Here is a 57,671-nt window from a genome sequence, read left to right on the forward strand (position 1 = left end):
TTCTTTCCACGCTGATTTGGTGTAAAAAAGCCGGTAAAATTAAGTGAGTGCTGGGTCGAGATTTTCTTTTCGATACTCATAAAAAAAGATTCGGCGTCGTAGGTAGTTCCATCAAAATAAGCTTCTTTAGCATAGCGTTTTCCAGCAGCAACGACAAAAGCCCAGCCTGAACTACTCATACCAGATGCATAAGACGCCATGCTTCGCGCACTGTAATTTGTATTGCTTGCCGAAAAAGACAAACGTGTTCCTTTGCGATACATTGAGGCCCGTGTAAAAATTGCTTGAGTACCTAAAATACCTCCAAAAGAATAAGGAGAAGGCGCCGTTCCTATCGTGAATTCTTGATTGCGCAACACATCGTTCAATCCTCCCCAATTACTCCACTGCGGTCTGCCGTCGTAAATTTTGTTCATCACTAACCCGTTAATGAGCATGTTGGCGTTTTCGTTATCCAATCCCCGTACGCGAAAGCGGGCTTGACCCCAATTAAATGCTGCGGCTTGTAAAAATGCGTCCCGAGAAGATTGCAGTAAACTCGAGGTATTTTCGGAAGTAGAATTGTCGTCGCTCAGGTCACTTTCTAGTAAGCTGATCCAACTGTTTTGAGCTTCAGCAACTAGATTTTCTTCCAGCGATAAAACGCCTAAATTTATGTTTTTGGTTGTAGCTAACGCAAGTGGTATTAATAAATCTTTGAAGCCTTGACTGCGCAGTAGCAATAGTTGATTGCCATTAAAAGGAACTTCTATTTCAAATTTACCATCGGCAGTTGTAAGTTGTGTAAGAGTTGAATTCTGAAGAGTGACCACCACATAAGAAAGGGGCTTTTGTGTCGCATGGTGAATCACTTTCCCAGAAATGAGGTAGTGATTTTGAGACCAAATAGCCGTACATATTAAAAGAGTAAATAATAAAAGTAGTTTTTTAATCATATCGCCTAAAACTGTTTGAGTTGAAAAAAAATAAATGTGTCCTCTTTCTGTACATGAAAAAAGACAATTGTAGTTCAAAAAAAATCAGTTTTGGAAAAATTTTAGATCAGACCTACTTTTTGAGAAGCAGGATTTATGTAACAGAGGCAAATATAATTAAAAAACAATATAAAAGTATTTTTCTTACAAATTAAATTATTGGATTGCTTTTACTCGGGTCACCATAAAAGCAATTAGAAAACCAAAAATACCGATGAAAGCAAACGAAAATTGCAAACCAAAGGCTTCAGCAATGTGACCAATAACGGGCGGACCCATTAAGAAACCCAGAAAACTTACGCTAGAAACAATAGTCAACGCATCGCCAGGTGCGACAGTCGGACTTTTGCCTGCCACACTGTATAAAGTAGGCACGATTGTAGAAACTCCCAAGCCGACTAACATAAAAGCTAAGACACACGGGATAATATACGGAAAAATTACGGCGGTTAAAAGTCCAGTAGAAACCATTATTCCACTAATTTGAAGCACTTGTTTTCGGCCAAATCTTGTCGTCATTTTATCGCCTAAAAAACGCCCGCCTGCCATCATTATCATAAACGAGGTGTAGCCCAAAATAACTAGAGAATCAGGTGCTTTTACAATTTCTTTAAAATAAACGCCGCTCCAATCGAACATAACGCCTTCGCTGGCCATAGAGCAAAAGCCTATTACGCCCAGCCAAATTAAGGAAGCATCTGGTTTGGAAAAGAACTTTCCTTTTTTGGTCAGCTTTCGATCCTTTGCTTTTATTAAGTAGCTGTAATTAAACCCAACTAATACTAAAACGAAACTAGCTATTAGTGCAAAATGTGTAAATGGATTGAGTTGTAAAACAGCAATTCCTAAACCAATAAGAGCGCCAATGAAACCCGCAAAACTCCAGGTTCCATGAAAAACGCCCATGATGTTTTTCTTTAATAACTTCTCGGCATAAATACCTTGGGTGTTAACAGCAATATTTGAAACATTGGCAAAAACACCAAACAAGAATAGGGCGGCTGCGAGCTGAAAAGCAGAGCTGGCTAAACCTATATTAACCAAGCAAATTAAGTAAATTAACACCGAATAGAGTAGGACTTTATGACTGCCATATTTTGTTACAAGTTTGCCTGAGAAAGGCATAATAGCCAATTGGCCAAGTGGAATTGCAAAAAGAATACTACCTAATTGACCTTCGCTTAAGTCCAAATAACTTTTAATGTCTGGAATTCGACTTGCCCAAGAAGCAAAACACAAACCTTTGCTGAAATAAAACATAGAAATTGCCCAACGAATTCGATTTAGATAGGATGTTTTCGAATTTGCATAACTCTTTTTTATTTTTCCTTTGGGAGTAAATCTTCCAACAAAATTCAAATAAAACATGGATTTCTCTTTTAGAATAAGAGCACAAAATTAATCAAATTATAACTTTTGACTGAATTTAATTCCGCTAAAACATAATTTTCTCGGACTCAATTTTACAAGAAGACGATTTTTTTGACTGCATTACTTTCGATAGCTGCTCCAATAATCTTCATAACATCAGCTCCATCTTGAGCTGTGACTGGTTCATCAGTATTTTTTAAAATAGAGTGGTAAAGGGAGTCAAATAAATCATAGTAATTGCCTTGAAGCGTTGGTGTTTTCGCTCTAATGATTTTTCCATCTTTTTCAGTATGCAGTAAACCTTGTAAAGATTCGGGTTCTGTTCCCCAATCGGTTCTGTTTGGTTTTTTACCTAATTTTAAATCATCTTCTTGCACGTCGCCACGTGGTTTTAAAAAGGATCCTTTTTTACCATGAACAGTAAAAGCAGGATGTGCTTCTCTCACAAAAAAGCCAGCTTTTAATCGCATTCTAAAATTCTCGTAATATAAGGTTAAATCAATCCAATCGTCTACCAACGAATTTTCTCGGGTAATTCGAATGTCGCCAGAAACGGCTTTGGGCAATCCAAACAAACACAAGGCTTGGTCAATTAAATGCGGTCCTAAATCTTTTAGAATTCCGGAGCCGTTGTTGGCAGTCTCTTTGTGTGTCTTTGGACTCAACAGCGGATTGTATCGATCAAAATGAAATTCGGCTTCAACCAATTCTCCTAAAAGGCCTTCATTAATTATTTTCTGAACGGTTTTAAAATCACTATCCCAACGGCGATTCTGAAAAACGCATAATTTCAATCCTTTTGCTTTCGCTAACTCAGCTAATTCTCGCGCTTCTTCAACGGTTGTTGTAAATGCTTTTTCGACCAAAGCATGTTTCCCTGCGTTGAGTACTTTTTTGGCATACTCAAAATGCGTTGCCACAGGAGTATTGACAATTACCAATTCGATTGAATCGTCGTTCAAAATAGATTCTAGGGACTCAAAGCTTTTTACATTAGGATAATCATTGTGAATTAATTTTTTAGAGCGTTCCCAAGAACCGACCAAGTCGAAACCAGAATGCAGTTGAAGGAAAGGAGCGTGAAACACTTTTCCGGACATTCCGTATGATAATAAGGCAGTTTTTATTTGTTGCATGAATGCTGTTGTTAAGAATACTGATTATTGTGAATTTATAAATTTATTATTTCAAGCAGATTTACAGATTGTCCAAATTTTTAAAACGCTTTGTGATTTGTTTAGATTTCTGCTTTGTTTCAATAAAGAAAATATCAAACTTTACAATTGAGCGGCATCTTTTTATTCCGACGAAGGAGAAATCTCCACAAGAAAATTTATCATAAAAATCAGCTAAAATTATTATATTTTCGCTCTTTCGTATTGCTTTGGCCAAGTCAAATCAACATTTAATTCTTTTGCAAAGTCCAATGCTAAATACGGACTTCTCAATGATTCTCTAGCAAATAAAACTAAATCGGCCTGATTGGTATTTAAAATCGCTTCAGCTTGAGCCGCTTCGATAATTAATCCAACCGCTCCAGTTAAAATCTCAGCTTCATTTTTGATGCGTTCTGCAAAGGGAACTTGATAATTTGGACCCAACGGAATTTGTTGGTGCGAAACCAAACCTCCCGAAGAAACATCAATTAAATCAACTCCTTTTTCTTTTAAAATTTTAGATAATTGTATTGACTCATCGATATTCCAGCCGCCATCTGCCCAATCGCTTGCGGAAATGCGCACAAATAAAGGTAAGTTTTTTGGCCATTCCGATTGAACTGCTTCTACAATTTCTAATGTAAATCGGATTCTATTTTCGAAACTTCCACCATATTCGTCGGTTCTACGATTGGATAGTGGTGATAAAAATTGATGCAATAAATAACCGTGAGCTGCATGAATTTCTAAAACTAGATATCCCGCTTCTACTGATCGTTTAGTTGCTTTTTTAAAATCTGAAATTGTTTTCTGAATTAAGTTTTTATCTAAAGCAGTAGTTTTTTCGTCATCATGATAGCCAATGTCGCTTGGTGAAACAGTTTCCCATCCACCTTGAGCGGGTTCTAATTTTTTACTGCCCTTCCAAGACGAAGAAACGCTGGCTTTCCGCCCCGCATGTGCAATTTGTATTCCCGGTATCGAATTTTGAGAAATAATAAACTCGTTGATTTCTTTTAGTTTTTGAATGTGTTCGTCTTTCCAAATTCCTAAGTCGTCTGGAGAAATTCTGGCTTCGGGCGAAACTGCCGTAGCTTCTTGAACAATCAGTCCGGCGCCACCGGTAGCACGGCTACCCAAGTGAACCAAATGCCAGTTGTTTGCAAAACCATCTGCCGATGAATATTGACACATAGGAGAAATGGCAATTCTATTTTTAAAAGTGATACTTTTTATAGTTAATGGAGAGAATAATTGTATGGGCATAGTTGTACTATTTAACAGTTTTAGGCTACTTATTAAATTCAGTAGCTAAAAGCAAAGTTACAGCATCTGCTCAAAAGGAGAAATTTAAATGTTTATTAATTAAAAACATTTAAAACGTATAAAATACGATATTAGATTTTACTGTAAAATCTGTTTATTCCACAAATCATGATATTGTCCTTTTTGCTCTAATAGCTTTTTATGATTTCCTGATTCTATAATTACACCCTCTTTCATGACTATAATTGTATCTGCATTCGCAATAGTACTTAATCTGTGCGCAATTACAATAACTGTTTTTCCTTGTGCGTTAAAATTGTCGATAACCTCTTTTACAATTCTTTCTGAGTTTGTATCTAATGAAGAAGTAGCTTCGTCCATCAATAAAATTTCGGGATTCTTGTATAATGCTCTTGCAATAGCAATTCTCTGTTTTTGACCACCAGAGAGCATGGTTCCGTTTTCTCCTATTTGAGATTGAAAACCATTTGATAGTTTCTCAACAAACTCCGAAATCCCTAATTGTTTCGCTAAATCTATAACGCGTTGTATATTGGGAAACGAATCCCCCAAAGCGATATTCTCAATAATATCTCCCGACAACAGATTAAGTTGTTGCGGAATAACACCTACACAATTTCTTAAAACTATGATAATGAATAAATTGAGTGTCATAATTCCCAATATATATATATCCTTCTTTTATAGGATACAAATTTTGTAGTAAAGAAATCAATGTCGTTTTTCCACTACCACTTTCTCCAACTATTGCAGTAGTTTCATTTTGCTTAAATACGGCATTAAAGTTTTTAAAGACTTCTGCCCTTGAACCATAACGAAAAGATACGTTCTCGAATTTTATATCTCCAAGATTCTCTTTAAGTAACACGATTTTATTTTCTGTCTCTTCTCGTTCCAAATCCATTATTTCAAAAAGTCTATCAGCTGTAATTAATGCATTTTGAGCCGTTTTGTTCATCCCGATTAAAGATGCAACTGGCGATGTAAAATAACCAATTAAAGCATAAAAAGAAAACAATTCTCCAGGAGTAATAGGCCTATCAATCACGTAACCAGATCCGATCCACATTAAAACAACCGTAAATATAGAGGCTAAAAATTGCGTAGATGTACCCGCAAAAATTCCATTTAATCCTGATTTATAAGTGGTAAACAAAAGCTTTACAAATTTGTTTTCTGTTTTTAGATTTGAAAAATCCTCAATACCAAATTCTTTAACAGTTCGTATATGGGTAACACTCTCTACAAGCTGTGTTTGTAGCTCGGCGGCATTTTCCATGATATTTCGCTCTACTTTCTTGTTGAATTTCTTTAGAATAAAATAAATCACCACATATAAAGGAATAACCAGTACTATTACCAAAGCTAGTTTCCAATAATAGGTAAACATTAAGATAAAGGAGAAAATTACGATAAAAACATTAACAATCATTTCTATAGCGACTTCATTTATAAAGGAACGAATTTTAACCGCATCGTTTATACGAGATGTAATTTCGCCAATCTGCATCGTATCAAAAAAACGTTGAGGTAAATGCAAAAGATGTTTGTAATACCCCAGAATTAATTTAGCATCAATTAACTGCCCCGTCTTCATTACAAATACACTCTTCTTAGAACTTAAATAGGCTTGGAGTAAAATAATCAAAATCATTGATATGCTTAATAAATTCAATAGCTTTTTATTACCATCTACCAGAACATAATCGGTAATTTTCTGTATATAAATTGACATTGCCAATCCTAAGACAGTAAACAATATTGCACCAATTAAGGCTTGAATTAGGATAGTTTTGTGTGGCTGTATAAGGTGCCAAAATCGTTTTACAGGCGAAACTTTTTCATTTCTAATTTTAAAATCATCATTGGGGGCAAAAAGAATTAGCACACCCGACCATATTTTTTGAAAGTCATCAATAGTATAGGTTTCCATTTTACCAAAACCCGGATCCATAACCGTGATTTTAGATTTTTCTACCTTGTAAATTACCACATAATGGTGTAATTGCTCTTTTGTAATAATGTGAGCAATGGCAGGAAGCGGAATCTTATCCAGAGAATCCAGCCCGCCTTTTACTCCCTTTGCAATAAATCCCATCTTTTGGGCTCCCTCAATAATCCCTAATACATTTGTACCTCTTTTATCTGTATTGGCATATTGTCTAATTCTTGCTATGGGCAAGTTAACGTTGAAATGGTTTCCAATAGATGCCAAACAAGCAGCACCACAATCTTGAATATCATGTTGTTTTATTTGTATTGAAGCCATTATGTTGTTATTTGCTTTGGATTTAACCAATCATCTACTTTATCAAACAATAAATCGAACAAACTTCTACGTGCTATGGTATATCTTGTTGTCAATGTCATTCCTTTGGAAACATTTGTTTTGTAACCTGATTTAAGCTGTAACTCTTTTGAGTGAAGTGCACAGCGTACTTTAAAGAAAGCCTGCTCTCCCTGAATGGTTATATTATGATCTATATCGATAACTTTTCCTTCTAATAATCCCCATTAATTGTAGTTGAATGCATCCAATTGAAATTTTACTTTTTGACTTTTTTGTATAAGCCCAATATCCTTGGGGGAAACATTATTCTCGACAATAAGATAATCTGCTGCCGAAAGTGTAGCGATTGGTTGCGAAGCATTTATAAAAGAACCTATCTGAACTCCTGAAAAATTTTTGATTGTTCCCGAAATGGGAGCTAGTACTAAATAATTAACTGATTCGGCTTTAATTTTAGCTACTGCACCATTCAGACTTTTTAATCGTTCTTCTAAATCTCTTTTTTGATTTTCCCAAGTCGACTTTTGTTGTCTTACATAACTTTGTAAAGCATGTTTTGTAAAGCGACATTCATAATCATATTTCTCAGATTCTGCTTTTGCAATAATATCTTTATCGTACAATTTTTTATTTCTGTCGTAATTTAGTTGAGACTGAGTAACTTTACTTTCTAATTCACTCTTACGTGCTTGAAATTTAAAAAAATCCTCCCGAGCAGTCGAAGTAGCTAAATGAGAGACTCTATTAAGCAATAGATTATTGATGTCTTTTAGCAAAGACGAAACGGAACGAGACAAAGTATCCTGAGTTTTTTTGTCTGCATCAAGGCTCAATTTAGAAATTTTTATGAGCGTATCTCCCTTTTTAACAATAGCATTATTCCTTAAAAAAAGCCAAGTAACCCTGCCGCTAACTATGGAGGTAACAGGAACATTATCGGTTTTACTGCGAATAACACCACGGCTCTGACTGCTGATATCTACTTTAATAATGGGTAATAACGTTAAGAAAATAATAAGCGCAAGAACTATTACCATATATATAGAGAGAGGCTTTTGGTTTTGTTTTTTGCGATAAGATTTTCGAGAGTGTTTATTGGGTCTGAACTAAAATTCATTTTTTTTAAATAAAAATTGAAAAAATACTTACAACCACGCTTAAAACAATGATCTGAAATGAAGTTTTTATATCTTTTAAACTCTTTGCCAAATCCTCATCCCACATAAAATGCAAACTCAATAAAAAAGAAAAACAATTGGAATATGGATTAATATTCCTAAAAACCGCACCTTCTTTGAATCGATAGAAATTTCTTTCATTTTATACTAATCTTTTAGTTTATAATTTCTAATAATTCTTGTGCAATTTTAATTTTATTAATAGTTGTCAATTCTGTTTCAATTTTTAGTTTCTTATGTCTGTTTTATTGTAAGTTAGAATTTCATTTATAAGTGTTTTTATTTAATTCTATTAAGTTTACTTAATGGCTGATATAAAATAAAGTCTTACCTAATATTTCTCCTAAAAGATAAAAGCAAAAGATGAAAAATAATGACGTATATAAGATTGTTAGTGCTTTTTTGTACTTTTTACCTAAAAAATTTTTTTCAAGTATACTTTGTTGTTCCATAATTTTTTTTTTAAATGAATTAGCTAATTGTCCTTGTCAAAATAAATCTAGGTGAAAATAATTGAAATTACTTGCTCTAGATTTCAATAACGTTACCTAGCATTAATATACTGATTGCAAGAAAAAAACCTTCTTGCAATCAGTATAAAAGTTTTTTTTAACATGATAAGGAACAATATAGTTCTTATTGTTTTCCTGCACATAAAATAAAAAAACTAATTTTAAATTACTTTAGAAAATAATATCATAAATAGCTTTCTACTTACAAGCATGCCCAGCTTCCGCATCTTTGTACCCAATATAGATTCCGAGAGCTATCGCAAATAACAATAATCCTCCACCATTAGTTTCTTTTTGTTCTTCTAGAGTTAATTCTTTTAAATTTTCCATAATTTTCAAATTAATTAGTTGCATAATATAAGGCTCTTCCTATTTTTTCTCCTGCATAATAACCAGCTCCCACGATAGAAATGCATCCTAAAATTATTGGAAGAATTCCCCCTTCAACTTCTTGTACTTCCTGAGCATTAAGCTCCACTAAATTCAAATCTTCTAAATTCACTAATGATAATTCCATAGTTTATTTTTTTAATTGTTAAATAATAATTTCAACAAAATCTTTTTCTCGAGAACTTTTTTGTTGAAGCAAACATATCATAGTTCTGTCTAGTAAAATTGTACGGAAGTTAAAACCTCCAAAAATTTCTTTTGCTTCGTTGTCTATTATCGTTTTAAGGGAATAATTTAATTCTAAGTCAAATGAAGTTTCGTAAAAAAAACTTTCTCGTTTTTTACAATATTTTATAGGAGCTTCTAGATCTTTAATAACATCAATTATGTTGTACAACTGGCTACGGCTTAGAGACATTTTTCTAGCAAAATTATCGGGTGTGCCTGTTTTTTCGGCGCCAATTAATTGATGCATCTTTTTTATCCGCTCTATTTGTTTGATAAAATTCATAAGACTGTATTATAAAAATTAATAAAAAACGATTCAAGTTTTTTTAGATTCTTGTTCTTCTCCGTAATCATTCGATTCAAGAATTAAAAGGTAATTTAAAACTTGTATTTAAATCTTAAACATTTAAATTTTATCCGTCTTTATCAGCGTTGCTTGCATCCGTTGCATCCGTTGCATCCGTGTATCTTGTAATTCAACATTTTTTCACCAAAGACAACCAATTTATCTAGTACGTATTTTAAAGAAGAAAGAAGAACCTTCACTTTTACAAAATTGGTGTAAAACTAAATAATTTTATCGTAATTTTTTATTTTTAACAAGATAATATTCGCAATTTTAAATCAGTGCAGAGATTCGCAAATTAATTCATGCCTGAAAATTAACCACAAAATCTCTGTAAAAAAGGTCACTGTATTTATTAACAAACATTTAAAGAGCAATGAATAGTTATTGCGCTTGAGATTAAATAGAAAACATTACTTTTGTGCGTCACAAAAAGAACTAAAATTAACAAATGGATATAGTTATTAAGCTTTCTCAATTTTTATTGAGCTTATCATTACTGATTGTTTTACACGAATTAGGGCATTTTATCCCTGCAAAATTATTTAAAACTAGAGTCGAAAAATTCTACTTATTTTTTGATGTTAAATATTCTCTATTAAAGAAAAAAATTGGAGATACGGAGTACGGAATTGGATGGCTGCCGCTTGGTGGTTACGTGAAAATTTCGGGAATGATTGACGAAAGCATGGACAAGGAGCAAATGGCTTTGCCGCCACAACCTTGGGAATTTCGTTCGAAACCAGCTTGGCAACGTTTGATTATTATGTTGGGGGGAGTTACCGTAAACTTTATTTTGGCGTTTATTATTTACATTGGAATGGCGTATGCATATGGCGATACTTTTGTGAAAAACGAAGACATTAAAGATGGTTATTTAATTGAAAACCCAGCGATGGTCAAAGCAGGGTTTAAAACAGGTGACAAAATTATCTCGATCGATGGCAAAAAAGTTCAAAATTTTGACAACGATATGAACATGAATGTTGTAATGGCGAGTACTGTGACTATTGAAAGAAATGGTGTGCAACAGACTTTACAGATGCCTAAAGATTTTGTAGATCAATTGTCTAAACATGAAAAAGGGTTATTGGTAAGTGTGCGTCAGCCGTTTGCTATTGGTGCTGTTGCTGATGATTCTCCAAACAAAGAATTACAAGCAAAAGATCTAGTTTTGAGTTTAAACGGTCAAGCGGTTAAATATTTTGACGAAGCAAAAGTTATTTTGGACCAAAACAAAGGGAAAACAATTCCTGCGAAAGTATTGCGCGACCAAAAAGAAGTAGATGTTAATGTTGTTGTTAGCAAAGACGCTAAACTGGGAGTTAATGTTGGTATCTTAGGTTTGACTTCGCTGCAAAAATTAGGGTATTACAAAATAAGTACTAAAAATTACAGTTTATTAGAATCGATTCCGGTTGGAATTGAGAAAGGTAAAGATCAGTTGTTAGGTTATGGAAAGCAATTGAAGATGATCTTTAATCCAGAAACCAAAGCGTACAAGCAAGTAGGTGGTTTTAAAGCGATCTTCGACATTTTTCCAAGTACATGGAGCTGGGAAGTTTTTTGGAGCATTACAGCTTTGCTATCGATTATGTTGGGAGTTATGAATTTATTGCCAATTCCGGCCCTAGATGGCGGACATGTAATGTTTTTATTATACGAAATTATTAGCGGTAAAAAACCGAGTGATAAGTTCCTAGAAAATGCTCAAATGGTTGGTTTTGTATTGCTTATCACTTTGCTATTGTTTGCAAATGGCAACGATATTTACAAAGCAGTTTTTGGGAAATAAAATATTTTTGTAAAAAGAGCTCAAATACTTTTGAAACATTAAAAATTCTCCTATATTTGCACTCGCTAAAAAGAACAGCAATTTCCTCCTTAGCTCAGTTGGTTAGAGCATCTGACTGTTAATCAGAGGGTCCTTGGTTCGAGCCCAAGAGGGGGAGCAACTTTTTAGCAAAACATAAGACCTTTAGGTCATTCCTTCTTAGCTCAGTTGGTTAGAGCATCTGACTGTTAATCAGAGGGTCCTTGGTTCGAGCCCAAGAGAGGGAGCAAAAAAGACTATCAGCAATGATGGTCTTTTTTTTGTTTACAACAATCCTAGCAAAAACAGTACTTCACCGTATTTTGTATCAATCGGTGATTTGTTGTTTGACAGGTTTTACAAGTTATTTTAGTAAAAAAAGGTAACATATTAGGCAACACCTATTTTTCTAAAAGGCAACACTTTTTTATCGTAACTAATTGTATGTCTGACTTAAACTCAAAGTTATGACAAAAGACAATTTTAAAATCCTAATTGTTCAAGGAAAGAATAGAACAAACAAGAAGAATCAATCTCCATTGTATTGCAGATTAACCCTAAATGGAAATAGAAAACAACTTAGCACAGGTATTCATATTGAAAGCGAATATTGGGACAATAAAAAACAAGTAGTCCTAATATCTCATAAATCTGCAACTCTATACAATTCTCTTCTTGAAAACATAAAATCAAAGGTCAATAGCATCTACATGATTTTAAAATTACAGGGAAATCCGTTTTCTGTAGAGGACATTCACGATAAATACTTAGGCAAAGAGCTAAAGAAAAGTGATTTTGTCCTTTCCTATTACAAACAGTATCTGTGCAAAATTAAAAAACTTGTAGGTCTAGAAATAAAAGACAACACGTATAAAAAATTCGTTTATGTTGGCAACCATTTGGAAGCGTTCTTGAAATGGAAATTTAAAAAAACAGATTATCCATTAGAAGAATTAACTCTACAGTTTCTCCATGATTTTGACTACTATTTAAAGACGGAGAAGCAGCAACAGCAAATTACCATCAATAAAACCATTCAGAGGCTTAGAACTCCTATAAAACAAGCCATTTCAGAGGGGTATCTGGATAGAGATCCGTTTATACTTCACAAGTCTAAAACAGTCCGTAAAACCGTAATTTTTCTTACTACAGAAGAACTCAAAATCCTTGAGGAAGCAGTGTTACAACAAAAAAGATTGTGCATCATTCAAGACTTATTTATTTTCTGTTGTTACACAGGACTAGCCTACAATGAAATGGCAAATCTTGAGAAGCAAAATATACAGATAGGTTTTGATGACATTAACTGGATTCAGATGAAGAGAGAAAAAACACAGCGTCAAATCTCAATTCCAATTCTGCCAAAAGCACAAGAAGTAATTGAGAAATACTCAATGGATAGTAATCGCATATTTCCTCCGAAAAAGTAGCATTTGTCATTTGACAAGTTTTTTCATAAAAAAACGTATCCTATTTGGTATCCCTAAAAAAAATTGCGGTTTCTATTTTTGAAGCCGAATAAGCACAAAAAAAAAGAGCTTCGCAATGACATCATTGTTATTTAAATCTTGGTAATCTTAAAATCAACTCTACGATCTCTATCGTCGCCTATTTCTAACGGAAATTGGTTTCCGAATCCTTGATACGTCATACGACTGCGCGACACTTTTTTCGAAATTAAATACAAGTAAACCGATTTGGCCCGGTTCCACGACAAGCGTCTTTCTTTGGTTTCTCGGTCGATCCCGTCCTCATATCGCTCAGGAGTGCAACATACGTGACCTTGTATTTCAAAATTCAGTGTTTTCTTTTCATTTAATATCTCAGCAACATTGTCTAAAACCTTGGCAGCTTCTCTCGTCAATCGGCTGCTGCCTATTTTAAATTGTACACTCGCCAAGCTTACATAAGTACCAATTTGTAATTCATCTCTAAAAGAATTTCGAACGCCTTGACCGTAATTGTTTTTTTTAACCAGCAGCATGTCAACTCGACGATTCTTAGATCTCGTTTCTTGCAAATCTCCTACACTGTCCTTTTGTACGATTATGCGGCCTTTGCCCTCTAGTACGATTATTTTGCTTTTGTTGAAGCCATGGGCCTCTAAAGCTTCTTGAACCGTTTGGACACGATAAGTAGATAGCCGATAATTGTATTCATCGTTGCCTCTGTCATCACAATAACCATAAATCTGAATGGATTCAATTTTAGAAGTATCGATGTCTTGAATAAAAGTACTAATTATGGTTGTTTGTTTATGTGATAGCGTGTATTTGTCAAAATCAAAATACACGGTTTCGAGAGATTTTTTTTGAGCAGAAAGAGAACTTGCAAACAATATAAAAAGCAGTACTTTTCTAACCATGCTACATTTTTAAAATGGACTTATATTGCGATTGGTTGTTTAAAAGTTCAACCGATTTTTTAATTTCAGAATTATCTTTAATGTAAAATTGATACAATCCTTCTTGGTATTGGTACCGCTTAATAAGTTCTTCCTGAATTAAACTGCTAATTTCTTTTTTATTTTTATCCAACAAAGTGGTTTCGCTTTTTTCGATAGCGGTTACTAATTGTTGGTATTCTGCGGTGATGGCACTATCGATCTGATCTTTCTTAGCCGCTTCCAAGGTTTTTTTTAGTGCTAGTTCCGTCTCTGTATCCAGCGTGATTTTATTAGTTTTTAGAAAGTTTTTAAAATCCGAATAGTCACTATCTGAAAGAGTCGGAATCTTCGTTCCTAAACTTGGATTCTTATAATAGTAGTTAGTTGCGTAATCAAAAATACCATCATTTTTTAAAAGTGCCGTAGCAATTGGACTCATTTTAGATTTGTCTAATTCTACATCTGGTAAAACACCACCGCCGTCAAAAACCGGCCTTCCTTTTCTGGTTTTAAACGCATTGTAATTTTTTGCATCTGTTTTACTTGCAACACCATTTTTATCTTTATGCGTATAATCTAATGACTGAATGCAACGACCAGAAGGCGTATAATATCTAGAAATAGTTACTTTCAGTTGCGTTCCATAGGTCAAATCAACCGAACGTTGCACGAGACCTTTTCCAAAACTACGACTTCCTAAAACTACCGCTCGGTCTAGATCTTGCAAAGCACCCGACACAATTTCAGAAGCCGAAGCACTTCTTCCATTTACGATAATGGCTAATGGAATTTGAGTATCTACCGGCTCTTGAGTCGTTTTATAGGTAGTATTGTTTTTTTCGATTCGCGACTTAGTCGTTACAATTACTTCGTTTTTAGCAACAAACAAATTGCAAATACTAACCGCTTCATTTAATAAACCACCAGGATTGCCACGCATGTCCAAAACAATTTGAGTGGCTCCGTCTTTTTTAAGTTTTTCTAATGCTTCTTTGGTTTCGTTGGATGCTTTTCGATTGAAATGTGATAAAACAATGTATCCTGTTTTAGAATCAATCATTCCAAAAAAGGAAACCGATTTAATATCGACTTCATCCAAAACAAGCGTAGTTGCATTTGTTTTTCCTTGTCGTAAATATTTAACTGGAATTTTAGTGTTTTTAGTTCCTTTGAGCAACTGCGAAGCATCTTCTTTAAAATCGGCTACCAGAACGTCTCCAATTTGAATAATTTCATCTCCTGCTTTTAAACCTGCTTTGTCAGCAGGATAATTTTTGTACGGTTCGCGAATTAATAATCGGTCTTTTTTTCTCGTAATTAATGCGCCAATTCCAGTGTATTCGCCCGTGTTGTTAATTTTAAATTGTACAACGTCTTGCTCGTTAAAATAAACGGTATACGGATCTAAACTTCCCAGCATGCTTTTTATGGCCTTGTCCATCAATTCAGCGGGATTGGTTTCGTCTACATAGTTGGTATTAACGGCTTTAAATAAAGTCGTAAAAATTTCTATTTGCTTGGCAATTTCAAAAAAGTCGTCTTTGAAACTTGTTCCAATCAATAAAAATGCTGAAGCAACTACAGGAATAAGAACTTTTTTTGGTAATGAAAATAACATTGGTTTTATTTTTTCTTTTAAAAATCTAGAAAGGACTGATTTAGAGCTAAAACTACGATAATTTTGAGAATGAAGATGCAATAGACTTCACAAAATTAAAGCAGAAACAATTTATTCGGATGCGGGAGCGATCTGAATTCTAAACTTCTCAAATAACTGGATTGTTTTTTTATTAATTTCTTCAAACGACAATCTGTCTTTGGTTTGGTAAAAAATCATAATCGAGTAGGATGAGGTTAAGCCATCGTGCAACATATTTTTATTCAAACGATAGGTTTCTCGCAGTACTCTCTTAAAATAATTGCGATCAACTGCCTTTTTAAAATGTTTTTTAGAGACAGAAACGCCAATTTTTGAGTCCGCAATTTCAGTGTCCGAATTTTGGCGATATACCAAGCGCAAAGGGTATTTAGAAACCGATTTTCCGTCGGTAAATAAAAGACCGATGGTGGTTTTACTTTTTAAACGTTCGCTTTTTGGGTATTTAAAATTCATTTTTTAACTGAAGAAATAGAGATTCGTAGGCCGCAAAGGTACACTTTAACCCTAAATCTATTAATGATTTTTTAAATTAGTCAAAAATATATTTATTACTTTTGTGCTTAATTCTTAAGCATGCAAAAAATAATTTCGTATCCCTTATCCGTAATTTACTATTTGTGTTTCGGTCTGTGTTTGGTGATTTTTCATCCCATTCAATGGATTTGTTTCAATATTTTCGGGTATCAGGCCCACAAAAAAAGCGTTGATTACCTTAATTTATTTCTGTTAAGATGTACCAATTTAGTTGGAACCAGCTATACATTTACTAATATGGAGAGCATTCCGAAAGGAGTTCCTATTATTTTTGTGTCCAATCATCAAAGTATGTACGATATTATTACAATGCTTTGGTATTTACGTAGTTTTCATTGTAAATTTGTGAGTAAGAAAGAGTTAGGATCTGGAATCCCAAGTGTTTCTTATAATTTACGTCATGGAGGCTCTGTTCTCATTGACAGGAAAGACCCTAAACAGGCCATTCCTACTATAAAAGGATTGTCTGAATATATCGAAAAAAACAATCGTTCGGCAGTGATTTTTCCCGAAGGAACGCGAAGTAAAGACGGAAAACCCAAAGAATTTGCACAGAGTGGATTGAAAATTCTCTGCAAATACGCACCGTCAGCATATGTTGTTCCGATAACAATTAATAATTCTTGGAAAATGGTAAAATTTGGATTTTTCCCTGTAGGTTTGGGAAATCATCTTACCTTTACCATTCATAAAGCCCTTGCTGTCAAAGAGCATGATTTTGAAACCATAGCTATAGAAGCTGAAAAAGCAGTTGTAAGTGCAATCAAACTTTAAAACAAATACCATGTCAATAAAAAACATAAGATTAGAAGTAATGCAGTTTTTAGAGAAAAACGTAGATACTTTTGTAGATCAATTTTTAATACCTGTCGAGAAAATCTGGCAGCCAACCGACTTTTTACCTAATTCTCAAGAAGATACTTTTTTTGAAGAAGTAAGAGAATTGCGTGAAATTGCTAAAGATTTACCATACGATTTTTGGGTTACTCTTGTAGGTGATACTATTACTGAAGAAGCGTTGCCAACTTACGAATCGTGGTTGATGGATGTCGAAGGAATTAATCAGATAGAAAACGGAGGCAATGGATGGTCAAAATGGATCAGACAATGGACCGGAGAAGAAAATCGCCACGGAGATTTGTTGAACAAATATTTGTATTTGTCAGGTCGTGTAAACATGCGTGAAGTTGAAATTACTACCCAGCATTTAATTAATGATGGTTTTGATATCGGAACGGGATCAGACCCGTACAAAAACTTTGTATACACTAGTTTTCAAGAATTAGCTACTTATGTATCGCACAACCGTGTGTCGCAAATTGCCAAAAATTATGGCGATAAAAAATTAGCGAAAATGTGTAAAATGATTGCTGGAGACGAAATGCGTCATCATCATGCTTACAGTGAATTTGTAACTCGTATTTTTCAAGTAGATGCTAGCGAAATGATGTTGGCTTTTCAATACATGATGAAACAAAAAATCGTTATGCCAGCTCACTTTTTAAGAGAATCGGGTCAAAAAATAAGCACGGCTTTCGAGCAATTTTCTGATTCAGCACAGCGAATTGGTGTGTATACTGCTGCAGATTATGTGGATATTATGCAGAAATTAATTGACAAATGGCAAATTGATAAAATAACAGGTTTAACTGATGAAGCCGAAAAAGCACGTGATTACTTGATGAAGTTGCCAGCTAGAATGACGAGAATTTCAGAAAGAATTGTTATTCCGCAAGAAGGACATATTTTTAAATGGGTGGAGCCAGCACGACTGTAAATCTTTGAGTTTATAAGATGCGCTAGTGCAACTCATTGCAGATTAAATTCCACTTAAAATAATATAAAAGCATTCGTTGATTGTCGAAGTTCGAAACACTTTGACAATCAACTTTTTTTTAAAATGAAAACCAATGGATACAACAAGATTAATTACCAAAACGATCGCTTTTGTAAAAGAACAATTAAAAGGAGCTGAAGGCGGACACGATTGGTTTCACATACAAAGAGTGTATAAAAACGCACTAGTAATCGCTTCCAGTGAAGATTGTAATAAAATGATTGTACAATTGGGCGCTTTGTTGCACGATATTGCGGATAGTAAATTTCATGACGGAGACGAAACGATTGGGCCCAAAAAGGCACGTTTGTTTTTAGAATCGGAAGGTGTAAACGAGGAAACAATTACTCACGTCATTCAAATCATTGAAAACATCTCGTTTAAAGGCGGGAATTTCGAAAGAAAATTTAATTCTATCGAATTGGCCGTAGTACAAGATGCGGATCGTTTAGACGCCATTGGAGCCATCGGAATTGCAAGAGCATTCAATTATGGTGGATTTAAAAATAGAGTGCTACACGATCCCGAAATCGCACCAAATACTGCGATGAGTAAAGAAGAATATAAAAAAGCAAGTTCACCAACAATTAATCACTTTTATGAAAAGTTACTGCTGTTAAAAGACCAAATGAATACCGAAAAAGGTAAAGAAATCGCTGCCGAAAGACATCGTTTTATGGAAAGCTTTCTTTCGCAATTTTATGCGGAGTGGGATGGAGCGAAATAAGATCAATTTAAGTGTTTGGATCTACTACATGAAGTAATCACTAAAGGAATGCCTATTTGCGGAGTACTTTCAAACTGAATGGAACACTATTCTCTAAACTATTCCTTTCTCAATCATTTCCAGCATTACGGGAGAAGCGTTTTTAAAAGTAGGTGCTTGGTCAATAATGCTTCCTGCGTTTTTCTTATTTACCTTAAAGGTCAAATCGTTTTGGGTCGTAAATAATAAAGCGGTTAAAAACGGGTTTTTGACATACGAGCTTAAGATGATAAAAGCTTCATCAATCGTATGAAAGCTCTCGATTTCTTCCATTTTATATTTAGATGTAAAAGCTAAATTATAAGTCTTATCGTCTACAATATTCAGTCGAACGTAAATGTTTTTTAAGTCAGTATCGCCAATAGTTTTGGCAAATGTTAGTTTAGCAAAAGTTCCTGCTAGAATACTTTCTTTTACTTTTTCGTAGAATTCAACAAATATCGGTTGGTATAACATAGTGAGTAAGATTTTAAAGGGGTAAAATTACGGTTTGTAAATTAAAAATGTGGAGCATTACTTCAATTTGATCGCATATTTTTCAAAATAAAATAATTTGTTTCTCTTAAAATCACTTTTCGAAATATTTCAGAAATATATAAAATTAAAAAGTCCGTCAGAATTATTTTCTCGACAGACTTTTTATTTGGACAGCTACTAAAATTTCGAAAAGAAATGTAGAGCGCGTGTATAATTTTATTTTAAATGATCAAGCATGTCTTTGGTCATTGCTGCTAAATCGTATTTGTGTTCCCAGTTCCAGTCTGCTCTCGCTTCGCGGTCGTCAATGCTCGCTGGCCAACTATCTGCAATTTTCTGACGGAAATCAGGCTCATATGTAATTGTAAATTCTGGAATGTGTTTTTTAATTTCATTTGCAATTTCGGTCGGCGTAAAACTCATTGCGGCCAAATTGTAGGATGAATGAATTTTAATCTGATCTTTAGGCGCTTTCATAATGTTAATGGTTGCATTGATCGCATCTTCCATATACATCATTGGCATTTTTGTTTCTGAAGAAAGAAAACATTCGTAGGTTTTGTCTTCGATCGCTTTATGAAAAATGTCTACTGCATAATCGGTTGTTCCTCCTCCAGGAGGACTAGACCAGCTAATTAATCCAGGATAGCGAATGCTTCTCACATCGACACCATAAATGTTATGGTAGTATTCGCACCATCTTTCGCCAGCCTGTTTGCTAATTCCGTAAACGGTGGATGGCTCCATAATAGTATATTGCGGGGTGTTTTCTTTTGGAGTTGTCGGACCAAAAACAGCGATACTCGAAGGCCAAAATACTTTTTTTATTTTTCCTGCTTTGGCTAAATTCAAAACATGAAAAAGCGAATTCATATTTAAATCCCATGCAAATGCTGGATTTTTTTCGGCGGTTGCAGACAATAAAGCGGCCATCAAATACACATCAGTAATTTGATGTTCTTCTACTAAATGTTCAATTTGATTGAAATCTAAGGCATTAACAACTTCAAATGGTCCAGAATTTACTACATCAACATTCAGTTTCCGAATATCAGATGCAATTACATTGTCCGTTCCGTAAATTTTACGTAATTTTTGAGTAAGCTCAGTGCCAATTTGGCCGCAGGCGCCTATGATTAATATCTTCGGATTCATTTGAATGAAATTTAAGCAGCAAATATAACGATTACGTAAACATATTGGTTTTTTATGACACATAATTTATTTATCACCTAAAAAAAGTAAGTGTTTTTGTGAATTTTGTATTTTAAAAGTAAATATTTTCTGCAAAAAGACAATTTAGAACAGCTTATTAAAAATGTAAAATTACTTCGTAACTTTGTGGCTTAATGTCGAAACCTATGAATTATAGAGGAGTCTGTCTGCTTGCTTTACTTTTGGTGCTAAATTCTTGTCAAAATCAAGATGAAAAGCGTGCAGCCGAAAATAAAAAAGAAGCCAAGCGCAAAGAAGTTATTTTTGATAATATCAATAAAAGCTGGACTTTTTATAACGAGCCAATCAATGAAGTTGCAGAAGAAAATGCTTCGTCTTGGTCCGAATGGCGTTTGTTTTTGAATGAATTGGGCGGAAAACCTCAAAAGACAATTGGAGCTTTTCAAAAAAAATCAACAGCAATTGCAAAAAAAGCAGATGCGTTGACCGAAAACATTCCAGAGCAATTTAATATTCCCGCCATAAAAAGCCGTATTTCTGTTTTGGTAACCAAAATAAAAATGATGGATTTATTCATCCATTTAGATAAAATTCCAGATGAAAAAGTAACATTCTTAATTGGTGACATCAATAAAGAATTGGTTTCGCTGCAACGACAAATGGATAAAATTGTAATAGTCAATACAATTCCGCAAGAAGAAGGAGAGTCCGAGTTAATGAAAATGCTAAAAGACACTGTTCGTGCCATTCCAAATGATCCACTAATAGACCAAAATAGACCGAGAATTGAGTAAATCTGCCTTATATACGACCTACGATAAAGCCCCGAAAACGGCGCAAATAGCTACTTTGTTAAAAGAGCAGCCGGAACTAAAATTGCATTTGAATGGCTTGCTGGGTTCTGCATTGTCTTTACAAATTCGATCGTTGTTTCTTAAAACGGAACTGCCTTTTCTAATTGTTCTTCAAAATAAAGAAGAAGCAGCTTATTACTTAAATGATCTCGAGCAAATTATAGGCGAAGATAATGTGTTGTTTTATCCCGCATCCTATCGACGTCCGTACCAAATTGAAGAAACAGACAATGCCAATGTATTACTACGAGCTGAAGTTTTAAACCGAATTAATTCGCGTAAAAAACCAGCTGTAATTGTAACCTATCCCGAAGCGCTTTCTGAAAAAGTAGTGACCCGCAAGGAATTGGATAAAAACACACTGAAAGTTTCGGTGGGTGATAAAATTTCGATCGACTTTATTAATGAAGTGTTGTTTGAATACGAATTTAAAAGGGTTGATTTTATAACCGAACCTGGAGAATTTTCAGTACGAGGTGGAATTGTCGATGTTTTTTCTTTTTCGAATGATAATCCGTACCGAATCGAATTTTTCGGAAATGAGGTAGAGTCGATCCGTGCTTTTGATGTAGAAACGCAATTGTCGGTTGAAACAAAAAAGAAGATTGCGATTATTCCGAATGTTGAGAATAAATTACTGCAAGAAAGCAGAGAAAGTTTTTTGAATTACATTTCGGCTCAAACGGTTATTTTTATTCAAAATACGGATGATTTTTTATCGCAACTGGACCGATTGTTTGTTCGTGCCGAAGAAGCTTTTTCGAAATTAAATGGCGAAATCAAGCAAGCAAGTCCAGAGCAATTGTTTATCAATCAATCTGCGTTTATTAAAAAAGCATTGGATTTTTCGGTAGTCGAGTTGGCCGCGAAACCAATTTTCAGAACGACCAAAACGTTCGAATTTCATTTTCAACCACAGCCTTCGTTTAATAAGCAATTTGATTTGTTACTCAATAATTTGAGCGACAATCATTTTAATGGATACAAAAATTATTTGTTGTGTTCCAATGAAAATCAGGCCAAGCGCTTTCATGATATTTTTGCCACTTTGGATGAAGCCAATTCTGAAAACATTAGAAAACAGTACCACACCGTCGTTTTGCCTTTGTATCAAGGATTTATTGACGAAGAAAATCAGATTACGTGTTATACGGACCATCAAATTTTTGAGCGATATCATAAATTCAACATCAAAAACGGCTATTCAAAAAAGCAAAATATTACTTTAAAGGAACTGACTTCGTTGGCTGTTGGCGATTACGTAACGCACATCGATCACGGAATTGGTCGCTTTGGCGGCTTGCAAAAAATACAGGTCGAAGGCAAAACGCAAGAAGCGATAAAGTTGGTATATGCCGATAATGATATCGTTTATGTGAGCATACATTCGCTGCATAAAATATCCAAATACAACGGAAAAGACGGAACGCCACCTAAAATTTATAAACTAGGTTCAAATGCTTGGAAGGTTTTAAAACAAAAAACCAAGGCGAGAGTCAAACATATTGCGTTCAATTTAATACAATTGTACGCCAAACGCAGATTAGACAAAGGATTTCAATTTGCACCAGACAGTTACTTGCAAAATGAGTTAGAAAGTTCCTTTATCTATGAAGATACGCCCGACCAGACCAAATCGACTGCCGAAGTAAAAGCCGATATGGAAAGCGATCGACCAATGGACCGTTTGGTTTGTGGTGACGTTGGTTTTGGTAAAACCGAAGTGGCGATTCGTGCTGCCTTTAAAGCAGTGGATAACAGCAAACAAGTAGCAGTTTTGGTACCAACTACGATTTTGGCGTACCAACATTTTAGAACATTTTCAGAACGGTTGAAAGATATGCCAGTGACTATTGGTTATTTGAATCGTTTTAGAACTGCCAAACAAAAAGCTGAAACGCTGAAAGATTTAGCTGATGGTAAATTGGATATTTTGATAGGAACCCATCAATTAGTGAGTAAGAATGTAGTCTTTAAAGATTTAGGACTGTTGATTGTCGATGAAGAACAAAAGTTCGGAGTCAATGTTAAAGACAAACTGAAAACGATAGCCGCCAATGTGGATACGTTAACGTTAACCGCAACTCCAATTCCTAGAACGTTGCAGTTTTCATTGATGGCTGCCCGCGATTTATCGGTAATTACAACGCCGCCACCCAATCGTTATCCGATAGAGACGAATGTGGTTGGTTTTAGTGAAGAGGTAATTCGGGATGCGATTTCGTATGAAATACAAAGAAACGGTCAAGTGTATTTCATTAATAATCGAATTGAAAATATTAAAGAAGTGGCTGGAATGATTCAGCGTTTGGTTCCCGATGCCAAAGTCGGCATTGGTCACGGACAGATGGACGGTAAGAAACTCGAAGAATTAATGTTGGCTTTTATGAATGGTGAATTTGATGTTCTGGTAGCTACAACTATTATCGAAAGTGGTTTAGATGTACCAAATGCGAATACGATTTTCATTAACAACGCCAATAATTTCGGATTGTCTGACTTGCACCAAATGCGTGGTCGAGTAGGAAGAAGTAATAAAAAGGCATTTTGTTATTTTATTTGTCCGCCGTATTCGGTTATGACCGAAGAAGCACGCAAACGTATTCAGGCATTAGAGCAATTTAGCGAATTGGGAAGCGGATTTAATATTGCCATGAAAGATTTAGAAATTCGTGGTGCGGGTGATTTGTTGGGTGGTGAACAAAGTGGCTTTATTAATGAAATTGGTTTTGATACCTACCAAAAAATCATGAATGAAGCTTTAGACGAATTAAAAGAAAACGAGTTTAAAGATTTGTATCCGGAAGAGAATAATATTGACACCAAAAAATACGTCAAAGACCTGCAATTTGATACTGATTTTGAATTGCTATTTCCAGATGAATATATCAATAGTGTGACTGAGCGTTTGATGCTGTACAATGAATTAGGTGCTATTAAAGACGAAGTAGGACTGAAAGCATACGAACAAAAACTAATAGACCGTTTTGGTCCGCTACCCAAAGAAGCGGTTTCCTTACTGAATAGTATTCGCATCAAATGGATTGCCATCCGAATGGGAATCGAAAAAGTAGTGATGAAGCAAGGCAAATTGATTTGTTATTTCGTATCCGATCAACAATCTGCTTATTATCAGTCGGCCCGATTTAAAGAGGTCCTTGCTTTTATTCAAAAACATGCCAATATTTGTAAAATGAAAGAAAAACAAACGGTAAATGGTTTGCGATTGTTGTTGACTTTTGATCATGTAAAATCGATTAATAAAGCGTTGCAGCAAATGCAGTTGTTTGAAGAATAATACAACAGAGAAAAGCCCAACTTTAGAGTTAAAGTTGGGCTTTTTTTATGATGTGGAATTTAGCTTTTACAAATCAAATTTAATTCCTTGAGCAAAAGGCAAACTCGTGGTGTAATTAATTAGGCGCATATTACAGACTTGCTTTGATGAAAATTCTTTTAAGAATTCCGTTTTTTTCAACACCTTGAACAGATAGTTTGAATTGTTTGTTTGTGTCATGAAAAACTTTGCAATGTATGAGTTTTATGTGTCCTAAATATAGATCTTCTTTAAAAACTTTTACTGCTTTGTTGTCAAAAGAATTGGTTGGTTCTAATTCATACCTTAAAGCATCTCCTGTTGAAATCTTATCTGAAGGAATCTTTGCTTCTGATAAGTTTGTAATCTCAGTTACAAAAGATAATTCTTCCACTGCATTAAAATTTGCTAGAAATTCAAAATTATCTGTTGGTAAAAGGCCTTGAGTAAAGGCTAACATGTAATACTTGTCTTCTTTTTTCTTTTGATCAATATTCCAAAAATTATAAAAATCTTGTAAATCAGGTCTTTCACTACGCATTAATCTTTGTCCGAAAATTTCTATAACATTTTCAGTGTAAATTTTTGCAGTATCAGGAAAACCTTCATAATGAACAAAACCTAATTTTTGAGCAACTTCAACTCCTTTTTGATTGTATTGAAAGCGAATTCCTTCTGATGTACTTTTTTTGATTGTACCAACAGAAATTCGGCTCATTCCTTTACCTGGTCTCCAGATAAGATGGATGTTTCCAATTGCTTTCATAGATATTGAGTTAATTTTTCAATGCGTAAAGTTACCAATTTATACATCAATTGTTTTCTTGTTTCTGATAATTTAAATTTAATTAGATCATTTGGGATGTTTTCATCAATGTTTTTAATTATTTCTTTAATTGATTCGGAATTATAGACTTTTTTGATTCTAATTATGATTTTTTTAGTCTCATTAGGATATTGATCTAGGAGTAATTCAATAAGTTCAAAATGTTTTCTTTTTTTTAAGTGTCCTTGCCAATGAATTTCGGATTCTCCTTTACGGACGTATGCTTCAATCATTTGAGAATCATTTACCATTTTTAAAACCTTTTCATCAGTATGTTCTCTTCCAAGACAACAGCCACTATCGTAAATGGGAGCGAAATTGTGTGTTATTTTTGACTTAAAAGGGATGTCCACGTTATTTAATATCTCATTGAAATCATGATTATCATCTGAAAAATAACGGCGAATAGTTCGTCGAAGCTTTCGATATAAACCTCTTTTTTTAATTCTGGGAAGACCTTGTTCTATATGTTTATCTTCTATAATTAATTTATGAGTTGTTATTATTCCCCAGTTTTCTTGGTGCCTATCTGAATTTCCTATTACACAATCAAAAACGATAATTTCTATTATATTTTCTATATAGTTTTTTAATGAAAAGCTTTCTAAAGCATCGCATATAAATTGAAAGGTGTATTTTTTCTTATCTAAATCAGGATTATATTTAGAATTAAATCCAGTTAAATATGTCTTACCTTCTGTTAATTTGTTCTGTGAACCAAACACCATTGATTTTGAAATACAGCCAATCTCCTGTTTGTGATTACTGTCATAAGCTATGTTATAATCTAACATTGGAAAACCTAAATACTGCCCGATTTTAGAGGAAATGATTTCTGACCAAAATTCTGTTGGATATCTAATCTCTCTTAAAGCGGTTTCTTTTGATCCTTTAAAAAAGTATTCTTCGTTATTGTCAGGGTTTAATGTAATATATTTACTTCTTGTGCCCCCAGTACTATAATGGATATTTTTATGCCATTCGGAAATATTAGTAAATTGAGTTGTTGATTTAATCATGCCATAAATTTAGAAAAAAAACAATGTGTTCCAATCTTCTAGAATTTTTTTTAATCTAAAACTTACAAATCAAATTTAATTCCTTGTGCTAAAGGCAAACTCGTGGTGTAATTAATAGTATTGGTTTGACGTCGCATGTATACTTTCCAGGCATCAGAACCGGATTCTCTACCGCCGCCGGTTTCTTTTTCGCCGCCAAAAGCACCACCAATTTCTGCTCCCGACGTTCCGATATTTACATTGGCAATTCCACAATCTGAACCAACTACTGAAAGGAAATGCTCTGCTTCACGTAAATTGTTGGTCATGATTGCCGAAGATAAACCTTGACCGACTCCATTTTGAATTGCAATCGCATTGTCAATCTCTCCAGTATATTTTAAAAGGTATAAGATAGGAGCAAATGTTTCGTGTTGCACAATAGCAAAAGAGTTGTCAGCTTCTGCAATCGCTGGCTTTACATAACAACCGCTTTCAAAACCTTTACCGGTAAGTAAACCGCCTTCCACGACTAACTTTCCGCCTTCTGCTACTACTTTTGAAAGTGCTATGGCATACATTTCTACGGCATGTTTGTCGATAACGGGTCCAACGTGATTGTTTTCGTCTAAAGGATTTCCGATGCGGAGTTGTTTGTAAGCGGTAACCAAAGCTTCTTTTACTTTGTCATACATGCTTTCGTGAATGATTAAGCGGCGTGTTGAGGTACAACGTTGTCCTGCAGTTCCTACAGCGCCGAAAACAGCACCAATTACAGTCATTTTAATATCGGCATCGGGTGTTACAATTATGGCGTTGTTTCCGCCTAATTCTAATAAAGATCTTCCCAAACGTCCCGCAACAGCTTGCGCTACAATTTTACCCATTCGAGTAGATCCTGTAGCCGAAATTAACGGAATTCGGGTGTCGTTGGTCAGTAATTCTCCAATTTTGTGGTCGCCCGTAAGTAATCCTGAAATTCCTTCGGGCAAATTATTTTCTTTTAAAACTTGGGCAATAATGTTTTGACAGGCGATGCCGCACAACGGTGTTTTTTCAGACGGTTTCCAGACACATACGTCACCACAGATCCAAGCCAATGTTGTGTTCCATGCCCAAACTGCAACGGGGAAGTTAAAAGCTGAAATAATACCAACAATGCCTAGCGAATGGTATTGTTCGTACATGCGGTGTCCAGGACGTTCTGAGTGCATGGTCAGACCGTGCAACTGTCGCGACAATCCAACGGCAAAATCGCAAATGTCGATCATCTCTTGAACTTCGCCATAGCCTTCTTGCAACGATTTTCCCATTTCATACGAAACGAGTTTGCCTAATGCTTGTTTGTTTTGACGTAATTTTTCGCCAAACTGACGTACAATTTCGCCACGCTGTGGTGCGGGCATCAATCGGAACGTTTGAAAAGCGTCGGTCGCTGCCGCTAACACTTTTTGATAATCGGCCTCGGTGCTGGTTTTTACCGAAGCAATAAGCTGCCCATCTACAGGAGAATAACTAGGAAGAATTGCTCCGGAAGAGAAATGGTGGTTTCCTGTTGAAGTTCCTTCGTTTATAGGTTGAATGCCCAATTGATCGAGCGCTTCTTTAATTCCGAATTGTTCTGAGATTGTTGTCATTGTAACTTTTTTTGGTTAAAATGTTATATTTTATGTAAATATACAATTCCAAGTTGAATTGCAAAAGGTGCTTATTTGAGGATTGTTTTGTAAAGTTAGTGCAATTCAAACGAAGACGTTATTTTTGTACTCTCGAATTATTTTAAAAGAAGTTCTTATGAAAAATATACTACGTTTAGTTTTGGTGTTTTGTGTAACGACTACTTTTTGTTGGTCGCAAGAAAGTCAAAAACCCGCATTTCAATTGGTTCCGTTGGGCGTAAGAGGAGGTATTGACGAATCTAATTTGTCGTCGTATTTACTGGCGCCAATTAATAGTAGTGATTTTATTTGTTTGGATGCAGGAACGGTTTATGCCGGAATTGAAAAAGCGATAGCCAACAAAGTTTTTGATGTTCCTGCTTTTGAAGTATTGCAAAATTACATTAAAGGCTATTTGATTTCGCACGCACATTTGGATCATGTTTCGGGATTAATTATTACGTCTCCCGCAGATGCTTCCAAAACAGTATATGCTACAAAAGACTGTATGCAAATGATGCAAAATCATTATTTTAATGGAGAAACGTGGGCTAATTTTGGTGATGAAGGGCCGGGGTTTCAGATAAAGAAATACCATTTTCAAACTTTACCTTTGCAGAAGGAAATAGAATTGACTAATACCACGATGACCGTACAAGCGTTTAAACTGAGTCACGTAAATCCGTTTGAAAGCACCGCCTTTTTAGTGCGAAATGATCAGGATTATGTGTTGTATTTGGGCGATACAGGACCAGATTTAGTAGAGAAAAGTAGCGATTTGAAGGAATTGTGGCAAGCGGTTGCACCTTTGATAAAAACTAAGCAACTGCGAGCGATTTGTATCGAAACGTCTTTTCCGAATGAGCAATCAGATCAATCGTTGTTTGGGCATTTAACCCCAAAATGGCTGATGTACGAAATGAATGAATTGCGCAAACTAACAAGCAAAAAAGACATGAAAGGACTCAAGTTAATTATCACGCACTTGAAGCCACCAACAGAATCTATGGAAAAGATAAAAGAACAATTGAAAGCGGAAAATGTGTTGGAGCTTGATTTGATTTTTCCGGAGCAAGGAAAGAGAATGGAGTTATAAAAAAAATATCAGATTGCAACCGAATCCCTAGCCCTGATAGCAGCGGCATCCTTTTGTCCCGATTTTTTTCGGGACAAAAGATATAGCGGATAGCAGGAACAGCTTCTAATTAAACTATTTTTTGGCTACGAATCTTGGATCAGTTTCCATAACTGTTCCGCATTTATCGCACGTTCGCAGCTGTTCTGAATTGTAAAAATGTTCAAAATGAGGCAAGAAATCTTTTTCGATGTCTTTCGGTTCAAAAAACACTTCGTATAATTTATGATTGCAATTGTCGCAATGCCAAAGTAAACCGTCAGTGTGTCCTTTGTCGGCACGTTTGCGCTCGATCACTAAACCAATGGAACCTGCGGAACGAACGGGAGAATGCGGAATTTTACCAGGATGCAAATACATATCGCCAGCATTCAGTTGCATTTCTTTGCGCTCCCCATTTTCTTGAATAATTACCGTAATACTACCTTCAAGCTGGTAAAATAATTCTTCGGTTTCATTGTAGTGGTAGTCTTTTCGGGCATTTGGACCGGCAACAACCATGACAATAAAATCATCAGATTCGGTATATAAGTTTTTATTGCCAACAGGTGGTTTTAATAGATCACGGTTTTCATTTAACCAGTTGTTGAGGTTGAAGGGTTTTGCAATTGCCATTTGTGTAGTGCTTAGTTAATTGGCTAATTTAGGAAAAAGTTTTTGTATAGGTTGAGGTTTATCTGTTTACTGAAAATAATAGATACTACTATTTTAATTCTTTAATCAAGTAAATATAAACAGCAAAGTGGTCGCTAAAACCAACTTCGGTGGCCGAATGCCGCAACGGATATCCTTTGTACGCTCCGCTTTGTTGAATCAAGTAAGTGGGGCTGTAAATGCCAGCTTTCCAGAATTGGTACGAAGAGAATTCTTTTTGTAACAAGGATTCCGTAAATATAATTTGATCAAAAATATCCCATGAATCCCGAAAAGCGATGGTTCCTAAACCTTTATTGGCTTTATTTTCGAAAGGATTGAAGAGGCCAAATTCGGGAACTTCTTGTTTGTTTGCTTTGGCTTGCAGCGCATTTTTGATGCTTTTGTTAAAGGGAGAATCGTTCATGTCGCCCATGGTTATTATTTTGGCTTTGGGATTAATACCTTGTAAGGAATCGATTATTTTTCGGTTTAAAAGACCTGCGGCTTCGCGATACGGACTGGATCTTTTTTCGCCGCCGGAGCGCGAAGGCCAATGATTGACGATGAGGTGAATTTCTTCGTTTTCTAAAAAACCACTAATTAGCAATTGATCTCGTGTGAAAATTCGGGTTGCTTTTTCATTTATAACTTCAGTTAGATCTTCGTCTGATTCTTTATCTTTTTCTATCGCTTTTAGAGGTTGCTCTTTTTTATAGAGAAGCAATGGAATTGCGCTAAAAGTAATAGGACGAAAGGATTTTTTTTGATACAACAACGCAACATCAATACCACGATTATCAGGAGAATCAAAGTGGATGATGCCGTAATCGAATTTTTTTAATTTGGGTTGTCGAATGAGATCTTCCAGAACCATTCTGTTTTCTATTTCTGCTCCGCCAATAAATGTGGGCGCATTGGGATTGTCGGAATTCCCGATTTCGGATAGTACCCGAGCTAGATTGATCAATTTTTGATTGTACTTTTCAGAGGTCCAATTTTGCGCTCCTTTTGGCGTCCATTCGTCATCAAATTTTGTGGGATCATTAATGGTGTCAAAAAGGTTTTCGAAATTGTAAAACGCAACGGTGTGAATGTTGAATTTTTTTTCTTGTGCCTGCAAACAAGAGGAAAGCAAAAGCAGTACTATTTTAATTCTTATTGGGATACGCATAACTTTAAATTAAGAAACTTCTTATAAAATCAAAAGTAGTAAAATCTGTTTTGGCAACAGCGTTTATTTTTGAAATTGCTATCTTTGTTACCATTACGTACTCAAACTATTTATATAGAATTTTAATTCAGTGAAAAACTCTCTTAATTTATCGGCATTTACTTTAAATCAAAACAAACTATTTTTTGGTTTTTGCCTGTTTTTAATAGGTGCTGCCCTTCAAGCTCAAACCCAACATATTATGATTACACCTGCTTATTTACAAAAAGGCGATACAGTTGCTTTGGTTGCAACCGCGAGGAAAAATATAGATAATAATTTGCAACCCACTCGCGATTTATTGCACAGTTGGGGATTGGAAGTTGTGATTGGTTCGACCATTGGTTTAGATAAAAATCAGTTGGCAGGAACCGATGAGCAACGCGCTGATGATTTTCAGAAGCAAATGGACAATCCAAATATTAAAGCTATTTGGTGCGTCCGTGGAGGTTACGGAACAGTTAAAATGTTAGAATTATTAGATTTCAGCAAATTCAAGCAATCGCCAAAATGGGTCGTTGGATTTAGTGATGTGACGGTTTTGCACAATCATTTGAATACCATGGGCTATAAATCGATTCATGGTATTATGCCAGTTACTATTCCGAGAGCTACTCCAGATGCGGTGAGTTCAATGCACAAAGCACTTTTTGGTGAGCCGTTGTCATACAAAATTGGACCAGATTCTAAAAATCGTATGGGTAAAGGTAGTGGTGAAATTGTAGGTGGTAATTTGTCTATTCTATATAGTTTATTAGGCTCTCCGTCTGCAATTGACTGTCACGATAAAATTTTGTTTATCGAAGATCTAGATGAGTATTTGTATCACATTGATCGAATGATGATGAATTTGAAGCGAAACGGTTGCCTCGAAAATTTAAAAGGAATTGTAGTAGGATCAATGACGCGTATGAATGACAATGAGATTCCGTGGGGCAAAGATGCTTTGCAGATTGTCGAAGAAATAACAAAGCCTTATAATATTCCGATTATTTTTAATTTTCCAGCGGGACATATCCGCGATAATCGTGCATTAATTATGGGAAATAAAGCAACTATCGAGGTAACACCGCGAGGAAGTACGTTGATTTTTGAATAATTGAGTTACTGATGGCTGATCATAACGAATTAGGAAAACTAGGAGAGCAAATTGCGGTCGATTTTCTGCTTGAAAATGACTATACCATTTTAGAACGCAATTGGCGTTTTCAGAAAGCGGAGATTGATGTTTTGGCAGTCAAAGAAAATATTTTGGCGGTTGTAGAAGTAAAGACGCGCTCGACGCTTGATTATGGTTTGCCTCAAGATTTTGTCAATTCTAAAAAGATACAGTTGCTTGTTCGAGCTGTAAATTCCTACATATCCGATAGGGAAATAGATTATGAAATTCGTTTTGATATTATTGCGATTCATAAAACCCTTGAATCTACTGTGATTGAACACCTTGAAGACGCCTTCTTTTACTTTTAACAATTTTTCTCATTGTTATATTTGTAACAAATTGTTTTTTATTTTATATTTGTAAAGATTTATAACAAATCAATGCTGCTTAGCCAAGCCATTACACAACCTAAAAAAGTAAAAAATCATGAAAACTGTTTCTTCAATTGTAGAAAACTACATTAAAACTAAACCCTTTTTATTGAATGCCTTATCACTTGGAATTATTAATTTGACTTCGTTGTCACGGAATATTATGACCGAGTTAGAAAGTGAATTTGGTAAAGAAGTAAAGCAAGGTGCTGTCGTAATGTCTTTGAAAAGATTAACAGAAGAATTGGATTTTAAACTGAATCACAAGATTAATAAAGTGATTAAAAATATTGGTGAAATCACCGTTCGATCTGAACTGACTGATTATACTTTTGCAGCATCAGAAACAGTATTAAACAAACAAGCCGATTTGATTTCAGACATCAATGTATTATCTGATATTTTTTATACGTCCTCTCGCGGGGTAAACGAAACCAATATTGTAGTCAGTAGCAGTATAAACAATTTGGTGGAGAAGCATTTTTCGAGTGAAAAACTAATTCAGAAATTGGATAATTTGGCCTCGATTACGGTTAAATTACCAAAAGAAAATATCGTAGTGCCTGGAATTTATTATTTTATTTTTCAGCGTTTGGCTTGGGAAGGAATAATCATTAACGAGGTAATTTCGACTTCAAATGAATTTACTATTTTAGTGAGCGAAGAGCAAGTAGATGTTGCTTTTAAAGTGATCAAAGACTTAAAAAACTAAAAGAAGATTATTTTTTGATTTGAAGAATAATAAAAATCTCAAGTATGTAAATTAAAGTAATAAATATTTATTTGCGAAGTCTAAATTTGAAAGCAATAAGACTTTTAAGACATTAAAAAAGCCTGTTCAAACTAATGAACAGGCTTTTTTATATCAGATTAAGAACCGTCTTAAACCGTATGCTTCGGATTGAAACCATCTTCGCTTAATTCGGTGTGCTCATAATCGGCAACCATTTCAGCTTCGTAATCAACTTTTTCTCGTTTAGAGAATTTGTGAATGATCTTCTCCATAATTTCATAAATTACAGGAACGATGATTAACGTTAAGAACAATGACGAAATTAATCCACCAATAATTACCCAAGCCAAACCATTTTTCCATTCTGCTCCAGCTCCAGAGGCTAAGGCAATTGGTAACATACCAAATACCATGGCAATCGTAGTCATTAAAATTGGACGCAAACGAGCGTGATTCGCTTGAATTAGCGCTGTTCTAATAGATTCTCCTTCTGCTCTTCGTTGGTTGGTGTAATCGACCAGCATGATCGCATTCTTACACACCAGACCAATTAACATGATGATACCAAGAATTGTAAATATATTTAATGTATTGTTAGTCAAAGCTAAGGCCAATAATGCTCCAATAAATGAAAGCGGAATAGCAAACAATACTACAAACGGGTGTACAAAACTATCGTATAAACCAACCATTACTAGATAAACCAAGATAATTGCAGCCAACAAAGCAATTCCTAAAGTACCAAAACCTTCACTTTGGTTTTCTTGATCACCACCCCAGATGTAATTTACTCCAACTGGTTTGTCTAGTTTGTCTATTTTTTCTTGCCATTGAGAAACAACGGTACCAGTAGCAACCCCTACGTTTTGCCCTTTTACAGTTACCGAAGCCGATTTGTCTCTACGCTCTAATTGGCTAGGACCTGAACCTTCAGTAATTGTCGCGAATTGAGATAATTTGATTTGTTGTCCCGCATTATTAATGAAAACTAAATTATTTACATCGTCGATACTTTTTCTATCAAAAGCGTTGTACTTGATGTTGATGTCATACTCGTATTCACCTGCTCTAAACTTTCCATCAGTGTTACCACTATAGGCCGTTTGCATAGTCATACCCACGGTTTGGAGACTCAAACCTAACGCAGCCATTTTATCTCGGTCTACTTGTACGTTTACTTCTGGGTTTCCATCTTCTACCGTAAGTTTAATTTCTGTTGTACCTGGAATAGAACGCAACTCAGCTTCTGCTAGTTTAGCAAATTTCATGGCTTCTGCAGTAGAAGGTCCCGTTACAATTAACCCAAGAGTAGCATCTTCGGCCGTTCCTAAAATACCAACAGGAACCGTTTTTACTTTGGCACCTACCAACTCTTTTTCTAGTTCACGCTTTATTTTTGCAGCATAAACCGAAGCATCGTCCGTACGTTCAGATTGGTCAATCATTTTTACATTGATTTCTGCTTTGTAGGCAGTCGCTTGTGCAGCTCCCATACCTTCAGAAGTTTGACCTACAATTGTAATTTGACTTTGCACGTATTCTTGTGCTTTCAAAAAGGCTTCTGCTTTTTGAGTCATAAAGTTGGTTTGTTCTAGAGAAGCATCTTTGGGTAGTTCTATTTGAACTAAAAACTCTCCACTATCTGATTTTGCAAAAAACTCTCCACCAATAAAGCCACCACCTAACAAACTAAAAATTGTTCCGAAGAATAATACAAGGACAACTAATATCGTTTTGATGTAGTGATCTAAACACCAAGTTAACAAGTGAGAAACCCAGTTGGTAAAACGAGTTAATTGCTTTTCAAAACCAAGAATTATTCTTCCAAAAAGATTTTTACCTTCAATATGTTCTAGTTTTCCAAAACGAGAAGACAACCACGGAATAATGGTAAAAGACACTAATAAAGAAAGTAATGTAGAGATAATTACTACGACGCAAAACTGTGTAATGATGTTAGATACCAAACCAGAGCTCATTGCGATTGGTAAAAATACCACGACAATTACTAAGGTAATAGACGTTACTGTTCCTCCAATTTCTGCAGCACCATCATAGGCGGCACGAACACGGCTTTTACCCATTTCCATGTGCCTGTAAATGTTTTCTAGTACCACAATCGCATCATCGACCAAAATACCTACCACTAATGACAATCCTAATAAACTCATTAAGTTTAAGGTATAGCCTAAAAGATAAATTCCGATAAAAGTAGCTACAAGAGAAGCGGGAATCGAAACCATTACAATCAACGAGTTACGAATACTGTGCAAGAAAAATAGCATCACAAAAGCAACTAAGATTACAGCGATTAGTAAATCGTGAATTACAGAGTCAGCGGCTTCTAACGTATATATTGTACTGTCTTTTGCAATTTTTAAGTGCAAGCCAGTACTCGCATAATCGGTCTCTAAACTTTTGATACTTTTAATCAATTCTTCACTTACGGCTACCGCATTGGCATCCGATTGTTTAATGACTTGCAAGATAATCGCACTTTTTTGATCTACTCTCGAAATTTTCTCCGCAATTTTCTCCGAGTCTTGTACGTCTGCAATGTCGCCTAAACGAATTTGTACGCCTCCTTTTGAAGAAACTACTAAATTTCTTAATTCAGCTACATTTTTGTATTTTCCAGCCAAACGAATCAAGATTTTTTGATCACGAGTTTGAATGTTTCCTGTTGGAAAATCTAAGTTTGAGCTTAAAATATTTTGTTGTACTTCTGGAATAGAGAGTCCGTATCCTTGCATTTTTACGGCATCAAGATTAACCTGAATTTCACGTTCTTGACCACCAATAATATCAATTTGTGCCACACCAGAAACACGCGATAAAACGGGAGCTACTTTTTTGTCGATCAAATCGTAAAAAGTCGCTTCGTCCATTTTTGCATTTGCTCCAATAGTCATAATTGGTAAATCACTCAGCGAGAATTTACTCAATGAAGGCGTTTTGGCATCATCGGGTAAGTCGCTAATAATGGCGTTTATTTTACGCTGCGCATCGTTCATCGACACATCAACGTTGGCATTAGAAGTTAAAGAAATGGAGACAACCGATAAACTTTCGTACGATTTAGAATCAATTTTTTTAATGTTCTCTAGAGATGCAATCGCATCTTCCATTTTTTTGGTAATTGTATTTTCAACCTCACTTGGAGAAGCTCCAGGATAAATGGTCGAAATTGTAATTACGTTTTGTTCAAATTTCGGAATCAGTTCATAGCCCAGTTGGCTATAACTAAAGAGTCCACCAAGTGTCAAAATTGTAAATAATACAATTATAATCGACGGACGTTTTATGGATATTTCGGCTAATTTCATTTTTTTCTTTTAAATAGTGATGAGCGAGTATGGAATAGTACGTAGTAATTAGCGTATGGTATTCAACAGAAGTTTATTCTGTAGCGAATTACTAAGATTTAATTACTAGGCACTTGAATTGCTTTTATTTAATAATCTCTACTGCGTTACCATCTTGCAAGTTAATTTGTCCAGTAACAATCACGATGTCACCATCAGACAATCCATCGACAATTTCGACTTGATCTCCTAAGATTCTTCCAGCAGTTACTTTTTTCAATTTAGCAATACCATTTTCTACCACAAAAATTTGATTGCTACTCACACTACCTACAAAAGCATTTCTAGGTACAACTTTTAATTCTTGTTTTTGGTGTGAACCAAAACTAGCCGTTCCGTACATTCCTGCTTTTAAACTGTTATCAGAGTTGTTTGCAATTTCGATTTCCACTGGAAAATTTAATGTTTCATCTGCTTTAGAAGCAATAAATGTGATGGTGCCAGAAAATGTTTTGTCAGGGAACACACTTGATGAAACCGTTACTTTATTTCCTTTTTTCAAACTAGCTACTTGGTTTTCATTTACATTCACGTTCAGTTTTAATTTTGAAACATTTACAATGTCGAATAAAGGTGTAGCAGGCATACCTGTCAAAATAGAACCAGGTTCAATGTATTTTTTGTTGATGAATCCTTTAATAGGCGCTTTTAAATGTGTATCACCTACATTGATGTTGGCCTGTGTAAGATTGGCTTGTGCATTCGTTAAACCTAATTTTGCTTGATCCAGTTGTTGTTTGGTTACACCGCCTGTTTTAAAAGCATTTTCGTAGCGAGAATAATCAGATTTTGCATTGTCGTATGCTGCTTTAGCAGTTTGTGCGTTTACATTAATCACGTCACTTCGAACAATTACTAACGTTTGTCCTACGTTTACGTAATCACCTTCTTTTGCCAAAACGCGAATTACTTTTCCTGATTTTTCTGCAGAGAAAGTCAGTTCTTGAATAGGTTCAAAATTTCCGTTGGCTACAAAATCTAATGAAACGCCTTCGGTTTTAACTGTAGCAGTTTTTACAGAAACCGATGCGTTTTTTATGGCTACAATATCTGTTTTTGCTTTATTCTCTGCTTTGTTTTTCGTAAGTACGTAACCAATTACACCTAAGGAAGCAACGATTGCGATTATTATAAGTATTGTCTTTTTCATTTTAGTTATTTATTAATGTTTTAAGTTCTCCTTGTGATTTAATTAGCGCAATTTCAGCTAGTTTGTATTCTAATAAAGCAGTAGTGTAATTATTTTGAGCCGCTATCAATTCGTTTTCGGCATCCAATAGATCAGTTAATGAAGCCAATCCTTGAACGTAATTGTTGTTGGTGTTGGTCAAAACTTCTTGTGCTAATTGTGCATTTTCTTTTTGATTATTAATCGAAATTAAACTGTTTTCGATTTGAGTTTTAGCATTGTCGTATTCAAAATCCAAAGCCAATTTGGTATCTTCCAAATCTACTTTTATAGATTCCAATTTATTTTCAGCCTGACGAACTCTGGCACGAGTTCCAAATCCGGTAAAAATAGGAACGTGTAAATTTAATCCAATAGCCGCGAAATCAGACCAGTAAACGCCGTCTGAAGGTTTTTTAAACCAAGGCATTTCTGGACCTTGTCCAATATAGTTGTAGCTTCCAGATAAGGAAAGTGTTGGGTAGTAAGCCGCTTCCACTGATTTTTTCTGGAATTCTAAAAGTTGCTCGTTCTTTTTCATCAACAAATATTCTGATCGATTAGCTGTGTTGGGTCTTTCCGAAAGTACGTTGGCACTCACTTCGAACTCGGTTTCGGGAATCGTAATTTCAGTTTCAATTGGCATTCCCATCAAAAACTTCAACGCGTTTTCCTGTAGCGCAACTGCATTTAAAGTTTGCTGGCGTTGCGTAGTAATGTTTGAAAGACGAACGCTAGTACGGTCTAAATCAATTTTTTTAGCCAATCCATTATCAAATTGTCCTTGAATAATGTCTTTTATTTTGTTGGTGTTTTTTAAATTATTATCTAAAACACTCAATTTTTCGCGGGTAACATACACTTGGTAATACGCATTAGCTACTTTTTCAATCACTTGCTCTTCCGTTAATTGCGCATTGATCTGATAAAATTCTTTGGTAGATTTTGCAGCTTTCAATCCGATAAAAACCGATTGGTCATACAGTGCTTGATTAAGAGAAAGACCTGCGACAGAACTCCATTTTTGACCAAAAGCAGCTTGAATTGTAGTTCCTGGAGCACCAAAACCTGAACCATCAATAACCGTGGTTTGAATGACAGGATTGTAAGTTAAACTTCCGTTGGCTGAAATTTGTGGTAAAGCGCGAGCACGAATTTCCTGAATTTGATAGTCGCTATTTTCTACTTGTAATTTTGCTTTTTTAGCGTCGGATTTATTTTCTAACGCATAATTTATCGCTTCTTTAAGCGTTAGCGTTTTAGGGTTTTGTGCTTGCAGCGTAAAGGCAAACGCAAAGACTAAAAGAGACATTATTGTTTTCATAAATTGATTTGTTGAAATATATTGTGTAATTGTTTTTCTAATTCTTCGACTCCTTTAGTCGTGGCCATAGCTCTTGTGTGATATTCTAATGCTTCGAGTTCTATTTTACGAGCTTCAATTTCAGAACTGGTGTTTTCATTGATGTTAAAAATTAAGATGTAATAAAAACGAACGTAATAGTCAATGTTGATGTCTGAGCGGTATAATCCTTGATTTATTCCTTTAGTAATATTTTCATAAAAGCAGGATTTACATTCGTCAATTTCTACCCTTAAAACGTTTTGATAAATCTCTGGATAATGCTTCTTTAGCTGATAAATTGGAGAACTATCTGACGATTTAAACATTTCTTTAAACATCTTTCTAATCTCAAAATTTTCCCTAATCGCATTATGATTGTTGGAAACAATGGTGTCAATTACAAAGTGAACCTGTTCGTGAACCAGTGCGGTACTTTGCTCGATCAATTTTTCTTTGTTGCAGAAATACTTGTATATCGTCTTCTTTGAAATACACATTTCTCCTGCAATATCATCCATAGTGACACTTTTGAATCCTAATTTTAAAAATAGTTCACTAGCTTTTTCTATGATTTTTTCTTTCATACAGATAGAGTTTATTTTTTTTCTCGGTGTTGTTTGTAACCTTTTATGTCTAGCAAATCGATTGTCTATTAATAGGCCATTTTTTTATAAGACCCTTAAAACTAAAGAAGGAAACTATTTTAGTTTACCTAGTTTTCTGTTTTTTCATGAATTAGATACTAAATTCGAAATTGGCAATGAATTGAATGTCTTTTCCAATCGCAAATCCGTTATTGGTGCTCATGTTACTATTCATTAGACCAAAGTCTTGACGATTGATGTTTCCTGTAATTTCAAAAGCAACTTTTTTATTGCCATTGTAGGTATCCGAATCAATGTACTCAGCTTGTAATTCTACTACTCGCGTCACATCTTTGATAGTAAGGTTCCCCTTAAAGAAGTTGATATTTTTATTTATTTTTTGAAAAGAAGTCGATTCAAAACTCAACACAGGCACTTCGTCATTGTTGAATAGATCCAACAATTGCATGTAGTTTTTAGCCGATTCTCTACGATTTGTCTTTAGACTATTGCCCATTGAAAAGGCAACAGAAGCATCTTCGACTTCATTACCGTCAAAATCTACATAACCTGCAAAAGTATTCGAGTTTCCAGCCAAATAACCAATCGTGTTGTGTCTACTTTGTAGTAAAACGTCTGATTGTGCTGGGTTTATTTTCCATTTGGTCTTCATAAACAACTAATTTAGTATTGGTATCTAGTAGTTTGTGCGTTTATTCACAAAAAACAACGGTGCAAAGATAGAAAGGAAACTATAAACACCAATAAAGTTTCCAATGTTTTTTCTAAATTTTTTTATTTTGTTGTTATTGCCTTTTTTCAATACTTGATCTTCATTCGAAGAAGAGTGCTAAACAGCAACATTTGATGTCGTTTTATTGTGATGGTAGTTGTATATTTGAATCCAAAAAAATCTCCAGTTTAATTATGTACGCAATTACGGACTATCAATCCTTTTTTATAGAATATTTAAAAAAGCAATCCATTACCAAAGAGCCTCAAAACTTATACATGCCAATTGATTATATTTTACATCTTGGCGGAAAACGCATGCGTCCTGTTTTGACGTTAATGGCCGCAGAAATTTTTGATGTTTCTTATGTAGAAGCACTTCCAGCAGCGATGGCAGTAGAGGTTTTTCATAATTTTTCTTTAGTGCATGATGACATTATGGATGCCGCTCCGTTGCGACGTGGACAAGTAACGGTTCATGAAAAATGGGATTTAAACACCGGTATTCTTTCTGGAGATGCCATGCTAATCTTGGCTTACCAGTACTTTGAACAATACGAACCGGTAATCTTTAGAGATCTTGCAAAACTATTTAGTAAAACGGCATTAGAGGTTTGCGAAGGACAACAATTAGACGTTGACTTTGAAGTTCGTGATGATGTTACGATCCCCGAGTATTTACAGATGATTCAATATAAAACGGCTGTTTTAGTGGCAGCAGCTTTAAAAATGGGAGCAATTGTAGCAGATACTACTAAGGAAAACGCTGATTTAATTTATGAATTCGGTCTGAATTTAGGTTTAGCTTTTCAGTTGCAAGACGATTATTTAGATGCATTTGGTGATCCAGAAACTTTTGGCAAGCAAGTGGGAGGAGATATTATTGAAAATAAAAAGACCTATTTGTATCTTAAAGCCATGCAGTTTTCTAGCGAGAGTCAAAAAGTGCAATTGAAAGGATTTTTTGGAGTACAATTGGACAATAGTGAGGAAAAGATAGAAGCCGTAAAAGAAATTTTTAATGAATCTGGTGCTTCAAAAATGACTCAGGAAGCTATTGAAGTATATACTTTGAAAGCTTTTGAAACATTGAAAAAAATGACAATCGCCGAAGAAAAGAAAGCCATTTTGGTGACTTTTGGAAAAAATTTAATGAAACGTAAAGTGTAACGCTGAAGGTATGATGTTTGTAGCGCCCCAAAATACCGATCTTTTATTCCAAGAAGCCGAAAAGCTTGCTTTGTATTTAAGCTTAGTAGAACAACTCAACAAGGATTTTAATTTAGCTAACGAGGGAATTGATTTTCCGTTGAGTATAGCTCCAGACGAATTAAAAATTCAGTTGCACGAAAAGGTGTATCGAATGATTCAGTATAAATTTGCCGAATACTTAAATTTGCTCTACATTATAGATGTTTCCGAAGCTGAAATTAAAAAACTGGACGGTTCAGACTTAGTTGTGCTTGCTGAGCAAGTTGCTTTTTTAATTTTAAAAAGAGAATGGCAAAAAGTGTGGTTTAGAAATCATTATAAGTAGGTTTTTTTTGAGAAAGCCTCGAATTTTTTGAGTTGTAGTTTTTGATTCAAATGATTTCTGCTTCGCAATATTTTCTAAGATACTTTGACTCGAAAAAAAGTACAGTTTAAATCTTCCACGCTTTCGATCTTTTAAGTTCTATGTTTTACTTAAAAATATACCCTAACAAAAGGCATAAAAGGTTCGGCGTAGATACTTTTGTCTTTATTGTATAGAACGTCGTAACGAACGCCTACAGTTATGTTTTGAGTTCTATAACCTGCTCCTAAATATAAAGCGGTGTTCCAATATTTGTCAGATAAATTTCCGCCCTCTAACTCGTAAGTAGTATTAAATCTAGTTTCTTCTAATTCAGCAGAAAGTTGCACTTGTGGTATCGGATTGACTAATCCTATAATACTTCCTCCATAATAAAGAGAGTTATAGTAATCGGTATTTACATAGCCGAACAATAAACTAGCGCCCGCCGATACAATTGGATTGATATTGTAAATCGCACTGGGTGAGACCGTAATGTCGGTGTATCCAGAGCCGATATTAAGGCCGAGGCCACCTCCAAATTGCACTTTATCCCAAAAATTAGGACCTTGATTTATGGCCGGATTGTTTTGTTGCGCAATCGTTGTATCTGAAAATAATAGAAAAACGATGCAAAAAAGATTTATGAAAACGATTGAGCTTTGAGTATTCTTCATAACAAGATGGTTTTTAACAAATTTTTACGTAAAAGTAAGTAAAAAAGAGATTTAAATAATTTGTATTGTCGTACTTTTGTCGAACTATTTAACAAAAAGTATATTCACTAAATATTATGGATAGGTTTTCATTTTTAAATGCAGCACACACGGAGTTTTTCGCTCAATTGTACGATCAATATATAGAGAATCCAGACAGCGTCGAGCCAAGTTGGAGAAGTTTTTTCCAAGGTTTCGATTTTGGAATGACCACTTACGGTGAAGAGAATCAAACTCAAGCACCGGTACAACAAATGGCCGATTATGCTGCTAATGCACCAGCAGATTGCAGTTTGGTTTCTGAAAAATTACAAAAAGAATTTAATGTTCTTAAGTTGATAGAGGGCTACAGAGTTCGTGGTCACTTGTTTACAATGACCAATCCTGTTCGTGATCGTCGAAAGTCGTCACCTTCTTTAGAAATTGAAACTTTTGATTTATCAAGTTCCGATTTAAACACCGTTTTCGACGCCGCAAAAATATTAGGGTTACAAAGTGCGACACTGCAAGAAATCGTTAATCATCTAAAATCAGTTTATTGTCAACACATTGGAATCGAATACATGTACATTCGAAATCCTGGTGTAGTGCAATGGATTCAAGATAAATTAAGTGTAAATGCGAATCAGCCAAGTTTTAATTCTTCAGAGAAAAAGAATATTTTAAATAAATTAAATGAAGCGGTTTCTTTTGAGAATTTCTTACATACTAAATACGTAGGTCAAAAACGTTTCTCGCTTGAAGGAGGAGAAACAATTATTCCGGCTTTGGATGCTTTAATAGAAAAAGCTGCCGAAAAAGGAGTAGAGCAATTCGTTATGGGAATGGCACACCGTGGTCGTTTGAACGTTTTAGCGAACATCTTTGGAAAATCAACACAAGATATATTTGGAGAGTTTGATGGTAAAGATTACGATCAAGAATACTTTGATGGTGACGTAAAATACCACTTAGGGCTTACTGCTGATAAGGTTACTGCTTCAGGTAAAAAAATAAACATCAATTTAGCGCCAAATCCTTCGCATTTAGAAACAGTAGGTGCGGTTATCGAAGGAATCACTCGTGCCAAACAAGACCGTCATTATGCGGATGATTTCTCAAAAGTTTTGCCAATTGCCGTTCACGGTGATGCTGCGATTGCGGGTCAAGGTCTTTTGTATGAAATTATTCAAATGGCACTTTTGGATGGATACAAAACTGGTGGAACAATTCATATTGTAATTAACAATCAAGTTGGTTTTACGACTAATTATTTGGACGCTCGTTCATCTACCTATTGTACAGATATTGCCAAAGTTACTTTGTCGCCAGTATTGCACGTAAATGCCGATGATGCGGAAGCAGTTGTTCATGCAGTTTCGTTTGCTTTGGACTACAGAATGAAATATGGTCGTGACGTATTTATCGATTTATTAGGATATAGAAAATACGGTCATAACGAAGGTGATGAGCCTCGTTTTACACAACCGGTTTTATATAAATTAATTGCAAAACATAAAAATCCACGTGACATATATGCTGATAAATTGTTAACAGAAGGAGTTATTGATGCTACCTACGTAAATGGTTTAGAAGAAGCGTATAAGGCGAAAATGGAAGAAAACCTGGAAGCATCTAGAAAGAAAGAGCTTACCGTAATTACACCATTTATGCAAAATGAATGGCAAGGTTTCGCCCAAGTAAGTGATGATGTAATGCTTCAAAATGTAGATACTTCTTATTCAAAACAAGAATTAACAAAAGTGGCTAGTGCAGTTTCTAATTTGCCTGCAGATAAAAAGTTCATTAAGAAAATTGAAAAATTAATTAATGATCGTAAAACAATGTTTTTTGAAACAGACAAACTGGATTGGGGAATGGCAGAGCACTTAGCTTACGGTTCACTTTTGCAAGAAGGTTTTGATGTTCGTATTTCTGGTCAAGATGTCGAGAGAGGAACTTTCTCACACCGTCATGCTGTTGTTAAAGTGGAGGATTCTGAGGAAGAAGTAATTCTAATTAATAATTTAGAGAATAAAAAAGGACAGTTTCAAATTTACAACTCATTGCTTTCAGAATATGGAGTATTAGGTTTTGATTATGGATACGCTTTAGCAAGTCCTAAAACACTGACAATTTGGGAAGCACAATTTGGAGATTTCTCTAACGGTGCTCAAATTATCATCGATCAATATATTTCTTGTGGAGAAGACAAATGGAACAATCAAAACGGTATTGTTTTATTATTGCCCCATGGATATGAAGGCCAAGGTGCAGAGCATTCTTCGGCTAGAATGGAACGTTACTTGCAATTGTGTGCGAGACAAAACATGTACGTTGCCGATTGTACTACTCCAGCAAACTTCTTTCACTTGTTAAGAAGACAAATGAAGACCAATTTCCGTAAACCATTAATTGTGTTTACACCAAAGAGTTTGTTGCGTGACCCGCGTTGTGTTTCTTCAATTGAAGAGTTAGCAACTGGAAGCTTTCAAGAAACAATTGATGACGTTACTGTAGATAAAAATGAAGTTAAGACATTGGTTTTCTGTACAGGTAAATTCTATTACGACATTACAGCTGAGAGAGAAACTAATGGACGTACTGATGTAGCAGTAGTTCGTATCGAACAATTGTTTCCATTTCCTGCAGATCAAATCAAAGCGATTATTGCAAAATATCCAAACGCAGACGATTATGTTTGGGCACAAGAAGAGCCTAAAAATATGGGAGCGTACAGCTTTATGTTAATGAACTTCGACTTCATAAAATGGAGATTGGCTTCATTAAAAGCATATTCAGCACCAGCAGCGGGAAGTTACACTCGTGCAAAACGCCGTCATGCAGATGCAATACGAATGGTATTTGATAAAAATTTATTTAGATAATTAAAAATTGTTTCAAGTTTAAAGTTTCAGATTTTATTTCGAATCTGAAACTTTAAACCAATTAAACTTTAAACGAAAAACAAGATGATTTTAGAAATGAAAGTCCCATCACCAGGGGAATCAATTAAAGAAGTTGAAATTGCAACTTGGTTAGTAAAAGATGGCGATTATGTAGAAAAAGATCAAGCTATTGCAGAGGTTGACTCAGATAAAGCAACACTTGAACTGCCTGCGGAAGCAAGTGGAATTATCACACTAAAAGCGGAAGAAGGTGATGCGGTAGCAGTAGGTGCAGTCGTTTGTTTAATTGATACAGAAGGTGTAAAACCATCTGGAGCAACTACCGAATCAAAAAGCGAAGCTCCTAAAGAGGAGACTCCAAAAGAAGAAACACCAAAGGCTGAGGTTAAAGCAGAAGCGCCAAAAGCAGCTCCAGCAGTAACTTCTCATGCAGCGGGAAGTCCTTCGCCAGCAGCAAGAAAAATCTTAGATGAAAAAAATATAGCGCCAGCTACTGTTTCAGGAACAGGAAAAGGAGGAAGAATCACTAAAGACGATGCAGTAAACGCAATGCCTTCAATGGGAACTCCAACAGGAGGAAATCGTGGTTCTGAGCGCTCAAAATTATCAATGTTGCGTCGTAAAGTAGCGGAAAGATTAGTATCTGCTAAAAATGAAACAGCAATGTTAACTACTTTTAACGAAGTGAACATGTCTCCAATTAATGCAATTCGTAATGAATACAAAGATGCTTTTAAAGCAAAGCACGCTGGGGTTGGTTTAGGATACATGTCTTTCTTTACCAAAGCAGTTACTAGAGCATTAGAGTTGTATCCAGATGTAAACTCTATGATGGATGGTGATTATAAAGTAGCTTACGATTTTGCTGATATTTCGATTGCAGTTTCAGGTCCAAAAGGTTTGATGGTTCCTGTAGTTCGCAATGCTGAGAATTTATCTTTCCGTGGTGTTGAAGCAGAAATTAAAAGATTAGCGATTAAAGCACGTGACGGTCAAATAACGGTTGACGACATGACTGGTGGTACTTTTACAATTACCAACGGAGGTGTTTTCGGAAGTATGTTGTCTACGCCAATTATCAATCCGCCACAATCAGGAATTTTAGGAATGCACAATATTATTGAGCGCCCAATAGCGGTGAATGGTAAAGTTGAAATTCACCCAATGATGTACGTGGCATTATCATATGACCACAGAATTATTGACGGTCGTGAGTCTGTTGGCTTCTTAGTAGCAGTTAAAGAGGCGTTAGAGAATCCAATGGAGTTATTGATGGATAACAATCCTAAAAAAGCATTAGAGTTGTAATAACAACGTATTTAGCTATAAAAAAATCCCAGATTCGTTAAGAGTCTGGGATTTTTTGGTTTATTGGTTTGGTTGTAATGCTATTTTTTAAAATAAGATATCCTATTTGCAGTTTTTAACGTTTGCAATTCGGCTGTCCGAATAATCTACTTCGGTAAGACAGCTGTCGTTCCAGAAAAACCACTTTCCTATTTTGTTTCCGTTTCGGTATTCAGCAATAGCTTTTTTATGCCCCGCTTCATCATAGGCGATCCAAGTACCGTCGAGTTTTCCATCTTTAAAAAAACCTTGTTGCTGCACGGTGCCATTCTCAAAATAATACGTGGCTTTTACTTTGCTATCAACAACTTCTAACTCCGGCTTTGTCTGTTGTGAAGATACAACTGCCGAAAACAATATTGCTACTAAACTTAAAGAATTTTTCATGTTTTAGTTTTAAATGTTAGCCAGTTCTCCATCAAATATAAAAAATAGTTTACATTAAATAAACTTTTAGTTAACAATTTAATAACACAACAGAAAACCTTAACATTAGAATTTTCTGATAAATAAAAAAGCCAGCACATTTGTGCTGGCTTTTTCTATCTAAAATTGGTTTGCTTCTTACTTCAATAAAGCATTTAATTGACCTTCTAAGTCTCCTGAAGATGGGCGAGAAGCATTAGCATCAACTACGTTTCCGTTTGGGTCTATTAATATAAAACGTGGAATTCCGGTAATGTTATAGCTGGTTACAAACTCTGAGTTCCAATCTTTATCAGCGATAAGCTGAATGCCTCCTAATTGTTTGTCAGTAACAAATTTTTTCCATTTGTCATGGTCTTTTGCTGCATCTATAGAAATACTAACGAAAACAACATTTTTACCATGAAATTCTTTTTCTATTTTTTGAAGATATGCAATTTCCATACGGCACGGTGCACACCACGTGGCCCACATATCAAGATAAACATATTTGCCTTTTAAGTCAGATAACTTGGTTTTTCCACCTGCGTGGTTTTCATAATCAAATGTTGGTGAAGGTTTGCCACCCAAAGAATTCATTTTTTGGTTGCTGTCGTATTCCATTTTTGCATATTCATTCGATTTTAGCATCGACTTTTTGTACGCTTCTTTAAAATCCTTGTCGTAAAGTCCATTTTCTATCGCTTCACTTTCAAATTTTTGCTTGGCTGCTAATAATTTTTCAAATTCTTCAGGTCCTTTTGTAAAAGCTTCATTTTGGAAAGTTTCGTCACGCAAAGCAGATTGAGCCAAAAAATTATTTTCGTCAGCACCTTTACCAGTATAAACGATTGTCTCGTCAAATTGAGCTGCATCCATGGTCAACTTAATGTCGTCGCCCGGTTTTAAAAATAAATTGGAAACTTCTTGTTTGTCTGAAAATTGATAAAAGCCTTTTGGCCCTTCAAAGCTGGTGCTAAATGTGCCTTTTTTGTCAAGTATAATAATTTTGTTGAATTTGTTAGCTCCTCTAATCATGAGAGTGTCACTATTTCTATTGGCAATTTTTGCTGTAAAGTCAATACGGCCTACAGAAGTTTGTGCGTAAGAGCAGCTCATTGCAAGTAACAGTAACCAGGTAAGTTTTTTCATTGTAATTTATTTAGTTATAGCAAAAAAAATCTAATTTTTGTTTAAAGGTATAAAAAAAACTAGCACTGATTATCGATAATATTTTAGAATATACAGGTTTTCTAGTTTTTGTGTTTACTTTTGCAAACTAAAATAGGAATCATGTATAGAAGTCATAATTGTGGCGAATTAAACGCCTCTCACATTAATACAGAAGTTACACTTGCTGGTTGGGTACAAAAATCTCGTGATAAAGGATTTATGAATTGGATTGACTTGCGTGATCGCTACGGGATCACGCAGCTTATTTTTGACGAAGGTCGTACCGATAAAACTGTTTTTGAATTAGCAAAAACACTAGGTCGTGAATTTGTAGTTCAGGTAAAAGGTATCGTAATTGAACGTGAAGCAAAAAATAAAAATATAGCCACAGGTGAAATAGAGATCTTAGTTTCTGAACTAACTATTTTAAATAGCGCATTAACTCCTCCGTTTACGATTGAAGATGAAACGGATGGCGGTGAAGATATTCGTATGAAATACCGTTACTTGGATATTCGAAGAAATCCCGTAAAAAACAGTTTACTGTTTCGTCATAAAGTAGCTATGGAAGTGCGTAAGTATTTATCGGACCTAGATTTCTGTGAAGTAGAAACTCCATATCTGATCAAATCTACTCCAGAAGGAGCTAGAGATTTTGTGGTGCCAAGCCGCATGAACGAAGGGCAATTTTATGCCTTGCCGCAATCGCCACAAACTTTTAAGCAATTATTAATGGTGGGCGGAATGGATAAATATTTTCAAATTGTAAAATGTTTCCGCGACGAAGATTTACGTGCCGATCGTCAACCTGAGTTTACTCAAATTGACTGCGAGATGGCCTTTGTAGATCAAGAAGATATTTTGAATGTTTTTGAAGGATTGACTAAGCATTTATTGCAAGAAATAAAAGGCGTTACCGTAGATAAGTTTCCTAGAATGACATACGATCATGCGATGAAGACCTATGGAAACGATAAGCCAGACATTCGTTTTGGGATGGAGTTCGGTGAATTGAACGAATTTGCACAACATAAAGAATTTACTGTATTTAATGCTGCTGAATTGGTAGTTGGAATTGCAGTTCCAGGAGCTGGAAACTATACGCGTAAAGAAATTGATGCTTTAATTGACTGGGTTAAAAGGCCTCAAGTTGGTGCAAGCGGAATGGTGTATGCAAAGTGCAATGAAGATGGTACTTACAAATCATCAGTTGATAAGTTTTACGCTCAAGAAGATTTAGCGCAGTGGGCAAAAATAACTGGTGCAACAGCGGGGGATATGATTTTTGTTCTTTCTGGTCCTGCCAACAAAACGCGTACACAATTGAGTGCTTTGCGTATGGAATTGGCGACACGTTTGGGCTTAAGAAAGCCAGAAGAATTTGCTCCACTGTGGGTAGTTGATTTTCCTTTATTAGAGTTTGATGAAGAAAGTGGTCGTTACCATGCGATGCATCATCCATTTACATCTCCGAAACCAGAAGATTTACATTTATTACCAACCGACCCAGGCAAAGTTCGTGCAAATGCGTACGACATGGTTCTAAATGGATGTGAAATAGGTGGTGGTTCTATTCGTATTCACGATAAAGCGACGCAACAAATGATGTTCAAGTATTTGGGTTTCACAGATGAAGAAGCCAAAGCGCAATTCGGATTTTTAATGGATGCATTTCAGTTCGGAGCACCTCCACATGGTGGTTTAGCTTTCGGTTTAGATCGATTAGTGGCCATTTTAGGAGGGCAAGAAACTATTAGAGATTTTATTGCTTTTCCAAAAAATAATTCAGGGAGAGATGTCATGATTGATGCTCCAGCTGCGATTGATGAGAAACAATTAAAGGAATTACATATCAAGATTGACTCTGTTTTATAACAGAAAACACTGTAAATCAATATTTTTTATAAAAAATTAACAGCTAAGTGTTCATTGTATGATATTAAATATTACATTTGCTTCATTATAAATTATTATTATTATTACAATGCGTACAGGTACAGTAAAATTTTTCAATGAGTCAAAAGGTTACGGATTCATTACAGACGAAGAAACAGGAAAAGATATCTTCGTTCATGCTTCAGGAATCAACGCGGAAGAATTACGCGAAGGTGACCGTGTAAGTTACGAAGAAGAAGAAGGAAGAAAAGGTAAAGTTGCTGCGAAAGTAGCAGTTATCTAAGCAATAAATATAGCATTCTATTTTTTTTGCCTACGAAAGGTAAAACGTTCCGATGTATCGGAACGTTTTTTTTTATACCTAACTCAAAAAACTTACAAATGAAGGTTGTTATTTATAATCAATAAAAATTATAACTAATGCCTGATTCAGCGGACACTTAAATCCGCTTTTGTCTTGTGATTTACATACATGCGAACTATCTTTGTGACTCATTTTTTATATATAATTCAAGGATTATGCAAGCCGATCAAATTAATTATATTCCAATCTTCATGCAGGCTGTTCTAGCTGTAGGATTTGTGGTAGGTACCATCATTATTTCTGGAAAATTAGGACCAAGTAGAAAGTCACAAAAGAAAGATAAAAGTTTTGAATGTGGAATAGAATCTGTGGGTAATGCCCGTATTCCTTTTTCAGTAAAATATTTCCTAGTAGCGATCTTGTTTGTGCTTTTTGATGTTGAAGTTATCTTCTTGTATCCTTGGGCAATTAATTTCCAAGAACTAGGATTAGAAGGAATGGTGAAAATGGTTATTTTCATGATGTTGCTTTTAGTTGGTTTCTTTTACATAATCAAAAAGAAGGCTTTAGAATGGGAGTAAAGTAGTGTTTGAAAATCAGTTTTGTAAAAGTTGATATTAGTGCTACTGCCTTCTAAATGCTGTTTATTTTTATACAAAATAGTTTTACTTCTTCAAGAAGTTTTCTTGAAAATTAGAACTCAAAATCTAAAACGAATATGAGTAATTCAGATGTAAAAATCGTTGCTCCGCCAGAAGGTGTTTCTGGTGAGGGTTTTTTTGCTACAAAATTAAACGATGTAGTAGGATTGGCTCGTGCAAACTCCCTTTGGCCTTTGCCATTTGCAACTTCTTGTTGCGGGATTGAATTTATGGCTACCATGGCTTCGCATTATGATTTAGCGCGATTTGGATCAGAGCGTGTTAGCTTTTCTCCACGTCAAGCAGATATGTTGTTGGTAATGGGAACTATTTCAAAAAAAATGGGACCTATTCTACGTCAAGTATATGAGCAAATGGCTGAACCTCGTTGGGTTATTGCTGTTGGTGCGTGTGCAACTTCAGGTGGTATTTTTGATACCTATTCTGTTTTGCAAGGTATTGATAAGGTAATTCCTGTTGATGTTTATGTGCCGGGATGTCCGCCAAGGCCAGAGCAAATTCTAGACGGCGTAATGAAATTGCAAGAGTTGGTACGAAGCGAGTCTGTTAGACGCAGAAGTTCGCCAGAATACCAAGAATTATTAGCATCGTATAATATTCAATAAAATGGCATTAGAGACTCAAAAAATACAAGAGAAACTTGTAGAAGCATTTGGAACTGATGTGTTTAACTTCGTTCAAGATAAAGATATTTTTACATTAGAAGTTTCTGCGGATGTAATTACTTCTGTGGTTTTATTTTTAAAGAACGATCCAGAATTGCGTTTTCACTTTCTTACCGATTTGTGTGGCGTACATTATCCTGATAATGAATTAGAGCGTCAATTTACCATTGTGTATCACATGCATAACTGGTACGAAAATGTACGATTGAAACTTAAAGTTTTTATCAACGGCGAAAAGCCAGAGATAAAGACTGTGTCTAATATTTTTCTTTGTGCCAATTGGATGGAAAGAGAAACTTATGATTTTTACGGTGTAAATTTCATTGGTCATCCGCAATTGAAACGAATTTTAAATATGGATGAAATGATTTCGTTTCCGATGAGAAAAGAATTCCCGATGGAAGATTCAGGAAGAACCGATAAAGACGATCGTTTCTTTGGAAGAACCACCACAAATTGTTAAAAGACAAACGTATAATTTTTCACATTAAATAAATGTCAGAACTATTATTATCACCAGAGCAGCGTTATGCTAAAATAATCAAGGAGAACCTAAATGAAGACGGAAGTGAACTTTCGATTCTGAATTTAGGACCTACTCACCCAGCGACACACGGTATTTTTCAAAACGTATGTTTAATGGATGGAGAGCGTATTCTTGATGCAGAACCAACGATTGGATATATTCACCGTGCTTTCGAAAAAATCGCCGAAAATAGACCGTTTTACCAAATTACTCCGCTAACTGACCGAATGAATTATTGTTCGTCTCCAATAAACAATATGGGATGGTGGATGACTGTGGAGAAAGCATTGGGTATTGAGGTGCCAAAACGGGCACAATACCTTCGTGTAATTGCAATGGAGTTGGCTAGAATTACCGATCACTTAATTTGTAATTCAATTTTAGGTGTAGATACTGGTGCTTACACTGGGTTCTTGTACGTATTTCAATTTAGAGAAAAAGTATACGAAATCTACGAAGAAATTTGTGGCGCTCGTTTGACTACCAACATGGGTAGAATGGGTGGTTTCGAAAGAGATTGGTCTCCGGAAGCTTTTAGAAAACTAGATGTTTTTTTAGAAGAATTTCCAGCGGCTTGGAAAGAATTTGAAAATCTATTTGTTAGAAATAGAATTTTTATGGATAGAACAGTAAATGTTGGAACAATTGATGCCGAAAAAGCTATGGCTTATGGTTTTACTGGTCCAAATTTACGTGCTTCAGGTGTTGATTATGACGTGCGTGTAGCGCATCCATATTCTTCTTATGAAGATTTTGACTTTATTGTTCCAGTAGGAAAATCAGGAGATACGTACGATCGTTGGTGTGTAAGAAATGCTGAAGTCTGGGAGAGTTTAAGTATTATTCGTCAAGCGTTGGATAAAATGCCAGAAGGTCCTTACCATGCAGATGTACCCGATTATTACTTGCCTCCAAAAGAAGATGTGTATACGTCAATGGAAGCGTTGATATATCACTTTAAAATTGTAATGGGAGAAATTCCTGTTCCTGTAGGAGAAACGTATCATGCTGTTGAAGGAGGAAATGGAGAACTTGGTTTTTACTTAATAACTGATGGAAGTAGAACGCCTTACAGGTTGCACTTTAGAAGACCTTGCTTCATATATTATCAAGCGTATACGGAAATGATAAAAGGTTCAATGCTTTCTGACGCCATTGTAATTTTATCAAGTTTAAATGTTATTGCTGGAGAGTTGGATGCCTAATATTTTGGTTGGATTACAAACGATTTGATATTTCAGATTTAAAGAAGCGAAATGGAACACAAAAGATACGAACAAGAATTAAAAATGACCGAAACATTGATGAATCGCATCAATGAATTGATTAGTCATTACCCTGCAGACAAAAAAAAATCAGCACTATTGCCAGTTTTACATGAGGTACAAGATGCACATGACAATTGGTTGGGTTATGATTTGATGGATAAAGTGGCGGAGATGTTAGAGATTTTGCCTATTGAAGTATACGAAGTAGTCTCTTTTTATACGATGTTCAATCAAAAACCAATGGGAAAATATATGTTTGAGTTCTGTCAAACTTCTTGTTGTTGTTTAAATGGTGCCGAAAACTTGATTGAATATACAGCAGATAAGTTGGGTATTAAAGTAGGCGAAACTACTGCAGACGGAATGTTTACTGTGGCAGGTGTACAGTGCTTAGGTGCTTGCGGTTATGCTCCAATGATGCAGGTGGGTGATTTTTATAAAGAACACCTTAATGAAGAAAAAATCGATCAGTTAATTGCTGATTGTAGAGATAATAAAATAATATTACACGATAAATAAGATGTCAAAAAAAATATTATTAGATAAAATTAATGTTCCAGGCATAAAAACCTATGACGTATACCGCCAAAATGGAGGTTATGCATCTGTAGAAAAAGCATTAAAAACTTTAACTCCTGATGAAGTAGTTGAAGAAGTTAAAAAATCGGGTCTTCGTGGACGCGGTGGCGCAGGTTTCCCTGCGGGAATGAAATGGAGTTTTATTGACAAAAAGTCGGGCAAACCAAGACATTTGGTGTGCAACGCGGATGAGTCAGAGCCCGGGACGTTCAAAGACCGTTATTTGATGGAGCACATTCCGCATTTACTAATCGAAGGAATGATCACGTCAAGTTATGCTTTAGGGGCTAATTTATCGTACATCTACATTCGTGGCGAGTACATGTGGATCTATAAAATATTGGAAAGAGCCATTAACGAAGCGAAAGCAGCAGGTTGGTTAGGAAAAAACATACAAGGATCTGGTTACGATTTAGAATTGTATGTGCACTGCGGAGCAGGAGCATACATTTGTGGAGAAGAAACTGCTTTAATAGAATCTTTGGAAGGAAAAAGAGGAAATCCGCGTATCAAACCGCCGTTTCCAGCTGTTTCTGGACTTTGGGCTAATCCTACAGTGGTAAATAACGTAGAAACGATTTCAGCAGTGCCTTGGATTGTAAACAATTCTGGCGATGAATATGCTAAAATAGGAATCGGAAGATCTACAGGGACTAAATTAATTTCTGCTTCAGGACACGTTAAAAACCAAGGAGTTTACGAAATCGAAATGGGATTGAGCGTGTATGAATTTATGAATTCTGATGAGTATTTGGGAGGAATGAGTTCTGATCGGCCATTAAAAGCGTTAGTTCCCGGAGGTTCATCGGTACCTATCTTGCCAGTTGATTTAATTTACAAAACAGCGAACGGCGAAGATCGATTGATGAGTTACGAATCGTTGAGCGACGGTGGTTTTGCTACTGGTTCAATGTTAGGTTCAGGTGGTTTTATTGTATATAATGACACGTCTTGTGTGGTTCGAAATACATGGAATTTCTCTCGTTTTTACCACCACGAAAGTTGTGGGCAATGTACACCGTGTCGTGAAGGGACAGGTTGGTTAGAGAAAGTTTTATTCCGTATTGAAAACGGTCAAGGTCGCGAAGAGGATATCGAGTTATTGTGGAGCATTCAAAGTAAAATTGAAGGAAACACAATTTGTCCATTAGGAGATGCTGCGGCTTGGCCGGTAGCAGCTGCTATTCGTCATTTTAGAGATGAATTTGAGTACCACGTTCGTTTTCCAGAAAAAATAAAAAATCGTGAACACTTTGTAGCAGAGCCTTTTGAGAAGGTGAAGCACCTTGTTGGTAAACTAACAGTATAGTTAAAAGTTAAAAAGTTATAAAGTTTAAAGATGAAAGACGCTGTTCTTTCTACTGGCAACTTTTGACATCAAGACACAATTATGAAAGTAACAATAGACGGTCAAAGTATTGATGTAGAACCAGGAACAACGATCCTGCAGGCTGCACGTATGATAGGAGGAGATTTAGTTCCACCTGCAATGTGTTATTATTCTTCACTGAAAGGAAGTGGAGGAAAATGCCGTTGTTGCTTGGTTGAAGTTTCTAAAGGAAGTGAAGCGGATCCAAGACCAATGCCAAAATTAATGGCCTCTTGCGTAACAGGCTGTATGGATGGAATGGAAGTGAATAGTAAACAATCGGAAAGAGTAACAGAAGCACGTAAAGCGGTTACCGAATTTCTTTTGATTAACCACCCATTAGATTGTCCAGTTTGTGATCAAGCAGGTGAATGTGATTTGCAAAACCTTAGCTTTGAACACGGTAAAGCGCAAAGTCGTTTTATTGAAGAAAAAAGAGTTTTTGAACCAGAAAATATCGGTCCGTATATACAGTTGCATATGAATCGTTGTATTTTATGCCAGCGTTGTGTGCAAGTTGCAGATCAGTTGACTGACAAAAGAGTTCACGGTGTTGTAGATAGAGGTGATCATGCTAATATTTCAACTTGTATTTCAAAAGCAATTGATAATGAGTTTTCTGGAAATATGATTGATGTGTGTCCAGTAGGGGCTTTAACCGATAAAACATTTAGATTCAAGTCTAGAGTTTGGTTCAATAAACCATTTAATGCACACAGAGATTGCGATACCTGTTGCGGAAAAACAACCGTTTGGATGTTTGGAGATGAAATACAGCGCGTTACAGGTCGTAAAGATGAATACCATGAAGTAGAAGAGTTTATCTGTAATGGTTGTCGATTTGATCATAAAAATGTAGAAGACTGGGTTATTGAAGGACCAAGAGAATTTGAAAAAGATTCGGTTATCAATCAGAACAACTACATTCGTCCGTTGCAAAAAGTAGAAATTGCTACTGAAAAAACTATTTTGATGGGAAGAGACCAAGATCGTAAAAAGATCAGTATGTCTGCTATTCCTTTAGATGATAATACAGAAAATTGTTAAAGAATGGATAGTACATTTATCATAGAAAAAAGCGTTGTCATTGTTATCGTTTTTGCGGTAACCATGTTAATGGCGATGTATTCTACTTGGGCAGAACGTAAAGTAGCTGCTTATTTGCAAGACCGTGTAGGACCAAACCGTGCCGGTTGGGGTGGTTTGATGCAACCACTTGCAGATGGTTTAAAATTATTCTCGAAAGAAGAGTTTTTCCCAAATACACCCAATAGATTTCTATTTATTGTGGGACCTGCAATTGCAATGAGTACGGCATTAATGACAAGTGCTGTTATCCCTTGGGGTGATCGCTTGCATTTGTTTGGGCGTGATATTTTATTGCAAGCAACGGATATCAATATCGGATTACTGTATTTTATTGGAGTAGTTTCGATTGGTATTTATGGTATTATGATTGGTGGTTGGGCATCTAACAATAAGTTCTCTTTGATGGGAGCTGTTCGTGCTGCATCTCAAATGGTATCGTATGAAGTAGCCATGGGCTTGTCTATTATCGCTTTATTGATGATGACAGGAACACTTTCTTTAAAAGAAATTACCATGCAACAATCTGGAATGAACTGGAACGTTTTTTATCAACCGTTGTCGTTCTTGATTTTCTTAATTTGTGCATTTGCAGAAACCAACAGAACTCCTTTTGACCTACCAGAGTGTGAGACCGAACTAGTGGGTGGATACCATACTGAATACTCATCTATGAAAATGGGATTCTATTTGTTTGCGGAGTATGCTAATATGTTTATCTCTTCTACTATTATTGCTATTTTGTTTTTTGGAGGAT

51 protein-coding genes, 2 tRNA genes and 1 pseudogene (2 of these 54 running past the window's edge) are annotated in these 57,671 nt (G+C 35.4%); 27 read left to right on the forward strand and 27 right to left on the reverse strand.

Annotated features, from left to right (window positions below; translation table 11 throughout):
* The 9 genes and pseudogenes from ACRASX_RS05500 to ACRASX_RS05540 all read right to left on the reverse strand — a co-directional run.
* Positions 1–935, reverse strand: the beginning of a protein-coding gene (locus ACRASX_RS05500) for a carboxypeptidase-like regulatory domain-containing protein (RefSeq protein ID WP_432222690.1). It extends 1,903 nt beyond the left edge of the window; 935 of the gene's 2,838 nt are visible here — the first part of the coding sequence; it begins with the start codon at positions 933–935; the stop codon falls past the left edge of the window.
* 195 nt (positions 936–1,130) lie between these two features.
* On the reverse strand, positions 1,131–2,342 hold the full coding sequence (locus ACRASX_RS05505) for an MFS transporter (protein WP_066312406.1): 1,212 nt from the start codon (positions 2,340–2,342) through the stop codon (positions 1,131–1,133).
* A 95-nt stretch (positions 2,343–2,437) separates the two neighbouring features.
* Positions 2,438–3,481, reverse strand: a complete 1,044-nt coding sequence (locus ACRASX_RS05510) for a Gfo/Idh/MocA family protein (protein WP_432222691.1) — start codon at positions 3,479–3,481, stop codon at positions 2,438–2,440.
* 222 nt (positions 3,482–3,703) lie between these two features.
* Positions 3,704–4,768, reverse strand: a complete 1,065-nt coding sequence (locus tag ACRASX_RS05515) for an NADH:flavin oxidoreductase/NADH oxidase (RefSeq protein WP_432222692.1) — start codon at positions 4,766–4,768, stop codon at positions 3,704–3,706.
* A 138-nt stretch (positions 4,769–4,906) separates the two neighbouring features.
* A pseudogene (locus ACRASX_RS05520) lies at positions 4,907–7,058 on the reverse strand (peptidase domain-containing ABC transporter).
* A 245-nt stretch (positions 7,059–7,303) separates the two neighbouring features.
* Entirely contained in the window at positions 7,304–8,116 is an 813-nt protein-coding gene (locus tag ACRASX_RS05525) for an HlyD family secretion protein (protein ID WP_432222693.1), read from the reverse strand.
* Positions 8,117–8,967: 851 nt separating this feature from the next.
* Positions 8,968–9,123, reverse strand: a complete 156-nt coding sequence (locus ACRASX_RS05530) for a hypothetical protein (RefSeq protein ID WP_432222694.1) — start codon at positions 9,121–9,123, stop codon at positions 8,968–8,970.
* Positions 9,110–9,286 carry a class IIb bacteriocin, lactobin A/cerein 7B family gene (locus tag ACRASX_RS05535; protein WP_432222695.1) on the reverse strand — a complete coding sequence of 59 codons (177 nt, stop codon included), beginning with the start codon at positions 9,284–9,286 and terminating at the stop codon, positions 9,110–9,112. Before ACRASX_RS05535 ends, ACRASX_RS05530 begins: the two co-directional genes overlap by 14 nt.
* A gap of 18 nt (positions 9,287–9,304) precedes the next feature.
* Positions 9,305–9,670, reverse strand: coding sequence for a hypothetical protein (locus tag ACRASX_RS05540; RefSeq protein ID WP_066312411.1), 366 nt, complete (start codon positions 9,668–9,670; stop codon positions 9,305–9,307).
* 514 nt (positions 9,671–10,184) lie between these two features.
* Here ACRASX_RS05540 and rseP point away from each other — a divergent pair.
* From rseP to ACRASX_RS05560, 4 genes are all read left to right on the forward strand, one after another.
* Complete coding sequence (gene rseP, locus ACRASX_RS05545; protein ID WP_066312413.1) at positions 10,185–11,528, forward strand: RIP metalloprotease RseP; 1,344 nt, start codon at positions 10,185–10,187, stop codon at positions 11,526–11,528.
* An 83-nt stretch (positions 11,529–11,611) separates the two neighbouring features.
* Positions 11,612–11,685 (forward strand) — tRNA-Asn (locus ACRASX_RS05550).
* Positions 11,686–11,720: 35 nt separating this feature from the next.
* Positions 11,721–11,794 (forward strand) — tRNA-Asn (locus ACRASX_RS05555).
* 219 nt (positions 11,795–12,013) lie between these two features.
* On the forward strand, positions 12,014–12,976 hold the full coding sequence (locus ACRASX_RS05560) for a phage integrase SAM-like domain-containing protein (protein ID WP_432222696.1): 963 nt from the start codon (positions 12,014–12,016) through the stop codon (positions 12,974–12,976).
* Between the two features lie 131 nt (positions 12,977–13,107).
* On the opposite strand, the gene ACRASX_RS05565 is transcribed toward ACRASX_RS05560, so the two are convergent.
* The 3 genes from ACRASX_RS05565 to rnpA all read right to left on the reverse strand — a co-directional run bounded on the left by ACRASX_RS05565 (position 13,108) and on the right by rnpA (position 16,045).
* Positions 13,108–13,911: an OmpA family protein gene (locus ACRASX_RS05565; protein WP_432222697.1), complete on the reverse strand. Its 804-nt coding sequence runs from the start codon at positions 13,909–13,911 to the stop codon at positions 13,108–13,110.
* A gap of 1 nt (position 13,912) precedes the next feature.
* Positions 13,913–15,550 carry a S41 family peptidase gene (locus ACRASX_RS05570; RefSeq protein WP_432222698.1) on the reverse strand — a complete coding sequence of 546 codons (1,638 nt, stop codon included), beginning with the start codon at positions 15,548–15,550 and terminating at the stop codon, positions 13,913–13,915.
* Positions 15,551–15,661: 111 nt separating this feature from the next.
* Positions 15,662–16,045 (reverse strand): ribonuclease P protein component, encoded by a 384-nt coding sequence (gene rnpA / locus ACRASX_RS05575; protein ID WP_432222699.1) that lies wholly within the window; start codon positions 16,043–16,045, stop codon positions 15,662–15,664.
* Positions 16,046–16,165: 120 nt separating this feature from the next.
* Here rnpA and ACRASX_RS05580 point away from each other — a divergent pair, with 120 nt between their 5' ends.
* The 3 genes from ACRASX_RS05580 (at position 16,166) to ACRASX_RS05590 (ending at position 18,690) form a co-directional block, all read left to right on the forward strand.
* Complete coding sequence (locus ACRASX_RS05580; protein WP_432222700.1) at positions 16,166–16,900, forward strand: lysophospholipid acyltransferase family protein; 735 nt, start codon at positions 16,166–16,168, stop codon at positions 16,898–16,900.
* A gap of 10 nt (positions 16,901–16,910) precedes the next feature.
* Positions 16,911–17,903 (forward strand): acyl-ACP desaturase, encoded by a 993-nt coding sequence (locus ACRASX_RS05585; protein WP_432222701.1) that lies wholly within the window; start codon positions 16,911–16,913, stop codon positions 17,901–17,903.
* 133 nt (positions 17,904–18,036) lie between these two features.
* Entirely contained in the window at positions 18,037–18,690 is a 654-nt protein-coding gene (locus tag ACRASX_RS05590; RefSeq protein WP_066312442.1) for an HD domain-containing protein, read from the forward strand.
* Positions 18,691–18,783: 93 nt separating this feature from the next.
* Here the strand turns inward: ACRASX_RS05590 and ACRASX_RS05595 are convergent, their stop codons facing one another.
* Both ACRASX_RS05595 and ACRASX_RS05600 read right to left on the reverse strand, forming a co-directional pair.
* Positions 18,784–19,185, reverse strand: a complete 402-nt coding sequence (locus ACRASX_RS05595; protein WP_066312444.1) for a hypothetical protein — start codon at positions 19,183–19,185, stop codon at positions 18,784–18,786.
* 237 nt (positions 19,186–19,422) lie between these two features.
* Positions 19,423–20,361, reverse strand: a complete 939-nt coding sequence (locus ACRASX_RS05600; protein ID WP_432222702.1) for an L-threonine 3-dehydrogenase — start codon at positions 20,359–20,361, stop codon at positions 19,423–19,425.
* A 206-nt stretch (positions 20,362–20,567) separates the two neighbouring features.
* Between ACRASX_RS05600 and ACRASX_RS05605 the strand changes: the two genes are divergently transcribed.
* Complete coding sequence (locus ACRASX_RS05605) at positions 20,568–21,176, forward strand: hypothetical protein (RefSeq protein WP_066312449.1); 609 nt, start codon at positions 20,568–20,570, stop codon at positions 21,174–21,176.
* Complete coding sequence (gene mfd / locus ACRASX_RS05610; protein ID WP_432222703.1) at positions 21,169–24,534, forward strand: transcription-repair coupling factor; 3,366 nt, start codon at positions 21,169–21,171, stop codon at positions 24,532–24,534. The genes ACRASX_RS05605 and mfd overlap by 8 nt, the downstream gene beginning before the upstream one ends.
* Before the next feature lie 130 nt (positions 24,535–24,664).
* Here mfd and ACRASX_RS05615 read toward each other — a convergent pair whose 3' ends face one another.
* From ACRASX_RS05615 to amaB, 3 genes are all read right to left on the reverse strand, one after another.
* The gene (locus tag ACRASX_RS05615; protein ID WP_432222704.1) at positions 24,665–25,318 is read right to left on the reverse strand and encodes a hypothetical protein; all 654 of its coding nucleotides are present in this window, start codon (positions 25,316–25,318) and stop codon (positions 24,665–24,667) included.
* Positions 25,315–26,397: a hypothetical protein gene (locus tag ACRASX_RS05620; RefSeq protein WP_432222705.1), complete on the reverse strand. Its 1,083-nt coding sequence runs from the start codon at positions 26,395–26,397 to the stop codon at positions 25,315–25,317. The genes ACRASX_RS05615 and ACRASX_RS05620 overlap by 4 nt, the downstream gene beginning before the upstream one ends.
* A 62-nt stretch (positions 26,398–26,459) precedes the next feature.
* Positions 26,460–28,013 carry an L-piperidine-6-carboxylate dehydrogenase gene (gene amaB / locus ACRASX_RS05625; protein ID WP_432222706.1) on the reverse strand — a complete coding sequence of 518 codons (1,554 nt, stop codon included), beginning with the start codon at positions 28,011–28,013 and terminating at the stop codon, positions 26,460–26,462.
* A 157-nt stretch (positions 28,014–28,170) separates the two neighbouring features.
* Here amaB and ACRASX_RS05630 point away from each other — a divergent pair, with 157 nt between their 5' ends.
* Entirely contained in the window at positions 28,171–29,130 is a 960-nt protein-coding gene (locus ACRASX_RS05630; RefSeq protein WP_432222707.1) for an MBL fold metallo-hydrolase, read from the forward strand.
* A gap of 114 nt (positions 29,131–29,244) precedes the next feature.
* Here the strand turns inward: ACRASX_RS05630 and ACRASX_RS05635 are convergent, their stop codons facing one another.
* Both ACRASX_RS05635 and ACRASX_RS05640 read right to left on the reverse strand, forming a co-directional pair.
* Complete coding sequence (locus ACRASX_RS05635; RefSeq protein WP_432222708.1) at positions 29,245–29,784, reverse strand: 3-hydroxyanthranilate 3,4-dioxygenase; 540 nt, start codon at positions 29,782–29,784, stop codon at positions 29,245–29,247.
* Positions 29,785–29,872: 88 nt separating this feature from the next.
* Complete coding sequence (locus tag ACRASX_RS05640; RefSeq protein WP_432222709.1) at positions 29,873–30,976, reverse strand: endonuclease/exonuclease/phosphatase family protein; 1,104 nt, start codon at positions 30,974–30,976, stop codon at positions 29,873–29,875.
* Between the two features lie 241 nt (positions 30,977–31,217).
* On the opposite strand from ACRASX_RS05640, the gene ACRASX_RS05645 reads away from it, so the two are divergent.
* The 3 genes from ACRASX_RS05645 to ACRASX_RS05655 all read left to right on the forward strand — a co-directional run bounded on the left by ACRASX_RS05645 (position 31,218) and on the right by ACRASX_RS05655 (position 33,260).
* Positions 31,218–32,114, forward strand: coding sequence for a S66 peptidase family protein (locus ACRASX_RS05645; RefSeq protein ID WP_432222710.1), 897 nt, complete (start codon positions 31,218–31,220; stop codon positions 32,112–32,114).
* 11 nt (positions 32,115–32,125) lie between these two features.
* A complete protein-coding gene (locus tag ACRASX_RS05650; RefSeq protein WP_066312462.1) occupies positions 32,126–32,485 on the forward strand; it encodes a YraN family protein in 360 nt (119 codons plus the stop codon).
* Positions 32,486–32,603: 118 nt separating this feature from the next.
* Positions 32,604–33,260 carry an aspartate kinase gene (locus ACRASX_RS05655; protein ID WP_432222711.1) on the forward strand — a complete coding sequence of 219 codons (657 nt, stop codon included), beginning with the start codon at positions 32,604–32,606 and terminating at the stop codon, positions 33,258–33,260.
* A gap of 170 nt (positions 33,261–33,430) precedes the next feature.
* Here the strand turns inward: ACRASX_RS05655 and ACRASX_RS05660 are convergent, their stop codons facing one another.
* From ACRASX_RS05660 to ACRASX_RS05680, 5 genes are all read right to left on the reverse strand, one after another.
* A complete protein-coding gene (locus ACRASX_RS05660) occupies positions 33,431–36,607 on the reverse strand; it encodes an efflux RND transporter permease subunit (RefSeq protein WP_432222712.1) in 3,177 nt (1,058 codons plus the stop codon).
* Between the two features lie 124 nt (positions 36,608–36,731).
* Complete coding sequence (locus ACRASX_RS05665; protein WP_066312476.1) at positions 36,732–37,796, reverse strand: efflux RND transporter periplasmic adaptor subunit; 1,065 nt, start codon at positions 37,794–37,796, stop codon at positions 36,732–36,734.
* A gap of 1 nt (position 37,797) precedes the next feature.
* On the reverse strand, positions 37,798–39,138 hold the full coding sequence (locus tag ACRASX_RS05670; protein ID WP_432222713.1) for a TolC family protein: 1,341 nt from the start codon (positions 39,136–39,138) through the stop codon (positions 37,798–37,800).
* Positions 39,135–39,743 (reverse strand): TetR/AcrR family transcriptional regulator, encoded by a 609-nt coding sequence (locus tag ACRASX_RS05675; RefSeq protein WP_066312480.1) that lies wholly within the window; start codon positions 39,741–39,743, stop codon positions 39,135–39,137. The genes ACRASX_RS05670 and ACRASX_RS05675 overlap by 4 nt, the downstream gene beginning before the upstream one ends.
* A 151-nt stretch (positions 39,744–39,894) precedes the next feature.
* Complete coding sequence (locus ACRASX_RS05680; protein WP_066312483.1) at positions 39,895–40,416, reverse strand: YceI family protein; 522 nt, start codon at positions 40,414–40,416, stop codon at positions 39,895–39,897.
* A gap of 254 nt (positions 40,417–40,670) precedes the next feature.
* On the opposite strand from ACRASX_RS05680, the gene ACRASX_RS05685 reads away from it, so the two are divergent.
* Together ACRASX_RS05685 and ACRASX_RS05690 are read left to right on the forward strand one after the other, a co-directional pair.
* Positions 40,671–41,645 carry a polyprenyl synthetase family protein gene (locus tag ACRASX_RS05685; protein ID WP_432222714.1) on the forward strand — a complete coding sequence of 325 codons (975 nt, stop codon included), beginning with the start codon at positions 40,671–40,673 and terminating at the stop codon, positions 41,643–41,645.
* Positions 41,646–41,658: 13 nt separating this feature from the next.
* On the forward strand, positions 41,659–42,012 hold the full coding sequence (locus ACRASX_RS05690) for a hypothetical protein (RefSeq protein WP_432223070.1): 354 nt from the start codon (positions 41,659–41,661) through the stop codon (positions 42,010–42,012).
* A gap of 149 nt (positions 42,013–42,161) precedes the next feature.
* Here the strand turns inward: ACRASX_RS05690 and ACRASX_RS05695 are convergent, their stop codons facing one another.
* On the reverse strand, positions 42,162–42,707 hold the full coding sequence (locus ACRASX_RS05695; protein WP_432222715.1) for a hypothetical protein: 546 nt from the start codon (positions 42,705–42,707) through the stop codon (positions 42,162–42,164).
* A 116-nt stretch (positions 42,708–42,823) separates the two neighbouring features.
* Between ACRASX_RS05695 and ACRASX_RS05700 the strand changes: the two genes are divergently transcribed.
* A complete protein-coding gene (locus ACRASX_RS05700; RefSeq protein WP_432222716.1) occupies positions 42,824–45,613 on the forward strand; it encodes a 2-oxoglutarate dehydrogenase E1 component in 2,790 nt (929 codons plus the stop codon).
* A gap of 84 nt (positions 45,614–45,697) precedes the next feature.
* A complete protein-coding gene (gene odhB / locus ACRASX_RS05705) occupies positions 45,698–46,942 on the forward strand; it encodes a 2-oxoglutarate dehydrogenase complex dihydrolipoyllysine-residue succinyltransferase (RefSeq protein WP_432222717.1) in 1,245 nt (414 codons plus the stop codon).
* Between the two features lie 102 nt (positions 46,943–47,044).
* On the opposite strand, the gene ACRASX_RS05710 is transcribed toward odhB, so the two are convergent.
* The gene (locus ACRASX_RS05710; RefSeq protein WP_432222718.1) at positions 47,045–47,368 is read right to left on the reverse strand and encodes a toxin-antitoxin system YwqK family antitoxin; all 324 of its coding nucleotides are present in this window, start codon (positions 47,366–47,368) and stop codon (positions 47,045–47,047) included.
* A gap of 177 nt (positions 47,369–47,545) precedes the next feature.
* Positions 47,546–48,538, reverse strand: coding sequence for a TlpA family protein disulfide reductase (locus ACRASX_RS05715; RefSeq protein WP_432222719.1), 993 nt, complete (start codon positions 48,536–48,538; stop codon positions 47,546–47,548).
* 141 nt (positions 48,539–48,679) lie between these two features.
* Between ACRASX_RS05715 and aspS the strand changes: the two genes are divergently transcribed.
* The 10 genes from aspS to nuoH form a co-directional block, all read left to right on the forward strand.
* Positions 48,680–50,434 (forward strand): aspartate--tRNA ligase, encoded by a 1,755-nt coding sequence (aspS, locus tag ACRASX_RS05720; protein ID WP_432222720.1) that lies wholly within the window; start codon positions 48,680–48,682, stop codon positions 50,432–50,434.
* A 109-nt stretch (positions 50,435–50,543) separates the two neighbouring features.
* Positions 50,544–50,738, forward strand: a complete 195-nt coding sequence (locus ACRASX_RS05725; RefSeq protein WP_007137066.1) for a cold-shock protein — start codon at positions 50,544–50,546, stop codon at positions 50,736–50,738.
* A gap of 236 nt (positions 50,739–50,974) precedes the next feature.
* Positions 50,975–51,340 (forward strand): NADH-quinone oxidoreductase subunit A, encoded by a 366-nt coding sequence (locus tag ACRASX_RS05730; RefSeq protein ID WP_066312508.1) that lies wholly within the window; start codon positions 50,975–50,977, stop codon positions 51,338–51,340.
* Positions 51,341–51,477: 137 nt separating this feature from the next.
* Complete coding sequence (locus ACRASX_RS05735; protein WP_066312510.1) at positions 51,478–52,026, forward strand: NADH-quinone oxidoreductase subunit B; 549 nt, start codon at positions 51,478–51,480, stop codon at positions 52,024–52,026.
* A gap of 1 nt (position 52,027) precedes the next feature.
* The gene (locus tag ACRASX_RS05740; RefSeq protein WP_432222721.1) at positions 52,028–52,549 is read left to right on the forward strand and encodes an NADH-quinone oxidoreductase subunit C; all 522 of its coding nucleotides are present in this window, start codon (positions 52,028–52,030) and stop codon (positions 52,547–52,549) included.
* Positions 52,550–52,581: 32 nt separating this feature from the next.
* Positions 52,582–53,817: an NADH-quinone oxidoreductase subunit D gene (locus ACRASX_RS05745; RefSeq protein ID WP_066312514.1), complete on the forward strand. Its 1,236-nt coding sequence runs from the start codon at positions 52,582–52,584 to the stop codon at positions 53,815–53,817.
* A gap of 51 nt (positions 53,818–53,868) precedes the next feature.
* A complete protein-coding gene (locus tag ACRASX_RS05750; protein ID WP_066312517.1) occupies positions 53,869–54,399 on the forward strand; it encodes a complex I 24 kDa subunit family protein in 531 nt (176 codons plus the stop codon).
* 1 nt (position 54,400) lies between these two features.
* The gene (gene nuoF, locus ACRASX_RS05755; RefSeq protein WP_432222722.1) at positions 54,401–55,768 is read left to right on the forward strand and encodes an NADH-quinone oxidoreductase subunit NuoF; all 1,368 of its coding nucleotides are present in this window, start codon (positions 54,401–54,403) and stop codon (positions 55,766–55,768) included.
* 81 nt (positions 55,769–55,849) lie between these two features.
* On the forward strand, positions 55,850–56,875 hold the full coding sequence (locus tag ACRASX_RS05760) for a 2Fe-2S iron-sulfur cluster-binding protein (protein WP_066312521.1): 1,026 nt from the start codon (positions 55,850–55,852) through the stop codon (positions 56,873–56,875).
* A gap of 3 nt (positions 56,876–56,878) precedes the next feature.
* On the forward strand, positions 56,879–57,671 hold the 5' portion of the coding sequence (nuoH, locus tag ACRASX_RS05765) for an NADH-quinone oxidoreductase subunit NuoH (RefSeq protein ID WP_066312526.1). The gene runs 260 nt beyond the window's last position; 793 of the gene's 1,053 nt are visible here — the first part of the coding sequence; it begins with the start codon at positions 56,879–56,881; its stop codon lies beyond the right edge, outside the window.

It is taken from the genome of Flavobacterium sp. TMP13 (assembly GCF_050847115.1).
Taxonomy (GTDB): Bacteria; Bacteroidota; Bacteroidia; order Flavobacteriales; family Flavobacteriaceae; genus Flavobacterium.

Coding starts and splice junctions, on each gene's coding strand:
- ACRASX_RS05505 (WP_066312406.1), bottom strand. CDS start 2,342: ATGTTTTATTTGAATTTTGTTGGAAGATTTACTCCCAAAGGAAAAATA.
- ACRASX_RS05510 (WP_432222691.1), bottom strand. CDS start 3,481: ATGCAACAAATAAAAACTGCCTTATTATCATACGGAATGTCCGGAAAA.
- ACRASX_RS05515 (WP_432222692.1), bottom strand. CDS start 4,768: ATGCCCATACAATTATTCTCTCCATTAACTATAAAAAGTATCACTTTT.
- ACRASX_RS05525 (WP_432222693.1), bottom strand. CDS start 8,116: ATGGTAATAGTTCTTGCGCTTATTATTTTCTTAACGTTATTACCCATT.
- ACRASX_RS05530 (WP_432222694.1), bottom strand. CDS start 9,123: ATGCAACTAATTAATTTGAAAATTATGGAAAATTTAAAAGAATTAACT.
- ACRASX_RS05535 (WP_432222695.1), bottom strand. CDS start 9,286: ATGGAATTATCATTAGTGAATTTAGAAGATTTGAATTTAGTGGAGCTT.
- ACRASX_RS05540 (WP_066312411.1), bottom strand. CDS start 9,670: ATGAATTTTATCAAACAAATAGAGCGGATAAAAAAGATGCATCAATTA.
- rseP (WP_066312413.1), top strand. CDS start 10,185: ATGGATATAGTTATTAAGCTTTCTCAATTTTTATTGAGCTTATCATTA.
- ACRASX_RS05560 (WP_432222696.1), top strand. CDS start 12,014: ATGACAAAAGACAATTTTAAAATCCTAATTGTTCAAGGAAAGAATAGA.
- ACRASX_RS05565 (WP_432222697.1), bottom strand. CDS start 13,911: ATGGTTAGAAAAGTACTGCTTTTTATATTGTTTGCAAGTTCTCTTTCT.
- ACRASX_RS05570 (WP_432222698.1), bottom strand. CDS start 15,550: ATGTTATTTTCATTACCAAAAAAAGTTCTTATTCCTGTAGTTGCTTCA.
- rnpA (WP_432222699.1), bottom strand. CDS start 16,045: ATGAATTTTAAATACCCAAAAAGCGAACGTTTAAAAAGTAAAACCACC.
- ACRASX_RS05580 (WP_432222700.1), top strand. CDS start 16,166: ATGCAAAAAATAATTTCGTATCCCTTATCCGTAATTTACTATTTGTGT.
- ACRASX_RS05585 (WP_432222701.1), top strand. CDS start 16,911: ATGTCAATAAAAAACATAAGATTAGAAGTAATGCAGTTTTTAGAGAAA.
- ACRASX_RS05590 (WP_066312442.1), top strand. CDS start 18,037: ATGGATACAACAAGATTAATTACCAAAACGATCGCTTTTGTAAAAGAA.
- ACRASX_RS05595 (WP_066312444.1), bottom strand. CDS start 19,185: ATGTTATACCAACCGATATTTGTTGAATTCTACGAAAAAGTAAAAGAA.
- ACRASX_RS05600 (WP_432222702.1), bottom strand. CDS start 20,361: ATGAATCCGAAGATATTAATCATAGGCGCCTGCGGCCAAATTGGCACT.
- ACRASX_RS05605 (WP_066312449.1), top strand. CDS start 20,568: ATGAATTATAGAGGAGTCTGTCTGCTTGCTTTACTTTTGGTGCTAAAT.
- ACRASX_RS05615 (WP_432222704.1), bottom strand. CDS start 25,318: ATGAAAGCAATTGGAAACATCCATCTTATCTGGAGACCAGGTAAAGGA.
- ACRASX_RS05620 (WP_432222705.1), bottom strand. CDS start 26,397: ATGATTAAATCAACAACTCAATTTACTAATATTTCCGAATGGCATAAA.
- amaB (WP_432222706.1), bottom strand. CDS start 28,013: ATGACAACAATCTCAGAACAATTCGGAATTAAAGAAGCGCTCGATCAA.
- ACRASX_RS05630 (WP_432222707.1), top strand. CDS start 28,171: ATGAAAAATATACTACGTTTAGTTTTGGTGTTTTGTGTAACGACTACT.
- ACRASX_RS05635 (WP_432222708.1), bottom strand. CDS start 29,784: ATGGCAATTGCAAAACCCTTCAACCTCAACAACTGGTTAAATGAAAAC.
- ACRASX_RS05640 (WP_432222709.1), bottom strand. CDS start 30,976: ATGCGTATCCCAATAAGAATTAAAATAGTACTGCTTTTGCTTTCCTCT.
- ACRASX_RS05645 (WP_432222710.1), top strand. CDS start 31,218: ATGATTACACCTGCTTATTTACAAAAAGGCGATACAGTTGCTTTGGTT.
- ACRASX_RS05650 (WP_066312462.1), top strand. CDS start 32,126: ATGGCTGATCATAACGAATTAGGAAAACTAGGAGAGCAAATTGCGGTC.
- ACRASX_RS05655 (WP_432222711.1), top strand. CDS start 32,604: ATGAAAACTGTTTCTTCAATTGTAGAAAACTACATTAAAACTAAACCC.
- ACRASX_RS05660 (WP_432222712.1), bottom strand. CDS start 36,607: ATGAAATTAGCCGAAATATCCATAAAACGTCCGTCGATTATAATTGTA.
- ACRASX_RS05665 (WP_066312476.1), bottom strand. CDS start 37,796: ATGAAAAAGACAATACTTATAATAATCGCAATCGTTGCTTCCTTAGGT.
- ACRASX_RS05670 (WP_432222713.1), bottom strand. CDS start 39,138: ATGAAAACAATAATGTCTCTTTTAGTCTTTGCGTTTGCCTTTACGCTG.
- ACRASX_RS05675 (WP_066312480.1), bottom strand. CDS start 39,743: ATGAAAGAAAAAATCATAGAAAAAGCTAGTGAACTATTTTTAAAATTA.
- ACRASX_RS05680 (WP_066312483.1), bottom strand. CDS start 40,416: ATGAAGACCAAATGGAAAATAAACCCAGCACAATCAGACGTTTTACTA.
- ACRASX_RS05685 (WP_432222714.1), top strand. CDS start 40,671: ATGTACGCAATTACGGACTATCAATCCTTTTTTATAGAATATTTAAAA.
- ACRASX_RS05690 (WP_432223070.1), top strand. CDS start 41,659: ATGTTTGTAGCGCCCCAAAATACCGATCTTTTATTCCAAGAAGCCGAA.
- ACRASX_RS05695 (WP_432222715.1), bottom strand. CDS start 42,707: ATGAAGAATACTCAAAGCTCAATCGTTTTCATAAATCTTTTTTGCATC.
- ACRASX_RS05700 (WP_432222716.1), top strand. CDS start 42,824: ATGGATAGGTTTTCATTTTTAAATGCAGCACACACGGAGTTTTTCGCT.
- odhB (WP_432222717.1), top strand. CDS start 45,698: ATGATTTTAGAAATGAAAGTCCCATCACCAGGGGAATCAATTAAAGAA.
- ACRASX_RS05710 (WP_432222718.1), bottom strand. CDS start 47,368: ATGAAAAATTCTTTAAGTTTAGTAGCAATATTGTTTTCGGCAGTTGTA.
- ACRASX_RS05715 (WP_432222719.1), bottom strand. CDS start 48,538: ATGAAAAAACTTACCTGGTTACTGTTACTTGCAATGAGCTGCTCTTAC.
- aspS (WP_432222720.1), top strand. CDS start 48,680: ATGTATAGAAGTCATAATTGTGGCGAATTAAACGCCTCTCACATTAAT.
- ACRASX_RS05725 (WP_007137066.1), top strand. CDS start 50,544: ATGCGTACAGGTACAGTAAAATTTTTCAATGAGTCAAAAGGTTACGGA.
- ACRASX_RS05730 (WP_066312508.1), top strand. CDS start 50,975: ATGCAAGCCGATCAAATTAATTATATTCCAATCTTCATGCAGGCTGTT.
- ACRASX_RS05735 (WP_066312510.1), top strand. CDS start 51,478: ATGAGTAATTCAGATGTAAAAATCGTTGCTCCGCCAGAAGGTGTTTCT.
- ACRASX_RS05740 (WP_432222721.1), top strand. CDS start 52,028: ATGGCATTAGAGACTCAAAAAATACAAGAGAAACTTGTAGAAGCATTT.
- ACRASX_RS05745 (WP_066312514.1), top strand. CDS start 52,582: ATGTCAGAACTATTATTATCACCAGAGCAGCGTTATGCTAAAATAATC.
- ACRASX_RS05750 (WP_066312517.1), top strand. CDS start 53,869: ATGGAACACAAAAGATACGAACAAGAATTAAAAATGACCGAAACATTG.
- nuoF (WP_432222722.1), top strand. CDS start 54,401: ATGTCAAAAAAAATATTATTAGATAAAATTAATGTTCCAGGCATAAAA.
- ACRASX_RS05760 (WP_066312521.1), top strand. CDS start 55,850: ATGAAAGTAACAATAGACGGTCAAAGTATTGATGTAGAACCAGGAACA.